Below are 50,158 nucleotides of genomic sequence, written 5' to 3'. Positions count from 1 at the left end.
AAAGAGTTCAGTTTTTCGATGGCGAAATGAATAAAGCATTAAACTCTAGTGAGGGGTGGCAAAAGTTTCCTATGCGAAGAAATAGTGAGACACATAGTTACTCACAGCAAATTTTTGAACTATTAAACCTGCCCAGGCACAAAACGGACGATGATAAAAACTTAACTATGCATCAAATCATGCGCCTGATATATGTAGACCAGCTTTCTTCGACAACCAAGTTATTAAAAGAAGAACAAAAATTCGATAATGTCACAACTAGAAGGGCAATAGGTGAATACCTTTTAGGTATAGATGCTCTCGAAGCCTTTAACTTGAGACAAGAACTTATTCAAGCTAATAAAGAATTTGAAAAAATAAATGGAGAACTCACTGCAATTTATCGAATGTTTGGACACGATGATAGCTTGATTAATGAAGTTTCACTAAATAACGAAATAGCGGAGATACAAAAAGCTATCGTTAAACTTGAAAAATCTCGCATTGAAACCAAATCAGCAACTTCAGAAGAAGTTTCTGAAGAGATTACTAAAAAAGTAAAAACTCTAATCCAAAATATAGATAAAGCTAGTGATCAAATATCAGCTTATGAGGCAGAAAAAAGAGAGCTACAAGTTGAAATAAACGAAACTTCTTTATTTTTAACCTCTCTGGAAGAGCGCAAAGATGCATTGTCTGAATCACAATTAGCTTATTCGACTCTAGGCCAAGTATCCTTCGAGTATTGCCCTTCATGCTTAGAGCCAATTGTGGTCCATGATGATATCTGTGGCCTATGCAAATCACCAAACCAAAATGGTGATAAGGATTTCGCATATTCACAACTATTGAATGAACTAAACTTCCAAATAAAAGAAAGTAAAAAGATCATTGAAACATTTCTATCGGATGTAAACAAAATTGATGCTGCTCTACCTAAAGCAAAACAGGTACTTTTATCAGCGAAAACAGAACTTAAGGAAATTAACACATCCTCTGATGATAGAGAGGCCAAATTATTAGATATCTCTTCAGAGATAGGTTTTTGTCGAAGTCAAATATTATCATTGGAAGAAAAACGGGAACAAGTTAACAGAGTTGAGACGTTAAAGGCTAAAAAAACTAAAGCAATAGCGAAAGTTTCAAAGCTTCAAACCCAATTAGATGAAATATCAGTTCTTCAAGAAAATCGTTATATTGATGTTTATAGCTCTATAGAATCCAACTCAATTGAGCTTCTTAAACTTGATGGTGGATATGAAGAAGCCTTTAAAGATCCTGATGAAGTAACCTTTGACTTCGCAAAAGATAAAATGTTCGTCAATGGTAGAAGTAAATATTCTGCGAGTTCAATGGTTGTTATGAAGAACAGTATCCGTTTCGCAATTTTTGCACATGCTGTTGACGATATATACTCTAGGCTTCCAAACTTGTTGCTAATGGACAATATAGAAGATAAAGGAATGCAAAAAGAACGGAGCCAAAACTTCCAAGAAAAAATAGTCGAGCTTTCACATACAATTAAGAATGATTTTCAGCTTATTTTTACCACATCGATGATTGCTGATGAACTAGAAGGTAGCACATTATGTGTTGGACCTTTTTATGAGAAAGGGACTCATACATTAGTTTTCTGATACGAATAACAAAACTAAAAACATAAACGATGAAGCTAAGTTAACTTGAAAAATTTTGACTTATTGCCAACTTAAATTACATCAAGTTAAAAATTATTAAATCCTTGATTTTAATACTAGAGACAAGTTTTTTTGAGAAAAGGACTTACATATTTTAGCTGTAAATAGTCAGACGAGTTATAGTGTTTTTATATCATCAACATCAGGTACTAATTCAGCTAAGTTACATCCAAGAGCCTTAGCGATACAGCATAATTTAATTACAGTAACGTTAACTGCTCCTTTCTCAACTCGGCTTAAATAGCTCTGATCTAAACCTGAATCAAATGATAACTCTGCTTGGCTTTTATCTTTGAAGACTCTCATCATCTTGATATTTTTACCTAATTTTTTCGCAAAATCGTCCATTAGATTGTCTCAGACACAAAAGACTAAATATCCCACATTGCGTTGATTTACACGATTGCATATAATCCTAAATAATGCATATATGCATACTTAAGGTGTTTTTATTATATTTTTTGAGGTTTATGCATGGAAAAATTCGAACTAGACAAAACTGTCATCCAAATTTTGTCTATGCCCAACATCAATCACTTCACTGCAACTGAAATTAGAACGGCATATATCGCAATAAAGCAGGATGTAGAACTTAACCCAACGATATCTCGCCGTTTTGTTTATGAGGAGCTTCTAAAATTAACCAGAAGGGGCTGGTTAATAAGAAGCACAACTAAGAAGAAAGGGGTTACTCGTTACGCTAAAAGCGACTTGTTTGACCATGCAATCTTAAAAGAAATGGTATCGGCAATGCCGTATGAAGAGGCTGGCTCTAGTACACCTGTCAGTTACTCCCAAATGCTTAATCAACGGTTAAATCAATACAACTCCGCGTTACTAGAAGGCTTAGGTGCGGTAAAAGAATATGTCGCACTGAAAGATTTATACCCTGAACAACATGACGATTTAAAAGAGCGCTACATGGCAGTTCAAGAAAAAAATCACATCCTAAAAGGAAAGGTTTCAGTTTTAAACGAACTTATTAAATCCACAAAAGAGAACTAATAAATGAAACTAAGAAGTTGGCAGTCAGAGTGTATTCACTCTGCAATTTCTAAATATAAATCTCATAAGCACTTTTTAGCCCTTGCTACTCCTGGTGCTGGCAAAACCGTGATGGCCTCTGTATTGGCTAAACTACTGTATGACAAGGGTGATATTGATCTTGTACTTAGTTTTTCTCCCTCCTCAATCGTTGCCCATGACTTTAGTGAAGCATTAAGCGAACAATTTGAAACCCATTTTGACGGTACTATTGGTGCATTGGGCAATTCATTCACTTATCAGGCACTTGGCACACTAGATAATAAGGTCTGGCGCTTATTTGAAAAGTATCGCGTGTTTGTGATCTTCGATGAGATCCATCATTGCGCAGGATCAAATATGAAAGATGCTAACGCTTGGGGTAAGCCAATCATATCAATGATTAAACAAAAAGCGGCTTACACAATCGCTCTAACTGGCACACCGTGGCGCTCAGATGCACTTCCTATAGCACTGGCTGATTACTGTAATGAGTCAGGGCAAATACAATGCGATTATGTATATGGCTTAAAACAAGCTATTGCTGACAATGTATGCCGCATACCTCAAGTAGTCGCACTAGATAATGATCAGATTACAGTAGTAGAGGGTGATGAAACGAGTCACTTCACAAGTTTTATAGACCTGCTGTCACTATCAATTATTCCATATTCTGAGATTGTGACGAATACAAGCGTGATAGAGCAACTATTAATCCACTCTAGTCGCAAGCTCAATGAGCTTCGCTGCATTAATAAAGAAGCAGGAGGGTTAATCGTTGCCTCATCCATTGCTCATGCTTGGCAAATACAGCTAATTTTGAAGCAGACGATTGGAGAAAATGCTGTTGTTGTTACGAGTGATGAAAGCAATGGAAATGGCCTCATTAGATCTTTCAGATATAACCAGCAGAAATGGATCATCAGTGTTGGAATGATATCAGAAGGCACTAACATTCCGCGCCTTCAGGTGTGTTGTTATCTTTCAAATGTGAAAACAGAGATGAATTACCGCCAAGTAATGGGGCGTATACTGCGTATTACTGATGCTCCAAACCAGCAGGCAATTCTATTTATCCCAGCAGAGCCAAAACTTGTTGAGTATGCTTATCGTGTGGCGCAAGACATCCCCGATGAATTAGCAAAAGTTAAGTTTGCTCAAATGGATGAAGAAATCATAGCTGAAGCACCTGTTTTAAATGAAGGAGACGACATTTATGATACTGGCAGTCATACTATAATTAGCGCTAATAAACCAACTATCAGTATTGGTGATGTAATCATTAATGCTGATGAAAGCCTAACGCCGTTTAATGATATGCCACCAAGTGAAATAGCAATTTCAACCGATAAAGTCATGGGGATCTTTGGTCAGTTAAATCATAAGGAGCTTGAAATTGATGGCTTCGAACAACTGATCATCTCAGAGCAATCAATGAAGAAGCTCGACCTGTATAGTGCAGAAGCATTTTAAAAATGGAGTTTTTATGATTCATATGCCACACGGTTGGGTGATTTTAAAATTCACTAATGAATATGATGTCTTTTTTAAAATATTTGCGAGTTGGCGTGGCGGCTATTTAGATGGGGATTCATGGCGACTAAGCTCCGGTTCTTATGAACGACCTAGACTATCGGATTGTTCTAAATACTGGATATGGCAGCAAACTTCAGGCTCATGCTACAAACTCGCAATACATGGTGAAAATCAATATTCTTCATTCACTGAAATAGCACTTTGTGAAATTCTCTACGCCAGCAATGAAAAAAGCATCATAAAAAGAATTAGCATGGCCGAGCTACTTGATTCATTCAGCAACTCAATTAAACCTGAGAGAGGCGTGAACTAGTTAGCTAAACTTTTATAGACACAACAAACTAATCTACTTACTCAGGTTCCTATTTTTCTCTTTCCAAGGTCGTATTTTGACCTTGGATTCTTCAAGAGCAAAATCAGAGATAACATTCTGCCGCTCTATTTCCGATTCTACATAAACAAAAGTTATATCAGATAACTCGAATCGCAAGGGGTACTTCTCTAGCCGTTTATTGTATTTATCACGGTTCTTATCGTACGTTGAAAAGTTTTCTGATATTCGGTTCCCACCTATTTGCTTTCGAGTTGGAACGAATCTCCACTCATTTTCTGCCTTGAAATCAAATTCATGCTTTTTGAAATAGCTGTTGTAACCATAAACATGCTTTGTGAAGCACTTCAATTGAATAATAGGTAAACGCAAGGAACTGGGTATTAAATGACTCTGACGAGCTTTTAATAAGGCAACGAGACCTTGTGCGGCAGGCGAGTTCTTCTCTACATAGCTGACTGGACTCAACCCATTTCTAGTGGCCCATTCTTTTTCGAGAGCGATGCCGTAGCCCCCATATGTGACATATTTTGAATGAAGTTCTTTATCAGGATATTCACTAAATGACACCATTGGGTGTGCGGCTCTAGAAATTACCTTGCCAGTTTTATCGCCGAAATACTCACCGCAATACATTACTTTGAATGAAGAGGAGGCCAATATAGATTGAAGGTACTCAAATTTCTTAGTGAAATGAATTATCACGCTAGCTCCATCATTAGCATTAGAGTTGATAAATGAAGTGTACCAAAGAGAAAGGGAGTAAATGTAAGAGCGTTGCTTATTGGGTAGCGAACACTAAATTAAACATAGAACCAATTACAGTTTTTCATGAAACTATTACTGGTTCATTAATGCTCAAGGTTATCAAAATGACCTTGAGCATTTCTTATTTATTTAATTCCAGAATGCCCAAAGCCGCCTTCACCACGTTCACTCTCGGTAAATTCGCTAACTACTTCAAATTGTGCTTGAACAACAGGTAAGAAGACTAGTTGAGCGATTCGGTCACCAGACTCTATCTGAAAAGTAGTTTCACCTCTATTCCAAACAGAAATAAACAATTGTCCCTGATAGTCAGAATCGATCAAACCAACTAAGTTGCCTAATACGATACCATGCTTATGTCCCAGACCAGAGCGAGGTAAAATCGTTGCTGCCAAATTTTTATCTTGCATATGGATAGCTATTCCTGTTGGAATAAGCTCTGTTTGACCTGGCTCAAGTGTAATTGCTTCATCAATACACGCTCTTAAATCTACTCCCGCAGAACCGTCCGTCGCATACGCTGGTAATGGTATTTCTTTTCCAATTTTAGGGTCTAAAATTTTTACTTCTACACTTTTCATTAGTATCTCGTTTATTCTGAATTTAATCACTAGAATCTAGTGAATATAATAGTTTGATTTAGGCAGTGAAGCATCAAAAAAATGAGTGGGTAAAAAATGAGTGGTATTAGCTAATAAGTAGCTCTACAAATCAACAAAATCAGGAAAACAAAAAAAACACTCACTTTTTAGTAAAAAGTCAATTGACTAAAGGTGGTCTAGCATTTCAGCACACTCAACCCAAATCGCACGATACCATTCAAATCCCTGATTAAACCATTCGGCATGGACTTTAGTATTCATCGCGTTTTGCATTTCTAGCATAGTGCAAATTTTGTTTACATTGGCAGACATAATCTTTCTCTAAAATTAAATTGGGCGTAGTGTATCAAAAAGCGATTACTGTCTCAGCTCAAAATCACACTGTGATTTCTTCACATAACGCGCATCAAAGGTTTCACCCGTATTAAATTCAAGGCGCATTGATGACAAATCAAAACGAGAGTGCGGGTAACGGTCAATCCACTGCATCGTGGCTTGACAAATTTCCTCTAGTTTATAGATACGGAAGGTATCAACCACAACAACCGCCTGCTCAGGCTCAAGATAACTGCGCACAATATTTTCACTCCACGCAGTTTGTGAGTAGTTTTGCGTTAAAAAATAAGTCAGATCAGAATTATCTAATCCCGAACCTAAAGTGCTCACGTTATTGCTGGCTTTTTGAGCAAACTGTGTGAGTGACTGACCACTATTAACAATTTCTTCGCGTTCACCTGGTCCACAACGACGTGTTGTGAACTTAACGGTGCCATCAGAACTGTAACACTTTCGCTGAACTTTCCCAGCTTGGGCAAAAAAAGGTAATAAAAGAATGCTTATCGCTAGTAAAATCTTCATTGTTATTCTCAACTAGTACGAACTATAGGATTTTGCCAAATTTTTTAGGAACAAATCAAGTGTTAGCATGCTGTTTACATCAGTTTCACAAAGATAAAACCAAGCGAACTAATTAACTATTTGTTCTCAAAACGATTGTAATCAAAGATTCCGTATTCGATTTGTAAATTCTGTTTGGCTGTTTTATGCAGAATGTCGCTGTAACGCCAAAACTCGGGATGCGTACGCCTAATCGCGAACTGGGTTTTTAACTGAATGTAGTCTTGTTCCGTTTTCACCTTACCAAATTGCGCGACAAACTCATCCACCTGATGCTGCTCAAGATAAAACAGCACCGCTGGGTAATCACCAATAAAACCATTCACTAAGCTTACAGTATCTTCGCCCGGTGCTCGCTGCGCATCTTCGTTAAGCAAACTGGAAATATTAAAGTGCGCATTATGATGTAACAGACTATAAGCTTTATGCTGGCCCTGCTGTTTAACTATAATAAACGAAATTTGTGCGAGTTGCTGCACTGCATCATTTGGCAGCCAGTTAAGTTCTCCTAGTGCTTGGCTAATTGCATCGCTTGCCAGCTCATGGCGCGTATTTAACACCGCAGACAAATGCTGTTTAATATTGCTATAAAGTTCTGTTTTTGGCGTATTAGTTTGATATTTAATGCCTGTTTCTTGATTAAACTGCGCATTAGACTCTAAATGTTCAACTAAATTTTTGGGTGCTTTTCGATACCAATGATTACGTAACCTTTTACGCTCTTCTAACGGCAAAAACGCTAAGAAATTTTGCTCTCCTTCCATTCGTAAAAAATCCATATATAGGCGTGTTACCAACTGGTGCCCAACGTTACCGTACACATCAAACCCAGCCACCAGCAAATAATGAATGCGTTCAAATAAGCTGTAATCAAGTACCCACATGGTTTTTGGCGTTTGCCCAACCAGCCCTTTAACTACAGTGGCACTATCAAAATGGCGGAAAATAGTCAGTGCGGCATTATCATTATGCCCTTCACCTTGCCAAAGCAGCGACATATCAAGCTCTTTGCCACCAGCAAACGACTCATTCATTTTAGCTGTTTTGCGCGCTAAAAACTTAGCTTGTAGTCTGGCATATTTAACCCAACTGCTAATTGGCAGCGCATTACTTTGTTCTTCTGCCGGCATTGCCAATAAATCATCTACTTGATGAAAAAACTCATCCATATTGGCATTGGCAACACGTTTTGGTTCAACAAATGCCACCCAAAAGTGATCATTAATTACATTTAGCGCCACTTGGCCACGACAAACCGGTCCTTTAATAAAGCCCATAATAATCGTTTGTGAATGGTCGAGTAAAAATTGGTACTTCACTTCGGTCGGGATCTGAGCAAAGCTTTTAAATGGGTTTGAGGCGACATCTATTGCGTAGCTAGGCAATTCCGACACGGTATAATCGGTTGCAATAAACAGCTGATGTAGTCGCGCTAGCTCTTTGTTATTTAGTGCTAATGGAATATGGTTTTTCGCCAATATGCTGGCTTGATTGCGCTGTAAGCGATAATACACGCGCGCAACATTTGGCTCATCAAATGGCCTGCGTGTTGCAATTACATCAATTGGTTCGCCCGGTGGTGTTTTCGAACGCACCAGCTTATAAAAATGCTGCTCTTTAGCGTTACTGAAATAAATATTTGTTAAAAACCAGTGCTCATAAATATAGCGCGCCATAAGTTGATGCTTAGCAGGTGCTTGGTTTAAAAATGCTTCCCACTTTTCAACCTGCTGCGCAGTGAATTGGTCCACCGGCGCTAAATTGGTCATTTTTGCGCCCTGCATTAACCAATGCTGCAGCACGTTAAATTCGCTATCATCAATGGCAGGAAAACCATAAGGCATTCCCAGTGATGGTTGATGCTCAGCGACTTGCTGGTAGCTTTCAATACTGGCACAGGTCGCCGTTCTATCTAGCGAAAAATCGTATTCATCACCAAGCTGCGCCACTTGTGGCAACGGGTTTGATTTTTTAACAAGTAATGTATTGTAGAGCAAACTTGCTGCAAGGTTGTTCGCAGGTGACTCGGGGTATTCGTTTAAAACCGGTGAAAAACCAAGTTCTCGCCATTCAGACGTTGAATCGGCATCAATAAATAATCGGTGCGGCTTTGCTGCGACTAATCGCGTACCATCGTAAACAAGTTCTTTGCTAATACCGCGATCAATACCAGCTGCCGATGTTAACTTTAATTGGCAAGGCGCATCATAACAGCCATGACACACCACACAACGGCTTTCTAATACGGGTTTTACCGCACTCTGATAAAATTGCCCATCACTGCTATGATGTGCAACTATTCGTTGTTTTACTTCAGGTTTACCATATTTGTTATGCCAGTTATTGACCGCCAAAGCTGTACAGCCAGAAACCACAATTATGAAAAATAAAACAACGAACTTTTTCATTTACTCAACGTCCTCGTCATCAAGTCCTAAATCAAACTCAGGTGCAAATTCCAACCATGGTGAAATAAACTGTTGCTCGCTTTCGCTGCAAACCATCACCGCTAATTGCGGGCCTTTTCTAAGGTGCAATTGCACTGATTCAATATTTGTCACTGCACGCTGCCAATCTGCTGTTACGTCGTTAAACGCGTAATCAGTTAGAAATACCGTATGTGTTTCTTCATCGGTAATTTTTTGGCACATTTCAGCCATTACCATTTCGGTAAGTGCCACTGAAACAAAAAACGCAGGCTCTGCGTCTTGTGTAATAGGCATCTCAGGCGCCAAAAAAAACACTGGGATATCTATATTTTCTGTCGCTAGCGTGTCATCTGCCATATTGTTCTCGTATTAAATTTGGGTAATTGCCGATATGATAGCAAAATAGTTGAATTTTTTAGCGCTTTTAGCCATTGTGTTGACAATTTAGAGACATTTCTCAAGGAAATTTAATGACCAGTGTAATTGATAACTTCTTCTCAACTATTGGTATTTTATTACTTATACTCGCGTTATTAGCAGTGTTTGTTATTGTGATATTTAATACACTCGTTAAGTATCGCAATTACGTGATTAACGCTTTTGCACAAATTGATGTGCAGCTACACCGACGTCATGACTTAATCCCAAATTTAGTCAACACCTGCCAAGCTTACTTAAAACATGAAAGCAGTACGCTAGAGCAAGTCACCAAAGCGCGAAATGCCGCGTTAAGTTGTTTAGAGCAGGCAAAACAAGCTCCAAACAATGGCGCACTGATTAAACAATTAGCTAACGCTGAAAACACCTTAACGCAGGCCCTGTCAGGTTTACAGATTACTATTGAGGATTACCCTGAATTAAAAGCCAACGAAACGGTAAAAGATTTACATGAAGAGCTGGTTTCAACAGAAAATAAAATAGCCTTTGCGCGCCAGGCCTATAACGATGAAGTTATGCAATATAACACCTACAAACAAAGCTTTCCAAACAACTTAGTTGCAGCTAAATTTGGCCACAAAAATGATGCCAGCGTGTTAGAGCTAGAAAAAACCAGTATACGACAAGCCCCCTCTGTACAACTTTAATTAATGAAAAACTTTTTTCAGCAACAAGCTGCAAACCGGCGTGCCAGCGCTATGCTGGTTTGCTTATTTTGTATTGCCGTTGGCCTAATTGTGTTGCTTGCGCAATGGTTTTTTGGTCTTATTTTCGATGCTCGAATAGCCAGTAATCTAAACCTTATTTTGTACCAAGGTTGGGATGTGTTTCGTGCACAAAATCCATATCAATGGCATATTCCATCAGCACTCATTACTGCAATACTTATTTTTACTACGGGCATTTATAAATACCGCCAACTGCGTACGGGTGGCAGCAAAATTGCTGAGCAATTAGGTGCAACACATATACAGCCCAACACCTTTCATCCGTTAGAAAAGCAATTGCTCAATGTGGTTGAAGAAATGGCAATAGCAGCACGTACCACGGTACCTCGCGTTTACCTACAATTGCATCATAGCCAAGTAAACGCATTTGCGGCGGGTCATAACAGCCATAATGCGGTGATTACGGTAACCCGAGGGGCACTTGAAAAACTAACCCGTGACGAACTACAAGCGGTTGTCGCCCATGAATTTAGTCATATTGTTAATGGCGATATAAAACTGAACAACCGATTAGTTGCAGCTACCTTTGCTATTAGTTTTATCGGTTTAGCAGGTGAATGGATACTCGAGCGTGCCGCCGCTGCGGGTCGTGGTAACGCTAAAGGCTCTGGTGGCTTGGAGTTGGTAATTGCACTTATGCTTATTTGTTACGGCTATATTGGCACATTAATGGCCGATTTTATTAAAGCTGCAATTTGCCGTCGCCGTGAATATTTAGCGGATGCCAGTGCCTGTCAGTTTAATCGTAACCCCGCAGCGCTCGCAGATGCGCTGAAAGTAGCCGCAGGACTTCGAAAGCCACATCGCAATGCTCACTTTCATCAATACAGTCATTTATTTTTTAATCAAATAAGAACCCCTTGGGTCAGTTCATTTTCGACTCATCCGCCAATAGTTAAACGAATTGCTAAGCTAGACCCAAGTTGGCAACCGCCAAGTACTGGTTTTCGTGAAAGGCCTAGTGTTGCCAACTACCAAGCAATGCAATTAAGCGCAACACGCGAGTTTTTAACTGAAAACAGCACGCCTATAATCAATCAAACCATCACTGCCGATACCAGTCATTTATCAGACAAACTATCGCATTTAGTACACGACCCTTACGCGTGTTTTACACTTATTCCTCTTTTATTAATTAGTGACGAGTTTGAGTTACGAAGTTTACAACTAAATTGCTTATTAGCATCACACTACGTTGATGCATATACCCTTGATTGCGCCGAAAGCGAACTTGCTAAACTATCTGAAAACGAACGCTTTCAACTTATCGAGTTAGCATCGCCAAGTATTACCAGCCTAGGGGAAAAACAAAAACACGACTTCACTGAGTTGTGCTGGCAAATTGTTAAGCAAAAAAATCCAGCGCCTAAAACGAATACCAGGCAACGCAATCAGCATTTAATTACTTGGTTGTATTTAGAAATTATCTTAATGCAAGTCACTAAAGCGAAACGTACCCTTGCCGTTACCACTCGTAATAGCAAAAAACTGATTCTCGCATGGCGGTACTTTGTGAGTTTAATTGCAGCGATTGGTCACGAATCAGAACATGAGCAACAGCAAGCGTTTAAAGCAACATGTAAGCAGTTTAATATGAAAGATTTGGAGGTAATTGAGTTTAATCTGTTTAATATTGAGCACGCACACCAATTTTTTGCTGTACTCACTCGTTTACCACTGAAAAATCGCAATGCGTTTTTACAAGCTATCGAGTTTACAGCTAAGTGGGATAATCAATTAACCGAGGCGGAGCAAACCATGCTTTACAGCTTTGCGCTGTTACTTGATTTACCCAGCCCTGTAGAGCGTTAAATTACCAAGGCAACACTTCGCCATTCGAGTGCCAAAAAGTGCCTGTGTTATTTAAATTTAACTCATCAATACGCGTAATTAAACGACTAGCGGCAAGCTCAGGTGTGATATCGCCAGCAAAGCCTACCATTGCGGTTTGTACAAACCTGGATGTAAAATTGCTAGGCTAATATCACGTGATGCGAGTTCAATCGCCATACTTTTACTCGCGGCATTAAGCGCGGCTTTTGACATGCGATAACCTATATATGCACCAGAGCCATTATCTTCAATTGACCCCATACGGCTTGTGATCATTGCCACTTTGCTGCCAGCACGCAAGTTTTTTTGCAGTGCATGCGTCACACGGACCGGCGCAACTGCATTTATATTAATTTGCTGCTCTAGGTTCGCAAAATCCATATTGCTTAGGCTTTCATTATGAAACACCCCCGCATTGTTTATTAAAATATCAATTGCCTGTTCACCAAGTTGCGTTGTTAGTTTGGCAATATCATCTGCATTTGCAACATCGACTCCCTCAATAACATTTGCACCACTTGCATTAAGTTTTTCACTTGCAGTGCGCACCACAGCAGTAACATTAAAACCTTGTGCAATATATTGCTCAACAAACGCAAGCCCGATACCACGGTTTGTGCCCGTAATAACCACATGTTGTGTCATAATTTTTCCCAATAAAAAAGATACCAATAGACATTGGTATCTTTTATTTAAAATACAAGCCCTTGATAAACAGGTTGCTACATTTCAATCACAGATAAAAATCCGCCTTGTGGATCGTTGATCACACTAAAACGACCCACATTAGGCACGTCGGTTGCAGGTACGCATACGGTACCACCCAGCTCCTCTACTTTTGCTAAGGTTTCATCACAATTGGTTACTTGGAAGTAAGTCATCCAGTGTGCCGGCATATCGCCCCACTCTTCATTCATTTCCAGCATGCCCGCAATTTCTTCATCACCTAACGTAAAAATGGTGTATGGCATACCATCCATATCTTCAACCTTGTATTGCCAGCCGAATACAGATGAATAAAACTGTCGGCTTGCCTCGGCGTCTTTTGATGCAAGCTCGTTCCAACATACACTGCGTGCTTCGTTTTTGATTTGTGAACCACAATGCTGATTACCTTGCCATATCGCAAACATTGCTCCGTTCGGTTCAAAAAACATCGCCATGCGCCCTGCATCCATAACATCATGGGGACCAGCAATGACACGAGCCCCTGCTTGCTTAGCTTTCTCAACGGTTTCATCAACATTATCTACCGCAATATAATTGAGCCAATGACTTGGTACTTTCTGCTCTAGGCGCTCTGCTTCCATTTGGTACATGGCACCAATATCTTTGCCGTTCAGTTGCAGCATGGTGTAATACAAATCATCACCTATCGGCTGGTCATCATGTTGCCAGTCAAATAATTGAGTATAAAATGCTTTCGCTGACACCCAATCGCGAGAGCATAATTCCGCCCAGCAAAATGTGCCTGCTTGGTGCTTTGTGTAACTTGCCATGTCTTTTTCCTTATTGTTTGTGAGCACTGTATTAAAGTTAACCAAGATATTCTAAAAAGCAATAAAAAAGCGAGGCTATAACTAACCTCGCTTTTACTCTAACCATTTAATTTTGTAGTTAAATTTTAAACCACTTTATTGCATTATCGAGCTCATCAGCTTGATGTGAAACCTGATTTGAAGCTTCAGAGTTAGCCAGTGAGCTATTTGCTAGTTCATCTGCATAGTCGCTAATTTGTACAATATTTTGGTTTATTTCTTGTGCCACGGTAGATTGCTGCTCAACCGCAACCGCAATGGTTGACGTCATCTCTGAGATTTCCTGAATATCAGCAATAATTTCCGCGAATGCTTTACCCGCTTTATCTGTTTGCTCAGCCGTTTCTAAACCCTGCGATTTACACAATCCAATACTGTCTACAATGTTCGCAGTGCTTGATTGCAAGTCGGTAATGATCTGCGTAATTTCTTGCGTTGACTCTTGGGTTTTCACCGCAAGTGAGCGAACTTCATCCGCAACAACCGCGAAACCTCGACCTTGCTCGCCCGCACGCGCAGCTTCAATCGCTGCATTTAACGCAAGTAGGTTAGTTTGCTCTGCAATACCGCGAATAACTTCCATCACAGCATTAATTGCATTGCTCTTTTCACGCAGTAAATTAACCTGCTCAGCAGATTCAACCAACTGATTACTCAATAAGGTCATTTGATCAACGGTTGTTTCTATTTGCTTCTGTCCAATCGTCGCATTTTGTGAAACTGTATCAACGCGGTTGGAGGTTGTTTCAGCATTAATCGCAATATCGTGCGCTACCGCGCCCATTTCAGTTACCGCACTTGCAACCGTTTCAACTTCCGACTTTTGTTGAACCAGTTGTTGACCACTCGATTCCACTACCTGCGCTACTCGAGTCGATTCAGTATTTACAATTTCAACCGAGTGATGAATGGTTTGTAGAACGGATAAAAACTTCGCCATTAATTCATTCACACTATCGGCCAACATCGCCAATTCATCATTACCGTGTTTGCGAACCTTAATCGACAAGTCACCCGAATGCGCAATGCGGTCAATATCGTTAATAACACTATCAATTGATGTTGTAACTGAGCGTGTGATGGTAAATAAAAAGCCAACTAATGCGAATGCCAGAATTAAACTCAATGCAATTTGCTGCACTTTAGCATCAGCGTAGATATCTTCTTGAATGGCCTCTAATTCAACCCCTAGCGCTTCAAGTGATATTTTTAGCTTATCTTCGGTTTCTGCAACTTGACTCTTTAGGCCTGTTGTTTGGTTAAAGCCAATTGCAAGATAACGCTCAGACGCTTTTAAAAAGGCATTTTGATACTGCTTTAATAAGCTGATTAAGTTTCTATCATTGCTGATAAGTAGCAACTTTTCTAACTCAGCAACCGTGCTGTTAATACGCGCAATGTATTTTTTGTCACCTCGCATAATGAAATCTTTTTCACTACGGCGTAGTTGTAGCACTAAAACACTGATATCTAGGCGATTAGTCGCTTTTGCTTGTTCTTCTAATTTATGAACGGCGCCGCGTAGTTCTTTACGCAAACCCACATTTTGGTTGTAACCATACTCAATATACAGTTCATCTAAACTGACAAAATCACGCTCTAATGTTGATAGCATTTCTTTTGTATCAGCAAGCGCACGTGGAGTTACATCAAATTCAGATAGTTTTTGTTGTAGTTTAGTTAAGGCTGAATCAGCCTCACCAACTCGATTAACTAATTCTTGACGGAAACCTGACGCGGGCTTCTCCAAAAATTTAACTTCAATACGCAATGTATCTGCGACAGCGCGCTCAGTAGCAATTAAATCTTCTGTAGCATCCACTAATACTTGCTTCTTCCCTGCAATATAAACATTTAATAACGTGAGAGCAGCCATTGAAACTACCGCGACCCCTGAAAGGATTTGCAACTTAGTTTTAATTTTTATGGCTTGAAACATTTTTACCTCTAAACTTCAGTGACGGTGGGGGAAATTGTATAAGGCTTGATTAAACAATTTATTGTTCTAACGCATATATGTTGTCGACTAAAAACAGCATAGCTTTAGAATATTTGTAACATTTATTTAATCGAGGCCATTTAATACCTAAATTAGACACAACACAACCCGTTTTTAAAAAACTTATTTCTGAATCAAACACCTATGTTGCAAATGCAACAAACACAAATAACTTTAACTAATGCTAAATTGTTATTTTGTGAACTTCATCACAACGAGCGTTATTAACCTCATCTCAACGCTCTTTTGTTATGCTAAATGAATGTTATGCTAGGACCTGTTGATTTTTGCTGTGCTATGCACACATGTGCTTTTTTAAGACGTTACGAAAGATCACCTCATAACTTAATTTACAGCTCCCCCTGGGCTACCAAATAGAAATATGGAATTACACGATGAAATATAAATTTGCTTTGGCTGCACTCATTAGCAGCTTATTACCTGCTTCAGCACTTGCAGCGAGCAGCGCAAAAAATCTCGGCCCAGCGGTAGTTAAACCTGCACCACAAGTTAGCATTGCTAGCCACGACGCTTTTTTCGATAAATTACGCGCTCATTGCGGTAAGGCATACCAAGGGAAAGTAACGGTTGATAACCAAGACAACGGTTCTTTCAGCGGTAAAAAATTAGTAATGCATGTGCGTAAATGCAATGACACTGAGTTACAAATTCCATTTCATGTTGGTGACGATGCATCACGCACATGGATTATTACCAAAACGGGTTCAGGTTTAAGTTTGAAGCACGACCACCGCATGAGTAACGGTGAATACGATGTATCAACCATGTATGGCGGCCATACAGTTGATGGTGGCTGGCAACACGCACAATCTTTTCCTGCCGATCAATACTCAAAAGAGTTATTTGTAAAACAAGGAATTCCACAATCAAATGGAAATACATGGCAAATTTTCATTTATCCAGAGACATATACCTATCGCTTAGTACGTGAAGGGCGCGAGTTTAGAGTAGACTTTGATTTAACTAACCCCATTACACCACCTGCTGCACCATGGGGCTATCAAGATTAACAGCGATACCCATTTTGCTAATTACGTAACCGGAAATAACGCGGGATGATGAAAAGCTAACAAAATAGAATTCCCGCATGTAGTTAATCTACATCGAAAATTTTAACGCTGTTAGCATATTCTTTATTTCACTTGCATGACATGATTAGTTACAGGTTAACTCAGCAACTAATGGGCCTGGATTTGCTCTAGGCTCTGTTGGGAATTTTTCAAACGCTTGAATTCCCGATACAAATTTAAGGTTAAATTTATCGCTTTTACACAGCACTGCGCTGTGACGTAACATAAATACAGATTGCTTAGCAAACTCTTGATAACTGCCTTCTCGAATAGACAGTTTGTATTTGTTATCAGCCAACTGTGTTTGGCGATAATGCACTTTATGGTCAAAATCATACAGCGCTTGTACTTTTCCTTGGTCTTTTGCATGTATTGCCAATGGTGCAAACAATACAGCTAATCCAACTAAAACCCTTGTCATACCGTTTCCTTTAATCGTATTCCTGAACTCAAAAACACATTACGTTTTAATTTACGTACTACCCATTGTGCTGGTTCGCAATGAATCCCAAATTAATTCACGCAAAAGGCAATATCAAAAAGCATTAGATAAGCGCGTTCACACACTTATTATTAAAATGTATCAGTAAGTTAGATTGTTTTTTAACTATGAGCTCAAGTTATCAACTTACGAATTCACTATACCAACTTCCAAATTATCAAACCACTCTAGAAATTCTTGTACCGCCTCACCTTTAAAGATCCGTCCGTGCTGTGGCGCCATCATGTCTATATCAAGCTCGCGTACGCGCGCAATCCAATTCTTTTTCGCACTATTAGATGGCATCCAGCGTTGGTGAAAGTAACGCATTTTATCGGCGTGTTTGGCAAAGTCTTCAACAAACATAGGAGCATCTGACTCTTCAAGCGCAGCGCCAATATCACCGCTCATCAGGATTTTGGCTTCAGCATCATAAACATGAAAGTTACCCGAGGAATGTAAAAAATGGGCTGGAATAAAACGAAACGTCACACCATCTAAGCGCAACTCTTGTCCTTCATCGGGGATCGACTTGTATTCAATATTATCCATACCAAAGTGGCGAATAAACCCTTCCCACAGCCAAGGCGCGTATAGCTTGGCATTTGGAATAGTTTTATCCCATAAACCCAGTGAAGAAATGATATCTGGGTCTTGGTGTGATGCAAATAAGGTGGTCACTTTTTCGAGTTCAGTATGACTTAATATGCCAGCCAACATCGCAGAAAATAGCTCTATGCCGCCTGGATCTAACAACATGGTTTGCTGGTTAGTCACAATCATATATTGGTTGGTATCAATTATTTTTTCTGATTTTCCCTGATCGCGGCCAAACACAATCCATTTGTGATGTTTACCTTGGTACAAATCGGTCGATTTCATTTAAATACCCTTTCTAACTCATCGAGTGTGCTGAGATTAGTTTCTATAGCGCCTTTAATACGCATTGCAGCGGAGCTGATATAGTCTGAAACAGATTCCAAACTGGCACAAAACTCACCTGCTTGTGATGCTTCCACACGCGACGTAACAGCGATGTATTCGGCTGCGCGCATTTGTTGTTCTATTTCTTCAAATTGCCACTGTAAGTTTTGCAGTTCATGTTTAAGCGCTGTCATGGCATCTTTCACTTGCCCTGCCGCCTTGTGATGTAATGCGCGACTTTGCGGATGCTCAAACAATGAAAGGCTATTAGCGAGGCGCTGCTCAAATTGACTAGCGCGCAAATGATGTAACGCGAGCCGAAATAACTGGCTGGCGTGTAAATTAATATGTTCTGTTGTTTGAATGGTGCGCCCGGAAAATTCGTTGATAAAATTGGTGATCGATTTGAAGCCTAAAGCAGCCTCTCCCGCCCTAATTGCGACAACTCTGGCGTTTTTGGAGGTAAGCGATAAGCTTTTTGCTTCAGTCAAAATCACTTCTAGCTGTGCCACAATTGTCGCCACGGTAACAAAGCACTTTATTTCCGGATGTTTTTTGATGCTATCCATAGAGATATTTAACGCTCAAGTAAGTACTTTCAAATATAGGAAATAAAAAAGAATTTTGCCGAGAAAAATGTAAATTTAGATTAATTACAGGCATAAAAAAGGCTCACAGGGATGTGAGCCGAAAGTGCATCATCAACAACTAATGCTTCAGGGAAATATCTAAACAAGAAATCTCTTTCTTGTATTTCAATAGACACAGCCGTTTTGGGGAAGTTCAAAAAAATTTAAATTATTTTTATAAAATGATCTGTGTTAATCAGTTACAAAGCTAAATATTAATACTGAAAAGATAATAATCACGCCGTATATATACTGATATGGTTTCAGTTTTTCTCGCAAAAAAACGCTTCCTACAACCATCGCAGCCACAATGCCAATCGCACGCTTTACAGCCTCAACAATACTGGCATCTAAATATCTGAGCGCACTAAATTGCAGTAGTACCGCAGCTGCAAAACCACATAAGCCAATCGCCCAATAGATTTTACGCCCCCTTGGCAACAGCGCACTTTTTAGCCTAGTAACAAGCGAACAAAAAAGCACTAGCACCATAATTAAGTTAACCCACAATGCATGAAAACTCACCGATGTATGTGGTAATACAAATTGATCGAGGCAAATACAACCCGCCCAAGAAAATGCCGCGAGTAACATAAACCCAGCGCCTGGCTCTGTAATAGCAAACCCTTCACCAAGCAGCCGATACGTGGCGTAGGCGCAAATACCAATAATCGTATACGCCTGCCAACTAAGAATATTTGAAAAAACGACTGCATTAAGTAGCGCTGCAATCAAAGGGGTCAGCGCGAGCATGGGCAGCAAAATAGAAAAACGACCACGCCCAAGCGCCGAAATAAAGGACACCGCACCAAGCGCTGCCAATAGAGCACTTAGACTGGCAAACACATAATAAACCATTACTTGAGGTAACTGGGAAGAACCAGTGGCGAGCCAAAAAGCCAAGTAAATCGGTAACGTGAACAAGCTAAAAACAAAACTAACTAGTAAAGGGCTGTTATTTTCAACCAGACGTTTTCGACAAAAATCAAATAGTACCCACGCCAAACTTGCTAACAACAATAACAACCAAGACAAAGTAATCTCCTTGTAGATGGATCTTTTTTAGCAACAATACGTATAAGCATATTATGTTGTTCAAAATAAGCTACTTATGAATCTACCAGTATTTCCATTGCCAATATTTTTGTTGCCCGAAGGTGTAACTCGACTACGTATTTTTGAGCCTCGCTATCTCAAAATGGTGTCAATTGCCTGCCAACAAAACGGTTTTGTGTTGTGTTTGTACGATCATCAAGCTGAGCTAAACGTGCCTAAACTCGGCGCCTGGGTCGATATTATTAACTTCTCCCAAGAAGGCGAATTGCTGCATATTGATATCAAGGCGAAAAGCCTTGTGACCATCAAAAATGTAACTATGGACCAAAACAACTTGCGTTTCGCTGATTGCAGCGAAGTGCCTCACTGGCCTCAGCAAAGCGAACAACAACACCATTCAGTGCTCGCCGCTAAGCTCCACCATGTGTTTGAAGAATTTCCTGACCAGGCGTCTTTATATCCTGAACCAAAGTTTGACGATATTAACTGGGTTTGTGCGCGGTTTTTAGAAATTTTGCCGCTATCTTTCGAGAAAAAACAACTATTTACTAACGCAGATAGTTTTACTCAGGCCGATGATTTTTTAAAAACTATTATTTTAGGTCAAGAAAACTGATCGCTTTTGTGCTTAAAGCGTATTGACTACTATGATTTTATTGTCAGAGCGCTATGATGATATCAACAACAACCAATAATCACCGATCTTCGATGAAGCAAAACGCAAATTTAGATGGGCAAGAAATTGACAGCAAAACGCTATCTAGCTGGTTAAATGACATAGCTGAGAGGCGAGACAAGCAATCTTTCGCGTCCCTGTTTAAATGGTTTTCACCAAAAATTTTAGGTTTTGGCAGAAAGCAATTTAACAACCCTGTTATGGCTTCCGAATTACTGCAAGAAACAATGACGAACGTTTGGCGCAAGGCTCATCTTTATAATCCAGAGAAAGGTGCTGCGACAACGTGGGTATACACAGTTATGCGTAATATTAGTTTTGATATGCTGCGCAAAGTTCAGGCTAACCACGAAGACACACTAAGCGATGATATTTGGCCATTAGCAGAAGCACAAAATTCAGATGAGCACGTGTTTGCCGACCACTTAATGGATAAACAAATCGCGCAATATTTAAACCGCCTTCCTGATAATCAAAGACAAATTATTCAAGGCGTATATTTTCAAGATTTATCGCAAGAGCAATTAGCAAAAAATTTAAGCATTCCGTTAGGAACCGTTAAATCGCGACTGCGTTTAGCCCTAACAAAATTGAGACAGCACATAGGAGCAGACAATGATTAAGCACCATCCACAACTTTCACTGCTCAAAACCTATTGTGCGGGTGAATTACCAGCCTCTATTTCTGTCGTTATAGCTGCACATATTGAATTGTGCCCGCATTGCCAACAGCAAGTAGAAGCACTGACTGCTGAGGCAGCAAAAGGCGCATTTACGTACACTAGTAACGACACTGACAACAGTGATTATCTGTCAGATATCGATTTAGATGCGTTAATCAACGATATTACGCTTGATGACAGCCTAGATCGTGTTGTTGCAGCGCAACCGATTGAGTTATCACTGAAAGAAAATAGCTATTACTTGCCTCAAGTGTTGAAAAATTTAGAGCTAAGTAGCTGGGCTAATTTAGGCAAGCTATCACGTTCGCGCATTGGGTTAGAAGACGCCAATTTACATACTAGCTTGTTGCACATCGACAGCGGCGGTTCAGTACCCGAACATACTCACAATGGTTTTGAAATTACACTATTATTAGATGGTAGTTTTAAAGACGATATGGGTGAGTATCATAGAGGCGACTTTATTTGGTTAGACGGAAAACATACACATAATCCAATTACAGAACATGGTTGCCTGTGCTTAACTGTTTCAAGTGATTCGCTGCACTTTACACAAGGCCTAAGCAAGTTACTTAATCCAATCGGTAAATTTATTTACTAGGAGGGAGCATGGTTACAGATAAGGATAAAATTATACTTGGTATTAGCGCCTGCTTAACAGGTGACCAAGTACGCTTTGACAAAAGTCATAAAAAATCTGATTTTTGCGTTAACCAGCTAGGAAAATTTGTCGAGTATCAAAAATTTTGCCCTGAGGTTGCGGTTGGTTTACCTGTGCCGCGCCCTACTATTAGGCAAATTAAGCGCGACGATATGATCCATGTTTCACGTCCCGATGGCAGCATGGACGTTACACTTAAAATGAACGAATACGCTGAAAAATCAGCGAGTAAAATGTCGCACTTAAGTGGTTTTGTGTTTATGAAAGGCAGCCCGAGTTGCGGTATGGAGCGTGTCAAAGTTTATTATGAGCACGGCAAAGGTTGTGAACACGATGGCGTTGGTTTATTTGCTAAACAGGTGATGGCTCTTAACCCAAATCTACCCTGTGAAGAAAATGGCCGCCTTAACGACCCGCACCTACGCGAAAATTTTGTACTGCGCGTGTTTACCTACAAAAAATGGCAAAACCTTGTGGCATCGGGGCTTACGATACACAAGTTGACGACGTTTCATGGTCAACAAAAGTATTTAGTTATGAGCCATAATGTAGCAGCGTATAAAGCCCTCGGCAGATTACTTGGTGAAGAAAACGATTTACCAGTGGAACAATTAGCCGACAAATACATTACGATGTTAATGCTGGCTCTTAAAAAGCCCGCATCCCGAAAAAATCACACGAATACCTTGCAACACCTTCAAGGTTATTTTAAAAAGCATCTAACTAAGCAGAATAAACAAGAACTTAGTGAAAACATTATCGCTTATCACGATGGTTTAGTGCCGCTAATGGTGCCACTCACTTTGATCAACCATCATTTGCAAACTTACCCAAATGGTTATTTGGCAAATCAAGCTTATTTAGACCCTTATCCAAAGGATTTAAAGCTCAGATACGGATTATAAATGAGTACTCTTTACTGGATTAGACGGGATTTTCGTTTAGACGATAATCCCGCTTTATTTTATGCGCTACAACAAAATTGCCAGCATTCAGTTTTTATTACTGCCTATGAAACTTGGCAAAACCATAATCATTCAGGCATTCAAATTGATTTTATTGAGCGTCATTTAAATTGGTTTAGCGACCAGCTGACCAAGCTCGGAATTAAAGTGAGCTTTATTGAATGCGATACATTTGAGCAACAAATTGCCCAACTATCAGAGTTTTGCCAAGAAAATGACATCACCTCGGTGGTAGCTAATAACGAACCGGAATTACGCGAGAAAATGCGTGACAACAAAGTTGCACAGCAACTGGACCTAACGCTATACGATGCTGACACCATTTTGCCTTATGGCTCTGTTCTTAATAAACAAAATGAAATGTTCAAAGTTTTTACGCCATACAAAAAAGCATGGGTAAAAACGCTGCAGCAGCATGGCTTTAACCAAAATTATCTTGCAGCAATTAAACACAGTGAAGAAAGTCCCAATCAAACCAGTAACATTACATTAAATTATGCCAAGCAAGATTCAAGTAAATGGCCTTTGGCACACGAGTTTATGCAACACGTGTTACCTCGCTTTTTAAATGATAAAGTTATCGACTACGCGCGCGATCGGGATTTCCCGGCAATTAAAGGTACAAGTGGTATTTCACCTTACTTAACCATTGGCGCAATTAGCCCTAAAAGGGTTTTATACGATCTATTATCCTATTATCCGCACGTCCTTGAAGATGTAAAAGCGCCTATTTTTACTTGGCTAAACGAACTAATTTGGCGTGAGTTTTATCGCAACTTGCTACTGTCATTTCCAAATCTAAACAAATTGCACGACTTTCAAGGCAAATTTAAACGCTTCGACTGGCCAAATGATCACGCTAAATTTACCGCTTGGTGTGAGGCAAAAACCGGATTTCCGATCGTTGATGCCGCTATGCGTCAGTTAAAGCAAACAGGCTGGATGCATAACCGCCTGCGTATGATTGTAGCAAGCTTTTTAACCAAACATTTATTGGTTGATTGGCGCTTAGGAGAAGCTTTTTTTATGCAGCACCTTATTGATGGCGACCTCGCCGCCAATAGTGGTGGTTGGCAATGGGCAGCAGGCACCGGCTGCGATGCACAACCCTATTTCAGAATTTTTAACCCATTAACGCAAAGTGAAAAGTTTGATCCTGACGGCAGCTTTATTCGTAAGTATTTACCAGAACTAGAGAATGTGCCGCTTAAATATATTCATCAACCACAAACCTATTTAAATTCGGTTGGCGATCGCAGCTACTGGCCACAACTGGTGGATTTAAAAGAAGCGCGCTTACAGGCACTTGATTATTACCAGAAAGAGTTAAACAACGATGAGTAACACACAGTATATTGATGACTTTTTAACTATGTACAACAAGTTGGACCGCGCCAACTTGTCGCTACTGGCTAATATTTATCATCAAGATGTTGTGTTTATTGACCCACTGCACCGCATTGATGGCCTATCTGCACTTACCAAGTATTTTTCTAACTTATACGAAAACTTAGACGCTGGGCGTTTTGAAATGAAAAAGGTACTGCAACAAGATAATACGGTTAGCCTCTACTGGACCATGTACTTCTCGCACAGCAAAATTAAAGCAGGCAAAGAAGTGTCATTTGACGGCAACAGTTACCTTGAATACCAAGATGGCAAAGTCATTTTTCACCGCGATTATTTCAACGCTGCCGATATGCTTTATCAACATATTCCTGTGCTTGGCGGGTTAATAAATCTCGTTAAAAAGCGTGCCACCGCATGAATACGATACTAATTACAGGTGCATCATCAGGCATTGGTGAATCACTTGCTAAATACTACGCGACTCAAGGTTTTACTGTATACGCGTGTGGACGCAACCAAGAAAAACTCGATAAGCTCACAAGTAAATTTAACAGCATCATACCGCTGGTTTTTGATCTAAATGACAAGCAAGCAATATTTACCGCGTTAGATAAAAACATCAAACTCGATCAAATCATATTAAACGCGGGTACCTGTGAATACATAGATAACGCGAAACAATTTGATGGTGATTTGTTTGCCCGCGTGATCAACACCAACCTTATTTCTGTTGGTTATTGTTTAGAAGCGTGGTTACCCCAGTTAAATACAGGCGGGCAACTTGGTTTAATGAGTTCAAGTGCTGTTTATGTGCCGCTTACCCGCTCACAAGCCTACGGTGCGTCAAAAGCTGGCGTAAGCTATTTAGCGAAAACTCTAAGCATTGATTTGGCACGCCATAAGATTGGGGTCAGTACAATTCACCCAGGATTTGTTGCGACACCTTTAACCGATAAAAATGATTTCCCGATGCCAAGCCGTATTACCAGTGAACAAGCAGCGCAGGCAATCTATCGAGGTATGAAAAACAAACACTACGATATTCATTTTCCCAAACGCTTTACCTTAGTACTTAAAACACTCGCACTGTTACCGTTTTTTATCTGGCGCAAACTTGCTATTAGGATGACAAAATAATGAAAAGAATAGCCATTATTGGCAGTGGTATCTCAGGCTTAACCTGCGCTTATTTACTATCAAAGAAGTACGATATTACTCTATTTGAAAAAAACGACTACATTGGCGGACACACAGCCACTGTTGATATTGAACATAACGGCGAAAAGCACGCGATTGATACCGGCTTTATTGTTTGTAATAACAAAACATACCCTAATTTTTTAAAGCTATTATCGCAGATTGGGGTTGCTTACAAAGATACTGAAATGAGCTTTAGCGTGCACAATGTGCAAAGCCAAATGGAATATAATGGCCACGGCCTTAATTCATTATTTGCACAGCGCTCAAATATTTTTAAACCTCGTTTTTGGTTGCTAATCAAAGATATTCTACGCTTAAATAAACTCTGTAAGCAGCTACATCAAACCGATATAGATCCAGCGCTCACGCTCGGCGACTTTTTAGACCAACACGCCTTTAGCGATTTCTTTTGCCAGCATTATATTTTGCCGATGGGTGCAGCTATTTGGTCCACCAGCTTACAAGAAATGCGAGACTTCGAGCTGAAATTCTTTGTTCGCTTTTTTTATAATCATGGCTTATTAAATATCAGCGATAGACCGCAATGGCATGTCATAAAAGGCGGCTCGCGAGAATACATTAAGCCATTAACGCGCCGCTTTGCCGATAAAATTCGCCTCAACAGCGATATTAAGCAAGTTACGCGCGGTAATAACGGTATTTCTTTAGAATTTGCAGATGGTACAACTCAAATATTCGATGACGTTGTATTTGCCTGTCATTCCGATCAGGCATTAAAACTGCTAGGCGATGCGAGCGAGCAAGAACAATCAGTACTCGGTAATATTACTTACAGCAAGAATGAAGTAGTACTGCATACCGACATAAACATGTTGCCCAAACGTCAACTTGCGTGGGCAAGCTGGAATTACCGTTTAGACAATAATAATCCAAGACCCGCTGCAGTAACCTATAATATGAACATATTACAGGGACTTAAAACGGATACGACTTACTGTGTTACGCTCAATCAAACTGAACAAATTGATAAAAGCAAAATTTTACGCAGCTTTGTTTACCATCACCCAGTGTTTAATAAACAAAGTATGGCGGCACAGCAGCAACGAGACACAATCTGCGGCACTAATCACACACACTTTTGCGGTGCGTACTGGTATAACGGATTTCATGAAGATGGCGTTCGCAGTGCGCTCGACGTATGTAAACGCTTTGATTGCGAACTATAACTATGAATAGCGGCATATACTGCGGACAAGTAAGGCATAGACGCTTTTCTCCTAAGCAACATGCCTTTAGCTATAGCATGTATATGCTGGCACTTGATTTAGACGAACTAGACTTAGTCGCCACAACTAGCCGTTTATTTAGCCTTAAAAAATTCGCACCAATTAGCTTTTTTCAAGACGATTATATTAAAGGTGAACCGGGCAACTTAAAGCAACGTATTGCCAGTAAAGTTACACAGTTAGGTGGTAACTGGGATGGCACAAAAGTAACGTTTATGGGGCAATGCCGAAATTTCGGTATCTATTTTAGCCCTGCAAATTTTTTCTTTTGTTACGACCAAGATAATGTGTGTACAACCATGTTAGTTGAAGTTTCGAATACGCCTTGGTTAGAGCGACACTACTATGTAGTTGATATTTCTAAACAACAACGCATGGATAAAACATTTCATGTGTCGCCGTTTATGGATTTGGATATGCAATATGTATGGCGCGTAAAAGCGCCACAAGAAAAAGTACTTATTCATATCGAAAACCATAAATCAGAGAAAGTGTTTGACGCCACAGTAGCATTATCACGCTGCGAATTTTCGCGCAGAAATATGCTTAAAACATGGCTTAGTACGCCAGCAATGACACTAAAAGTAGTCGCTGGCATTTACTGGCAAGCACTTAAGCTTTTTGCCAAACGCATCCCATTTATTGCGCACCCAAACGCGAGAGGATAATTATGGAGCAGCAAAGTACCAGCTCAACCAATCTAACGCAGGAAAACGAGTTATCGTGGTTTACATCACGCTGTCGTTCACTCGTTTTAAACGCACTGAATCAAATTGAAAATGCCGGCGTAGAAATTGAAGAAAACGGTCAGATTACTTTTCTAGGTAACCAAGACAGTGAACTACGAGGCAAGTTAATAGTGCTTGATCCAAGCCTATATATCGATTTTATTAAAGGCGGTAGCATTGCAGCAGCAGAAGGCTACCTCAACAAGAAATGGACATCGCCTAACTTAACCGAGTTAATTCGTGTTTTTGCCCGTAGTAGCAGTACGCTTGACCAGGTAGAATCTAAAAAATCGCTGTTAACTAAAATTAAAAACTTTTTGTTTCACTGGGGCAATGCCAATACACAATCTGGCTCAAAGAAAAACATTCTCGCCCATTATGATTTAGGTAACGAGCTCTACACCCGCTTTTTAGATAGCACTATGATGTACTCAAGCGCCATCTATTCAAATGAAGCGACTGACTTACATTCAGCACAACTTAATAAATTAAAAACCATTTGTGACAAGCTTAAACTTTCTGAAAGTGACCATTTGATTGAAATCGGTACCGGCTGGGGCGGATTAGCTATTTTTGCCGCTAAGAATTATGGCTGTAAGGTTACTACAACCACAATCTCTGATGCGCAATACGAATACGCCGTCGAAAAAGTAAAAGCCGAAGGGTTAGAAGATAAAATCACATTACTGAAAAAAGATTATCGCTTACTGGAAGGTAAATACGATAAGCTGGTTTCAATCGAAATGATTGAAGCAGTTGGTCATAAGTTTATGGCGGAGTTTTTTGCTAAATGTAACAGCCTGCTGAAAGACTCAGGCCTAATGCTCATCCAAGCAATTACCATTTTAGATGCCCGTTACGAACACTACCGCAATAATGTTGATTTTATTCAACGTTATATTTTTCCGGGCGGCTGTTTACCGTCTAATGCGGTGATGAATCAGCACATTGCCGAACAAACTAATATGATGATCGATAATGTAGAAGACATTGGCTTACATTATGCGCGAACACTTTACGACTGGCGCATGAAATTTGATAACGCTTGGTCAGAGTTAACTCAATTTGGTTTTGACGAGCAATTTAAGCGCCTGTGGCATTTCTACTTATGTTATTGCGAAGGCGCATTCATTGAGCGCGTGATCAGCACCCACCAGCTTGTTATGCGAAAGCCTCTGTATCGCGATAATCATGACCAACAAATTTTGGCTTACTAACCTTGTTTTATTTCAGCTAGCTTGGTTTTGCTGTGCGCTACTCACAGCAAATGCCAGCTGGCTGACTCCATTAATCGTTGCCCTTCACTTTGCGTTATCGCCAACAAAACGAAGCGACGTAAAGCTATTACCCTTTGCCCTCTTTGGTTGTGTGATTGATTACATACTGTTTCAACTAAATGTGATTAGTTTTGCCGCCGAGCAATTCCCACTTTGGCTGCTATGCCTATGGGTTATGTTTGTACTTTCAATTAATCATTCATTAAGTTGGCTAGGTAATTGTAAGCTATGGCTAGTTGCCATCATTGGCGCATTTGGCGGTGCACTGAGTTACCTTGGTGCACTTAACTTTTCTGCCATCACCACATCTTTAAGCCAACTATCACTCTTTACTATGTACGCAATTATTTGGGCACTACTACTGCCCGCATTGATCGTTTTTAAACAAAGGCTCGTAGAATCTAAACACAACTAACTGGATGTTAGCCATGTTTAAAACATTACTATTTGCGACCTTTTTATTCGCCCCAAGCCTGTTTGCGATCCAAACAAACCAGCTCACTAAATACGGTGAAGGTGAAATGAAAGTGCTATTTTGGCACTTATACAAAGCCGAGCTATTTGGCAGCAAAACGCGTTACTCATTTGACGATGCTAAACTCGCGCTGAAAATCACCTATTACCGAGATATAGACAAAGAGGACTTAATAGAAGCAACTGCAGACCAATGGCAACACATTGGCGTAACCCATCAAAATATACCTAAGTGGCTAGATCAACTGGCTACTATTTGGCCTAACATTAAAGAGAATGACATGCTGATTGTGACGCGCAATGAAGACAACAGCGCGAGCTTTTTCAATCATCAAGGGCTTTTAGGCACAGTTAACGATCCAGACTTTGGCGATGCCTTCTTAAATATTTGGTTATCGGAAAAAACCACTCGCCCAAAGTTGCGGGCAAAACTTGTTGGAGATAAAAAATGAAACACTTGCTAATTATGGCACTAACCATATTAATTTCAGCATGTTCAAGCCCAGATATTAATGATTACACAGGCACATCTCCCGAACTTAAATTAGAGCGATTCTTTAACGGTAAATTAACGGCTCACGGTGTAGTGCTTGACCGCTCAGGGGCGTTAACACGACGCTTTAGTGTTGATTTACTGGGTACGTGGCAAGAAGATAAAGGCAAACTCGAAGAATGGTTTGTCTATGACGACGGGGAAAAACAAACACGCACTTGGTATTTAGAAAATTTAGGCGACGGCAATTACAAAGGCACCGCCAATGATGTGGTAGGCACAGCGATGGGCATGGCAAAAGGCTCAGCACTTTATTGGCGTTATCAATTAGTCATAAACTATCAAGGCGAACCGCTCGAAGTCACACTAGACGATTGGATGTTTTTGATTAATGAAAAACGTCTGATCAACCGAACCGAAATTATTAAGTTTGGTATCAAAGTAGGTGAAGTCATTCTTACTATCGAAAAAGAGTAGTAAGTAGGTGTTAGATGCTTCAGCCCAAGCTAAAGCATCTACAAACTCAAGCATCAAAACAAGTTTAAGCTGCCTGCTCGCTGTGCTTCTGACTTAAATCGACCACTTTCAAGCTGGTTTGAATATCAGACCAATGCAACAACTCAATTCGGCCTGATTCGTCCTCAACCAACACAGTGCAATTTTCTATCCAATCTCCGTCATTACAATACAAAATGCCATCAATTTTCTTGATATCAGGTTGATGAATATGACCGCAAATAATGCCATCAACACCTTGCTTTTTTGCTTCGTGCACGGCTGCCTTTTCAAACGCAGCGATTGCTTGGCGTGCTTTATGAATCCGGTTTTTAATCCACGACGCAAGCGACCAATAATGACTGCCGAATAAGTGCCGCGCACGATTGTGCCAACGATTTAAAAACAGTAGAAAGTCGTATGCGCTATCGCCGATTATACTGATCAGTTTGCTATAACGTGTTGCAGAATCAAAGTCATCGCCATGCACAAGCAAAAAACGCTTACCGGTTTTGGCTGTGTGAATAAAACTGCGATGCACTTCAACATTCATAAATGCTTCGCCAACATAAGCGCGAAAGGTTTCATCATGGTTGCCGGGAATATAAATAACGCGCGTGCCAGAGTTAGCTTTGTTGCGAATACACTCTAGCACTTGATAGTGGCTTGGTTGCCAGTAAAATTGTCGCTTCATCGACCATAAATCAATGATATCGCCAACTAAGTAAAGCACATCGCATTCTGTATTGGTGAGAAAATCCAGTAAGAATTCAGCCTTACAGTCTTTGTAGCCCAAATGCACATCTGAGATCCAAATACAGGAATAATATTTCTTTGCCATATTCGCGCTTCCTTATGTGTAATAAGTCTTACGCTAAAAACATCCGATGACAAATTGGCGGCACTTATAAGAAAGCTTTATGACAACAAATCAATTTGCTCGAGCTTTTCGTTTTCTTCTTAAAGGCATATTTTGAAACAATAGCATCATTCCTGAAATACAAAACAATACAGCAACAGCTGCAAAACTAATTAATAATGGATTATTAAAATCTTCACGCTCGTCATAATCCATTATGTGCAGCATCCAAAAGAAATCAAAAATACGCCAAATAGTGCTACGTACAGTAATTACCTGACCCGAATCAGCTTGTATATACAATGTAGTGTTAACATTATCCGCAAAGTCTATACGCCAAATATTATTTTTATAACCGACCTCTCTCGGTCCCTCTTTTAACAGTGATGCGGTGGTGTCTATGGTTTGGCTATCAGCCAAGTAATGGGCTTTTGCCTGTCTGATAATTTGCTGTTTGTTAGGTGGCTCGAGTTTCTTTCCTGTTTCGCCATGCAAGTAAACTCGCTCTTTATGGCCGACTAATTCAATTACAGGCATCTCTAAGAAGTGTATGAAATTGACATTTTTCAATCCGATTTTGTATTGCTTAAAATTATCAAAATTACTTGTATATACATCTTGTGAGAAAGGATTTTCTAACTGTCGTTTGGCAAGGTGTTTACCGTGCACATATTCCAGTGGAATCGCACTCATAACTAAACCCCCCAATAACCATGCGAATACTTGTAACGCGAGTAAATAACCTAACCATTTGTGGCACTTACGCGCCCATTTAAACCACGATTTTTTCACTATTATTCTCTTTATTGGGTATTACAGTATGGAATATGATCTTTGCGAAACTAGAGATAAAAGCCAATCTAATGTAAAGTTAGCGATTAAGCAATTACAGAGAAAACATCAATGTCAGATATTCAGTTTCTTAATGTCGACCTAGAAATCGAGTCAAAACAAGATATTGCCCAACTAGTTTCAGACTTGGGTAAGTCGGCTATGGTACTTCACTACGACAAAGATGAAACTCGTCAGTTAGCACGCATAGAGGCTAACGCTGACGTAACTTCTCCTGACAGTGCTATTAATCACTTATGTGAGTTGATTGAGTCCTGCTCTCGCAACGCATTAAAGCAATGGCTTAGTTGTACAAAACGCACGTTCGATATTGGCTTTCAAAGCGGTAAAAATCCAAAGTGTTTTAACCAAGCACTACATGCCGATACCTTGCTTAGAATTTCAGCCATAGGCGCAGGCATTGAAATCACAATTTATCCGGTTGAGTAATTCGCTTACAAACACCATCCGAGAGATTAATCACAGTGAATTACGACCTACTCACTGTGATTAAAACCACTAAAAGTAGTCACTTTCACTTACCTTCAATAAATATTATCCAATCGAAATAACGCAACGTGCCACAACTAATTTCAGGCACAACAATCAATTAACGCGTCCACTCTCAATAAAAATTATAAATAACACCTCATACATTCCTTTTTGGAATAACAAAGCACTTTCTATTATTTTTTTCTTTGTCATGACATCGTTATATTTCACCATCAGAGAAGCTTAAAAAGGTGTGTTGTTATTAGATGTATAACAGGCACCGTTCAGAAATGTATAAACCATTTGGTGGTCGAGGAAAAAATTCCATGTTGTTAAGTCAACTTTCTGCGCAAGCGAGTCCGCTTACGCCAGAGCAAGTACAGAAGTTACAAGCGCTTACTGCTGAACTGAACCCAATTCAACAAGCTTGGGTGAGTGGTTACTTAGCAGCAAATGCCAATACAGCAGCATTATCAGGTCAGGTTGCGGGCGCAACAGCACAAGCTGGTGAAGCTGCGGCATTAACCATTATTTATGGTTCACAAACAGGCAATGCAAAAGGCGTTGCGAACCAGTTAAAAGCGGCTGCAGAGGCGAAAGGCTTAGCGGTTAAGCTTGTAAACATGGCTGACTACAAACCTGCTCAACTTAAGAAAGAAAAGTTTATTGCTGTTGCTGTTTCTACTTATGGTGAGGGTGAGCCACCAGAAGACGCTGAAAACCTACATGCGTTCTTAGCATCGAAAAAAGCACCTAAACTAGATGGTGTTAAGGTAGCGGTTATCGGTTTAGGTGATTCAAGCTATGAATTCTTCTGCCAAACAGCGATTGATTTTGAAGAGCGCTTTAAAGCACTAGGCGCAGAAACAGTGGTTGCGCGTGCTGATTTAGACGTTGATTATGAAGACCAAGCAGCAGCTTGGATCGGTGGTGCGGTTGATGCATTCGAGCCTGAGCTAAAAGCACAGCCGCAAGGTTCAGCACAGGTTATTCCTATGACTGGATTCGGTGCAGCACCAGCGCAAAGCCAATACACTAAGCAAAACCCATTTGCGGCTGAGCTAAGTGTGGTACAAAAGATCACAGGTCGCGACTCAACGAAAGACGTACGTCACATTGAGATCTCACTAGAAGGCTCTGACATCACGTATCTTCCAGGTGATTCATTAGGTGTTTACTTCTTAAATGACGAAGCGCTTGTTGATGAAACACTAGCACTATTAAATATTGATGGCGCGACTGAAATCACGTTAGGTGAAGAAACCTTATCAATTCGCACGGCGTTAATTGAAAAACTAGAGCTAACTCAGTCTTACCCTGGTTTTGTTGAAAAATATGCACATGCGACAAACAACGCTGAGCTATTAAAGCTAGTTGAAGACAAAGCGGCAATGCGTGAGTACATTGAAGCACGTCAAATCTTCGATATTATCAAGCAAAACCCGAGCGACATTAGCGCACAAGATTTAGTTAACTGCCTACGTAAGCTACAAGCACGTTTATATTCAATTGCTTCAAGCCAAGCAGAAGTGGAAGAAGAAGTGCACTTAACGGTTGGTTTAGTAGAGTTTGATGCCTTTGGTGAAAAACACTTTGGCGGTTGTTCTGGTTACCTTGCACACCGTGCAGAAGAAGGCGCACAAGTTAAAGTATTTAGCGAGCATAACGACAACTTCCGTTTACCAAGTGACGATAACACACCTGTTATCATGGTAGGCCCTGGTACAGGTATCGCGCCATTCCGTGCATTTTTACAAGAACGTGATACACGTGAAGCAGAAGGTGAAAACTGGTTATTCTTCGGTAACCCACACTTCACCCAAGATTTCTTATACCAAGTAGAGATCCAAGGTTATGTGAAGTCAGGCCTACTAAACAAAGTAGATCTTGCGTTTAGCCGCGACCAAGCAGAAAAAGTATACGTGCAAGACCGTCTTCGCGAGAAAGGCGAAGAAGTATTTGCATGGTTAGAAAAAGGTGCACACTTCTACATTTGTGGTGATGCTAATCGCATGGCGAAAGACGTTCACCAAGCACTTATCGATATTATTAAAGCCCATGGTGGCAAAGATGACGAGCAAGCTGAAAGCTACCTAAAAGAGCTGCGTAGCAACAACCGTTATCAAAAAGATGTGTACTAATTTATTAGTACACCACACTGACCGTCACAGTAGAATTTTAGGATAAGCCATGAGCACAGATTACAAACCTAACAGCAAGCTAGACCCAAATGCCAAGTTTGCTGATAACGAAAGACTTAAAACACAAAGTAACTTTTTACGCGGCACGATCACAACGGATTTAAAAGACCAACTTACCGGTGGTTTTACAGCGGATAACTTCCAGCTAATTCGTTTCCACGGTATGTACCAGCAAGACGACCGTGATATTCGTCCAGAGCGTACCAAGCAAAAGCTAGAGCCAATGCACAACGTAATGCTTCGCGCACGTATGCCGGGCGGTATTATTACCCCTAAGCAATGGCTTGCGATTGATGAGTTTGCTGGCGATAAAACTATTTATGGCAGTATTCGTTTAACAACGCGTCAAACATTCCAGTTCCACGGTGTGTTAAAGCCAGGCATTAAAGAAATGCACCAAATGCTAAACAGCGTTGGCATTGACTCAATTGCAACTGCCGGTGACGTTAACCGTAACGTACTATGTACCACTAACCCTGTTGAGTCTGAGTTACACCAAGAAGCTTACGAGTGGGCTGCAAAAATTTCTGAGCACTTACTACCACACACCAAAGCGTATGCTGAAATCTGGTTAAACGGTGAGAAGACTGAAACAACAGAAGAGCCAATTTTAGGGTCTACTTACTTACCTCGTAAGTTTAAAACGACAGTTACCATTCCACCAAACAATGAAGTAGACGTTCACGCGAATGACTTGAACTTTGTTGCCATTGCAGAAGACGGCAAGCTAGTTGGCTTTAACGTACTAGTTGGTGGTGGTCTTGCAATGACCCACGGTGATGTAAACACTTACCCGCGTAAAGCGGATGATTTTGGTTTTATCCCACTTGAGCACACGCTAAAAATTGCCGAGCATGTTGTTTCTGTTCAACGTGACTGGGGTAACCGTGTTAACCGTAAGAATGCAAAAACTAAGTACACGTTAGATACATTTGGTAGTGATGCATTTAAAGCAGAAGTAGAAAACCGTGCTGGCGTTAAATTTGAAGACAGCCGCCCGTATGAGTTCACTCACCGTGGCGACCGTATCGGTTGGGTAGAAGGTATTGATGGTAAGCACCACTTAACGCTATTTATCCAAAGTGGTCGTATTCTTGATTACCCAGATCAGCCGCTGAAAACAGGTTGTCGTAAGATTGCTGAAATTCACCAAGGTGATTTCCGCATGACGGCAAACCAAAACTTAATTGTTGCCGGTGTTCCTGCGGATCAAAAAGACATCATTGAGAAAATCGCTCGTGAGCACGGCTTAATTGACGACTCACACTCAGAGCAACGCTTTAACTCAATGGCATGTGTGGCATTACCGACATGCCCGCTTGCAATGGCTGAAGCAGAGCGTTACCTGCCAGAGCTTATCGAGAAAACAGAAGCGATTTTAGCGAAGCACGAAATTCCGAATGACGACATCATTATGCGTGTCGTAGGTTGTCCGAATGGTTGTGGTCGCGCCATGTTAGCTGAGATTGGTTTTGTTGGTAAAGGCCCAGGTAAATACAACGTTTACCTAGGTGGTAACCGTGAAGGTACCCGCGTACCTAAGCTTTACCTAGAAAATGTGGGTGAAGATGTATATCTACCAGCATTAGATGAATTAATTGGCCAATGGGCCAAGGAGCGTAACGAAGGCGAGTGTTTTGGTGACTTCGTTATCCGCAAGGAAATCGTTGCCGAAGTGAAAGTCTCTAAAACAGACTTCCACGCTTAATATTTTAAGGGCGGTTAGCCGCCCTCATTTGGAATTTATGCATGAGTGAATTTAAGCAAATATTAACGCTAGATAAAGACGTTCAGGATGCCATGCTTGCCGATGCAAATGGCATGCTAGCAGAGCTTTCGGCTGAAGAACGTGTTTTGTGGGCGTTAGAGAATTTACCAAGCACACACTTTTTATCGTCTAGCTTTGGCATTCAAGCGGCTGTGATGTTACACCTAGTAACATCGCATAAAGCAGATATTCCAGTGGTTTTAACAGATACGGGTTATCTTTTTCCAGAAACTTATCAGTTTATTGATGAGCTTACTGAGCGATTGAAACTCAATCTGAAAGTGTATAAATCAGAACTAAGCCCTGCGTGGCAAGAAGCTAAGTTTGGTAAATTATGGGAACAAGGCGAACAAGGTATTAAACAATACAATACCTTAAATAAAGTTGAACCAATGACACGTGCATTGAAAGAACTCGATGCAGGTACTTGGTTTAGCGGTTTGCGTCGCCAACAATCATCGACTCGAGCAGATAAGCAAGTGCTTGAGATCAGCCGCGGTACCGTGAAGGTTTATCCAATTATTGATTGGCATAGCCGCGATGTGTATCAATACTTAACCAAGCACGATTTACCTTACCACCCGCTATGGGAGCAAGGATATGTGTCAATGGGTGATGTGCATACCACACGTAAGCTTGAGCCAGGTATGACCGAAGAAGAAACGCGTTTCTTTGGTTTAAATCGTGAGTGTGGCCTTCACACAGACGGCGGCGGTATTTAAGGTCTTTTTGCTAAAAAACGATGCGAAACCTTAGGTAAATTATTTTTTGCCAACCATGTTAGGGTGAGCTTGTTAAGCTCACCACTAACATACATTTGCGTTATTGCAGTATCAAATGCATCGCGTACTTTCTCATCTCTAAAGATAATCTGCGAACCAGCATTTGTGATAATATCTAACGGCACAAACTTATCTACTAAGCCCAAAGGTTTAACAAAGCGATAAAACTTAAGCCAATCAGCAATTAACACATCAATTTTATTCGCCACCAGCATTTTATTTACGGCAAGCTGATCACCACTTTCAAAATAACGTGTATTTACTTCATTTATCAAAATTTGAAAGTCATGACCAAAGTTTAAACTTGCACCTGAGAAACTTGCTAGCCTTGCCCCTTTTAAATCAAGTACATGTTCAGCCTTAGCCCATCGATTGTCTTTACTTAAAATTGCACGATTGTAAAAGAACAAGCGATACTGAGACGGGTAACCTTTGCCAGTAAATGTACCAGTCCAATTCACGGCAATATCAACTCTTTGCTTTTCGTAGTAGCGCTTTATGGCATCGTTTGAAACATTGATGTAAGTCGGGCTAAACCCTGCTCTATTAAGCCCTGCAGACAAAAGCTGCTCGTATAAACCAACATGGCGTTGATAGGAACTTGCTTTGAAGTACGGAGTAAAGTTACCAGCAGCGACTTTAATATCGCGGGCATACACATGAGCGTTAAAGCACAACACTAATAAACAAAAAAGCCTAATCACAAGTGCCTCTAATAATGAGTGATAAATCATAGTATGGCTGATTATTTAATAATGTGCTGAGCTAATCTTTTAACTATTCTTTTTTCTTTGTTCCGCGGTAACCCAAATAAAAGTAAGGTACATTTTGGTTGGCAAAGATAAGATTAATCCAAGGGCATAACACCCTCCGCCAATCATCATGCCGGAGATACCCATACTTTGCTCAATATGCGCGACATTTATCAAATAATATCCAAGTCCTATTAAGCATAATCCAAGCACAATAACTACTTTAAGCAGCGTAATTAACGATTTTTCACTCATTTGCATATACCTCTGGCTAAGGTATATGCCAGCGATAGATAAAATACCAGCGCTAAAACGCGGTTACTAGATGTAGATCAACTATCGTCGCTCAACCACCGCTGCGGTCATTCTTGAAATACAGGTAAGCTCACCGGCTTGGTTGGTAATTTTAACTTCCCACACAGAGGTACGTTTACCTAAGTGAACAGCTTTTGCTGTGGCATACACCATACCTTTGCGCGCCGCTTTAATATGATTCGCATTGATTTCTTGGCCTACGCAGTAGTACTTATCGGTATCTACAACAAAGTTTGCCGCGTAGCTTGCTACAGTTTCAGCTAGCACAACATTCGCGCCTCCGTGCAGCATACCAATAGGGTTGTGGTGATCAGGTGTAACTGGCATGCTAGCAACAAGATAATCGTCGCCAACTTCACATATTTCAATCCCTAACGTTTTCATTAAACTGCCTTTGCCATGCAAACCTTCATCTAGCTTATCGCATAACGCTTTATCTATTTCTTTATACCAAATCATTTATTGTTCCCTCGTATACAAAGCTAGGTACTTTTACAATCTCTAACAATTTCAAACAGGTCTGAACTTATCAATAGGTAGTTATTTCATTATCCTACTGTCAAAAAGGAATTAACATGAAAAAACTACTGCCTTTAGCCCTTTTATTTTCCTGCAATAGTGGCTTAGCAAGCGACACGATTCAACATCAAATCGATTTTGGTGTATCTGACCTTTATGACTTTGATGATAATTTTGTTGGGATTGCTTATACCTACGCCTTTGAAGATCTGGCATCGGCAAGTGGTCCTCACAATATTAAAACCTATCTAAATAGAATCAATACCCTCTCGACGCGAGCACTCGTACTGGATGATTTTTATGATATTGACGTCGAATACACACATTATTTCGACAATGCGTTGGTTGTTCGCTCTAACGTAGAGTATGCAAAAGATAACGATTTTAATAACGAATATTTAATGCTTAACGGCGAACTCGGTAACAATATCACCACTAATTTGCAGCTAGGTGTTGGCGTAACTTACTTATATCGTAACGAATCCGATGTTTTTGGTGTGCAAGATTCAAGTAATAACTGGCGATTAACCCCATATGTGCGCTATACCAAAATTGAACAAGGGCAAGGCTGGGATTTTGTATTTAAACAAATATCGGGGAAAGAAGATTATTATCAAGGACGGGCAGATTATTATATCAATGAGAATTGGTTTATTGGTATTCAAGCGCTGGCGCAAACCAATGAACTCGATAATAACAATTTTGAAGTGCAAACTCAGTATTGGTTTAATGAACACTTTTCATTTAACTTTGGTTTAGGTGCGGGGTTTGGAGATGATAGTTCAGGCTTAGACTCGGTGACCTTGCTGATGACTTCACGCTTTTAATTTAGAGTGCGCTTAACTTTATCAACGCGCACTCTAAAAGAGTTAATTTAGTAAAACTAATTGTTAGAGAAGCGATCATATTGCTTAGGTAACTCGTGCGGCTTTTCCTCGGCGCTAATATAAACTGTACTTTCAACTACTTTCCAAGAGCCCGTTGCGGTGTCGATTTCCCAGTCGGTATGCGTTTCTAATTCAGTAATCGGAGTGTAAGTAACATCCATCGTCGCATTACAGCCTGCTAAGGCTAGTGCAGATAAACCAAGTGCTATTGAGATTAATTTTTTCATGTTTCCCCCTTGTTGTTGCGATAAAGCATAAAACAATTTGTCACTATCACTTTCACTAATTGATAAACGGCTAATCTAAATGTTGAGCGGTTATGAATATAAACAAGGCGATCTCAGGTCTATGTATTTACGTAGTATAAAGTTTAACAAGGCGCCGATATGAACTACCTAATTTGCTTTAGCTTATTCTTATTAAGCTTTACCAATTCTGCACAAGAGCGTAAACCACAAACCAATCACTTAGATTCAATCGTGCTTGGTTCAGGCTGCTTTTGGGGCGCAGAGAAACGCTATGAAGCACTTAATGGCGTAATTGATGCCGTGAGTGGCTATGCGGATGGCAGCGGCTTTAAAGCAACCTACCGTAATATCATTAAAAAAAGTAACAAATACAACCCTAATAACTATGCTGAAGTCGTAAAGGTCACTTTTAATCGTAATGAAATTAGTCTAGAGCAAATTTTACAGCATTTTTATGAGCACCATGATCCGACACAGGTGAACCGCCAAGGTAACGATGTAGGCACACAATATCGTTCAACTATTTTATATAATTCAGAGCAACAAAAAGCGACAGCAATTGGCGTTACAAAACAGTTTCAAACTCTGCTAACCAACGCAAGTTTTGGCAAAATAGCCACCAGCATTAAGCCGCTCGAAACCTTCTATGCTGCAGAAGAATATCATCAAGATTATCTTGCCAAGAACCCTAATGGCTACTGCCCCGATTTACGCACTGGGGTGACATTTAAGCAACAAAAAATTGCCAAACGCGACAATAGCGCTTTACTAGAGGGTAAACAGATTTTGGTTATTGATGCGCCTTTCTGTCCGTATTGTGAAAAATTTAAAATTGAGACAGCAACAGGTTATGCAGGCTCAATTCCGCTTACATTCAGAACAGCCGACCAACTTCATGACCTAGAAATTAAAACGCCTACATGGGCGACCCCCACCATTATTTTGTTAGAGCAAGGCAAAGAAGTATTTGCACGCCAAGGTTATGTGTCTCGCGATGAATTTTACAAAATAGTAGGGGCATTTAAACTGGGTAAAGGTGAAGCGTTTAATGTCGCATTTAATAAAGGCACCGATAACCGCTATTGCAAACAGTATGAGATTTTTAAAAACACGCCGGATGGAGTATTTATTGATAAGTTAAGTGGCGCCAAGTTGTTTGATACACGTGATCGCTTTAACTCTAACAGTGGCTGGCTTTCATTCACCAAACCGGTAAAAGGTGCAGTGTATGAAAAACCAGACCATAGCTTTGGCATGGTACGTACTGAAATTCGTGCGGTTGAGTCAGACATTCATTTAGGCCATGTGTTTGATGATGGCCCAAATGGTCAGCTACGTTACTGCATCAATGCAACCGTGTTAGAGTTTGTACCGCGTAGTTAACTTATGCTGTTAGCCAATACCAACTACATTATCACCGCAGCTATATGAAATTATTTGGCTAAGCTCTTGGTAACTTAAGCCACTTTGCTGTTGCAATTCATTAAAGAAAGCTTGAATTGCAACCAGCGACTTTTTAGTTTGCAAACCGCCATCAATAATTTTATGGCTGCGCAAATAGCTCTCACAATCTCGCGATAATAAAAAGGTATCTTTGCCTAAAACACGAAGCGCATAAGGCCCTGTGTTACCACCTAAGCGTGCGCCATGCTTTTTAAGATACTGCCAAAGCCCAATAATGTCGTCACTTGGCCAATCTGCGATAAACTGACTAAAACTACCATGCTGACTTGCAACATCATGGATCATATAGGCATTAGCCTGCACCGTTTGTACTTTTTTATAGTTACGTACAATACGTTCATCGCTAGCGGCTTTTTCCTGTTGTTCCGGCGACATCATCAGTAATGCTTCAACATCAAAACGCCAAAAAACTTCTTCAAAGCCAGGCCACTTTTTCTCAATAACCGACCAATAAAATCCACTTTGAAAAATCTTTTTGGTAAATTCAGATAACCAAGCTGAATCAGGCAATTCAGCAATACGCTTATTACTCAGTGGCTTTGACAGCAACCCCTTTAATGGGCGCTCACCGCCCTTTCGCTCAGCAGCTCTAAGATAAATATCGTTAAACTTTTCCATAAATCATTAGCTTTAGAAAATTTGAACTAGCTTAACCTCAGTACAAATTTAGATGCAAGACCAGCGCTAAAGAAAAGAGCACAGCTTGCACCAAAAAGTGGCATGTCCTATCGCTATTCGTTTTTCAGGTTCAATCGAAAAATAATTCACTAATAAATTCAATACTCTAAAAACAAAACAAGATTGGCATATTAGATGAATAGCGAGATTGGATTATTTTACAAAAGACCTTATATGCACATTAAAATTGATGATTTATCCAGCCCTGCTGTGATTGCTCTGCTGCAAGAGCATTTAGATGATATGTACGCAACATCACCCGCTGAGAGTGTTCATGCACTTGACCTTAACGAACTTAAAAAAAGCAATATCACTTTTTTCAGCGCATGGCGTGATGATACCTTGCTTGGCTGTATTGCAATAAAACAACTTTGCCCAAACCACGCTGAAATAAAGTCAATGCGCACAGCAAAGCACGCCCGTGGAAGCGGTGTGGCTTCGCGCTTACTGCAACACACAATTGAGCTAGCAATTGATAAAGCCTATTTGTCACTTAGTCTAGAAACCGGCACGCAAGAATACTTTTATGCTGCACGCAATTTGTATCATAAGTTTGGCTTTAATGTCTGTGGCCCTTTCGCTGATTATCAAAAAGATCCACACAGCACCTTTATGACACTGCCACTAAACACAGTTGCCTAGTTGTAACAGCTCAGTTTGAGAAATTTTGCTATTGGTATGCGCATTACTAATAAGCACAATACTAATATCAGGTAAGGCGGGTAAGTGCGTATTTTTAAGTTCTGTTAACTCGCCGATACTTAAGCGTGCCATAGCACCAATTGCCATGCCTTGTTTTATCAACCCTTGCATCGCAGCAACACTGCCACTCATGGCAATCAACTTAAATTGCGTTCCCTGCTTGTGCAGGCCTTCAACTGCTGCGTGATGAAAACGGCAATCTTGCTGAAATGTTACCAGTGGCAAAGGCGTTTGTTCTAATATTTTACAATCACCATTACTTACCCATACACCACTATCTTTAGCAATAATAATACCCTCTTCACTATCAAATGAGCGTGTTACTATGCCTAAATCGAGCTCACCATTGTCGAGCTGCTGTCGAATAATATTACTTGGTAAACAACGTATTTGCAGATCTAAACTTGGCCACAACTGATGCATATTTTTTACTACGCTTGGCAAAATAGCGTTAGCGTAATCATCAGGGCAACCTAACCGAACGCGCAACTTATTACAGTCCGTTTTAACGGCATTTAATGTGCTGTCGTAATGTGCAATAAGTTGTTTTGCATAACCAACAAGTTGATGTCCATCTTTTGACAAAATGAGATTGCGACCATTTTTTTCAAACAGTACCTTGCCTATATCCTGTTCGAGTTTTTTCATCTGCATACTCACTGCTGACTGAGTACGATTAACCTGTTTAGCAGCGCGCGTTATGCTTCCAGTGTCGACAAATGCAAGTAAACTTTTAAGCGCATCAATTTCCATAACACATCAATTTAACTGATAGATAGTATAAGAATTATGCGCTATTCGATGTGTAAATAACACGATAAATTATTAGCAAATAAACTAACCACTTTATTGAGAGAAATACGAGATGGATTTATATATCGCTAATAAAAACTATTCGAGCTGGTCACTAAGAGTCTGGCTAGTATTGAAAAAACTCAATATAAGCTTCACTGAACACAACTTAAAATTAGAGACACCAAGTTTTAGCGATACTCTTGCCACCATCGCTCCCATCGCAAAAGTGCCTGTGTTAGTTGATGGTAGTACGACGATATGGGATTCGCTCGCGATTTGCGAATACATCAATGAAACTTATTTATCTGATAAAGGTTGGCCAAATGATCCACAGCAACGTGCAAAAGCTCGCGCATTAGCGGCAGAAATGCATGCTGGTTTTAACTCATTACGCAATCAGCTACCTATGAATATACGCGCAAAGCGCAAGGTGGAACTGACAGCACAAAGCCAAAATGACATTGCGCGCATTGAGCAGATTTTTAGTGAACAACACACACTGTTTCAACATAAAGGCAGTTGGCTATTTGGTGATTGGGGAATTGTTGATGCCATATTTGCGCCTATCGCGCTGCGTTTTAAAACCTATGGCATTTCATTAAATGCTCCGGCAACGGCTTATATGCACAAGGTATTGAGCTGTTCTGTACTTGCCGAGTGGATAGCTCAGGCTTTACAGGAAACGGAGATTGTTCAAATGGATGAAGCTGGCGAAGAAATGTAACTTAGCTTAATAAATAAAGAAAGGGGCTTTCGCCCCTTTTATATGTGTATTACTGCTTTAGTAAATCAATGAAGAACGCATATTCTAATGCAGTATCGTTTATGCGTTTAAAGCGACCTGACGCACCGCCATGGCCAGCTTCCATATCTGTTTTGAATAACAGTAGATTGTTGTTCGTCTTATATTCACGCAGCTTAGCAACCCACTTCATAGGTTCAAAGTACTGTACTTGCGAGTCATGTAAGCCAGTTGTTACTAACAGGTTTGGATACGCTTGACGCTTAACCTGATCATAAGGTGAGTAACTTAACATGTAGTCGTAGTAAGCTTTTTCATTCGGGTTGCCCCACTCATCATACTCGTTTGTTGTCAGTGGAATTGATTCATCAAGCATAGTGGTAACCACATCGACAAATGGTACATGCGAAGCAACACCGCGATATAACTCTGGCGCTTGGTTAATCACCGCACCCATTAATAAACCACCGGCACTACCACCAACCGCAAATACTTTATCTTTTGCACCGTAACCTTGCTCTACAAGCGCTTTAGTTACGTCAACAAAGTCGTTAAAGGTATTTTTCTTGGTGAGTTTTTTACCATCTTCATACCAAGGGCGACCTAACATTTGAGAGCCTCGAATATGGGCAATGGCGTAAACAAAACCACGGTCAAGCAGGCTTAAACGTGACGTTGAGAAAGTCGGGTCGAAGGTTGCACCATACGAACCATAGCCATATTGGTAAAGTGGGTTAGTACCATCTTTTTTAAACTTACCTTTATGATAAACCAAGGATACAGGTACTTTTTTACCATCGCGTGCAGTGACCATAATGCGTTCAGATACATAGTTATCAGAGTTAAAGTCACCTAATACTTTCTGTTCTTTTAGTACAGTCTTTTTACCGTCTTCTAACGTATATTCAATTACACTAGAAGGCGTTGTCATACTGGTGTAGTACAAACGAACAGAAGCATTATCAAGCTCATTATTACCGTACATACCTGCTGCAAACGCAGTATCTTTAAAGTCCAGGTTAAACTCTTTGCCTGAATCCAGCTTACGTACAGTTACATTCGTTAAACCATTTTCACGTTCTTGATAAACTAAGTGATTATCAAATAACGTAATGTCTTCAAGTTTTACGTTATCACGCGCAGGGATAACTTCTTGCCAATTCGCCTTGTCACCTACTTTACTTGCATCCACCTTCATTAAACGGAAGTTAACCGCATCTAGGTTAGTAGTAATGTAAAAATCGTTATTTAACTTAGCAATACTGTATTCATGTTTGTCTTCACGCGGAATAAAACGTGTTGGTTTCGCCTTAGCGTCGTTCGCATCGATAATTGATACGCCACGCGCTTCAGTACTTGAATGGTGAATGTAAACTAAGCTACTGTCTTTACTCTTGCTGATATAAGTGTAGTAAGCTTTGTTTTTCTCTTCATAGACTAGCTCGTCACTACTTTGGTCCGTTCCCAGCACATGGCGGTAAACCTGATAACCAAGTAACGTTTGCGGGTCTTTTTTGATGTAGTACAAGAAGGTATTGTCGTTACCCCAAACAATATTGCCTGAAGTACCTTCAATTTTATCTTTTAAGTATTCGCCTGTAGTTAGGTCTTTAATGCGAATAGTGTAAATACGACGGCTTAATGTATCTTCGCCGTACGCGAGTAAATTATCGTTTTCACTTACCGTTAGCGTGCTAACACTAAAATAATCGTGTGCTTTTGCTAATTCGTTAACATCTAACAGTACTTGTTTATCGGTTCCTGCTAAGTCTTTTGCACGCGTATACACGCTGTATTCGTTATCACCACTTACTTCACTGCCGTAGAAGTAATCACCCTGTTTTACAGGTACAGACTGATCATCTTTAACAATGCGCCCTTTGATCTCGTCAAATAATTGTGCTTGTAGTGCTTCAGTATGTTTTAATTTTTGTTCTGTATAACTATTTTCAGCTTCTAAATGCGCTAGAATTTCAGGATCTTTGCGCTCATCGTCACGCATCCAATAATAATTATCAACGCGTGTGTTACCGTGGTGCGTCATTTCAAATGGCACCTTTTTGGCGATAGGTGCGGCAATATCAGTTTTGTTGTTGTTTTGAGTGTTATTGCAAGCGCTAAGCACTAATAGTGAGAGTGCACTTAGTGCGATTGGTTTTAATGCTTTCATAAATATTCCTTTTGTATTTAACCTTCCCATGCTAACCCAGTAAATTAATTACGACTATAGTTTTGCGTAATGAATTGTAACAACCGTATATAACGATAATTTACGTGTATTTAGCCTAAATTATTAATCCATTCACTCATTACGACATGCGTTTTTATTTTTATGATATCAGGCTCTGCATCTAAGTATTCTCTAATTTCATGAAGTCGTTGCATCGAATCTGTTTGCACGTAAACCAATAAATCCATATCGCCAGTAATGCCATGGCACGTCAAAACTTCCGGGATCACCTGAAACACCTTAACAATGTTTGAACAACGCGTGCACTGATGCTGAATTTCAAAATAAGCAGATACACCTACTTTTTGCGATTCACTTAGCAAGACTTGATAGCCGCGAATTTGCCCATGACGTTCTAGTTTTTTAATCCGCTCTGTAACAGCTGAACGCGAGAGGTTTACCGCATCAGCTATCGCCGATACGCTTTGCCTCGCGTTTATTTTTAACTGACCAATAATCGCCTGATCAAATTTATCCATTTGCATACTTAATCGCCTAAATCTTCAAAGTGTTTTAATTTCGCAGTAATACCATCATTTTACCTGCATATCACACACTCTGCCTAGCAACTCAAACAGTTTGAGATAGTAAATATTTCTATACTAGCGCTATTAAAAACTATAAACAAAGCAACATGAAATCAGTTAATACAGGCATTGGACGCTGGCAAGGCGCCGGCATGATGGCAACAACCTTACTCGGTACCGGAGTATTTATACTACCGCAGCTAACCATCGAAATGTCGGAAAGTAATGCATTCTACGCTTGGCTTCTACTGACAGTGGGATTAATCCCTATTACTTATGTGTTTGGAAAGCTATCGTCACTTTTTCCACATTCAGGCGGCCCTGCTCACTTTGTTGAAAAAGCTTTTGGCAAAACAGCAGGCAGAGTCATTGGCTTAATGTTTTTGTTAGTCGTGCCAATTGGTGCACCCGCAGCCATTATTATGACCTTTCAGTTTGTGCAAGGAATGATAAACATTAGCGGTGTACAATTATTACTCGCCGAACTCGCTGCGCTTTTATGCCTATTTTACATAAACCGAAAGGGTATTCATGTTTCAGCAAAACTACAGTTTCTGCTTACCCTGTTAATCACCTTTATTGTCATGCTGTTATTTACTTTCAGTAATGAACAAGTCGTAATGCAATCGAATACAACGTTGAGTTTGGATAGCGATAAAATACTAAGTGCCGCGGGTCTCGCTTTTTGGAGCTTTCTTGGTGTTGAAGCTATGTCACACCTTGCAAATGAGTTTAAAAAACCGAAGCAGGATGTTATTCCAGCGATGATTATAGGCAGTGTCATTGTTGGCGTGATTTATTTATTATCTACGGTATTAGTTTTGGCTCACCCTAATGATCAAAAGCTGGCGATTATCGGCGTATTTAACCACTATTTCAGTGGCGGTAACTATATCATTGGCATACTTGGTACAGCAGGTGGCCTTGCTACCATCAACGTTTATACAACAAGTCTGGCTAAACTCGTCGCAAGCTTCGCTGTACAAAAAGTATTGCCCAAACCATTAGCATACACAAACCAATATAATGTACCGCAAAGAGCGTTGATTTGTGTGCTGAGCATAATGGCAACAGTACTCGTTATAACCTATTTCAGCGGCCAAGATCTGGAAGATTTAATAAACTGGGTAAATGGTGTGTTTGTTATTATCTATATTGCAACCATGTGCTCTGCATGGGTATTACTCGCAGCAAAACACCGTATTACGATTTCGTTAGGGTTTATTACCTGCATGGCTCTTGCATTTGGCATTGGCGCGCACATGGCTTATGCACTGTTATTAGCTACGGTGTTAATACCTGCGGTAAAATGGCAAAAACGCCGCGGCAGTGTGCAACTCGCCAATAACTGCTAATGCTATAGCAGAGCGAGATTACTGTTTTTAGTGGTGCCATCCTTTTTCCAAAAGACTAACGCTGGCACCTGAACTTCCCACACTTCATTAGCATTCCACACATACGGTGGTTGGTAGCGTTGTGTAAACACTACCTCTTCTAGCCCCGAGTTATCACGAGTAGACTCGAAATAAATATTAGTGCTGCGTACCACCAAAACTTCGGTTTGGCTAAGTGATTGTATGTGGTTACGTGTAATTTGTTTTACGTAAGGCTCTTCTGGATTTTTAGGAAATAGAGAAGAAACGATACCTTTTTCAATTTGCTCTGTTTCATGCGAGATAAAATAAACGCCACTACCAAGCGGGAATCGTCCAACCATACGTAAGAATAGCGCACAAAAATTAGCGTTATACTCACCTTGCTTCATGCCACCTTTTAGAATGTCATATGCGCGATACATATTGCGATAATCATATTCCTCTTTGGTAGACAGCATAAATGAAGCGTACACCATAGGAATACGCATCAAGTCACGCAGCTCAGGTTCTTGATTGTCAAAATCAAGCAACTGGGTCATAAAATCTAACTTGGCATTTTCAATTTCAAAGAACTCATCACGTTCTTCTTTTTTATCAAAACGTCTTTGCGGTAAACCTACACCCTGACGTAAGTAGAGATAAGAGTTTCGTTTAATTCCAGCTAATAACTTATTACGCTGCTCTGCATCTAACAGCCTGAACCGATTACCTTGATAAATTGCTTCAGCATGAGGTGCATAGGAGCCAATATGGCGAAGCAAAGTAGCCTTAACGATGGGTTTAAGCACTTCTTCACGATAAGCCATTTTCTGCTCTTTGGTGAACGGCTTGTAATCATGACGCTGCATTAAGCTAACTTTATCGTATCCGATGATATCACTCAGCGCTTGCTTTAAATAAGGTGAAGTAAATTGGTTAAATAGGCGAGCTTCTTCAAAAAGCGCAACGGTTAATGCCGTGATATAAATTGGTTTGTTTTTTTCGTTTCGCGTACACCGAACCGTTTCATTGGGTAGCGGCGTTGAAAGTACCATGGTCCCCAAAAACTGACTGAATATTTTAGGCCCATCGAGCAAATCGAGAATATTGTCGATTAGCTTTTCCAGTGAAATGTAACGCTCGCCACGAGCCTTCAAACGCTCGGCTGCTATTTGTTTGATGCGCAGCTCTGCTTCATCGATCTTTTGATGCAGTTTTTCCAAATAACGCTGAGCCGACCGTTGCCCTTTAATAAGCGGATACTTACCTTTTTCTTTGCGGTAGTTTTCGACAATATCGATATGTTCTTGGTAAGCGACGATCTTTTTATTTAACTGCGTAAGTTCGGCTTCATATTCGTAGTGTTTTTCAAAAAACAGAGACGCTTCTTCCAACATCTTACGATAATCGTATTGGAATTCTGATATTTTCTTCGAGATAGCGCTAGCCATATTTGGAATAGCGGATAACCGATCTGTTTGATACTGAATAAAGCGCTTCATATTCTTATTATTTATGTTTACACATGATGTTAAGCTAATTTATTTTTGCTTTTTGTTTAAAAAGACACACTTCTTATCGACACAAAAAGGCATTAGTGTAACTAAGTTAATAAAATTAATCAGTTTAACGTGTGGCTAAACAACTTCACATATATGTTAATACTACTATATTACGTGAAAATGCAGTAATTAAAACGTCATTTTTACCATAAGCTAGAACAGCAAAATACGTACAGAAATATGTTTACCCTGCTGACTGAACTTAGATTATGGATTCAGGG

Annotated in this window: 52 protein-coding genes and 2 pseudogenes; 29 read left to right on the top strand and 25 right to left on the bottom strand. The window is 40.2% G+C overall.

The window, feature by feature from the left end; translation table 11 throughout:
- On the top strand, nucleotides 1-1,616 hold a 1,616-nt coding region (locus tag L1068_RS19580), incomplete at its 5' end, for a hypothetical protein (RefSeq protein WP_237131575.1).
- 177 nt (nucleotides 1,617-1,793) lie between these two features.
- On the opposite strand, the gene L1068_RS19575 is transcribed toward L1068_RS19580, so the two are convergent.
- Nucleotides 1,794-2,024: a helix-turn-helix transcriptional regulator gene (locus tag L1068_RS19575; RefSeq protein WP_237131574.1), complete on the bottom strand. Its 231-nt coding sequence runs from the start codon at nucleotides 2,022-2,024 to the stop codon at nucleotides 1,794-1,796.
- A gap of 126 nt (nucleotides 2,025-2,150) precedes the next feature.
- Between L1068_RS19575 and L1068_RS19570 the strand changes: the two genes are divergently transcribed.
- Genes L1068_RS19570 through L1068_RS19560 form a run of 3 tightly spaced genes read left to right on the top strand, consistent with a single transcriptional unit; the run spans nucleotide 2,151 to nucleotide 4,548 of the window.
- The gene (locus tag L1068_RS19570; RefSeq protein WP_237131573.1) at nucleotides 2,151-2,681 is read left to right on the top strand and encodes a hypothetical protein; all 531 of its coding nucleotides are present in this window, start codon (nucleotides 2,151-2,153) and stop codon (nucleotides 2,679-2,681) included.
- Nucleotides 2,682-2,684: 3 nt separating this feature from the next.
- Entirely contained in the window at nucleotides 2,685-4,172 is a 1,488-nt protein-coding gene (locus L1068_RS19565; RefSeq protein WP_237131572.1) for a DEAD/DEAH box helicase family protein, read from the top strand.
- A gap of 13 nt (nucleotides 4,173-4,185) precedes the next feature.
- Complete coding sequence (locus L1068_RS19560; RefSeq protein WP_237131571.1) at nucleotides 4,186-4,548, top strand: hypothetical protein; 363 nt, start codon at nucleotides 4,186-4,188, stop codon at nucleotides 4,546-4,548.
- Between the two features lie 33 nt (nucleotides 4,549-4,581).
- On the opposite strand, the gene L1068_RS19555 is transcribed toward L1068_RS19560, so the two are convergent.
- From L1068_RS19555 to L1068_RS19530, 6 genes and pseudogenes are all read right to left on the bottom strand, one after another.
- Nucleotides 4,582-5,271: an abortive infection system antitoxin AbiGi family protein gene (locus L1068_RS19555; protein WP_237131570.1), complete on the bottom strand. Its 690-nt coding sequence runs from the start codon at nucleotides 5,269-5,271 to the stop codon at nucleotides 4,582-4,584.
- 188 nt (nucleotides 5,272-5,459) lie between these two features.
- Complete coding sequence (gene dut / locus L1068_RS19550; protein ID WP_237131569.1) at nucleotides 5,460-5,915, bottom strand: dUTP diphosphatase; 456 nt, start codon at nucleotides 5,913-5,915, stop codon at nucleotides 5,460-5,462.
- Between the two features lie 192 nt (nucleotides 5,916-6,107).
- Nucleotides 6,108-6,248: pseudogene (locus L1068_RS19545) on the bottom strand (dUTP diphosphatase); the annotation flags it as partial.
- Nucleotides 6,249-6,293: 45 nt separating this feature from the next.
- The gene (locus L1068_RS19540) at nucleotides 6,294-6,794 is read right to left on the bottom strand and encodes a hypothetical protein (protein ID WP_010562194.1); all 501 of its coding nucleotides are present in this window, start codon (nucleotides 6,792-6,794) and stop codon (nucleotides 6,294-6,296) included.
- A 116-nt stretch (nucleotides 6,795-6,910) separates the two neighbouring features.
- Nucleotides 6,911-9,241, bottom strand: a complete 2,331-nt coding sequence (locus tag L1068_RS19535; RefSeq protein WP_237131568.1) for a fatty acid cis/trans isomerase — start codon at nucleotides 9,239-9,241, stop codon at nucleotides 6,911-6,913.
- Complete coding sequence (locus tag L1068_RS19530; protein ID WP_237131567.1) at nucleotides 9,242-9,619, bottom strand: hypothetical protein; 378 nt, start codon at nucleotides 9,617-9,619, stop codon at nucleotides 9,242-9,244. It abuts the gene before it with no gap.
- Between the two features lie 113 nt (nucleotides 9,620-9,732).
- Between L1068_RS19530 and L1068_RS19525 the strand changes: the two genes are divergently transcribed.
- Both L1068_RS19525 and L1068_RS19520 read left to right on the top strand, forming a co-directional pair.
- Complete coding sequence (locus L1068_RS19525; protein ID WP_010562197.1) at nucleotides 9,733-10,347, top strand: LemA family protein; 615 nt, start codon at nucleotides 9,733-9,735, stop codon at nucleotides 10,345-10,347.
- A 3-nt stretch (nucleotides 10,348-10,350) separates the two neighbouring features.
- Nucleotides 10,351-12,240 (top strand): M48 family metallopeptidase, encoded by a 1,890-nt coding sequence (locus L1068_RS19520; protein ID WP_237131566.1) that lies wholly within the window; start codon nucleotides 10,351-10,353, stop codon nucleotides 12,238-12,240.
- A gap of 1 nt (nucleotide 12,241) precedes the next feature.
- Here the strand turns inward: L1068_RS19520 and L1068_RS19515 are convergent.
- The 3 genes and pseudogenes from L1068_RS19515 to L1068_RS19505 form a co-directional block, all read right to left on the bottom strand.
- A pseudogene (locus L1068_RS19515) lies at nucleotides 12,242-12,906 on the bottom strand (SDR family oxidoreductase).
- A gap of 77 nt (nucleotides 12,907-12,983) precedes the next feature.
- Complete coding sequence (locus L1068_RS19510) at nucleotides 12,984-13,760, bottom strand: VOC family protein (protein WP_237131565.1); 777 nt, start codon at nucleotides 13,758-13,760, stop codon at nucleotides 12,984-12,986.
- 118 nt (nucleotides 13,761-13,878) lie between these two features.
- Entirely contained in the window at nucleotides 13,879-15,738 is a 1,860-nt protein-coding gene (locus L1068_RS19505; RefSeq protein WP_054980480.1) for a methyl-accepting chemotaxis protein, read from the bottom strand.
- 455 nt (nucleotides 15,739-16,193) lie between these two features.
- Between L1068_RS19505 and L1068_RS19500 the strand changes: the two genes are divergently transcribed.
- Complete coding sequence (locus L1068_RS19500; RefSeq protein ID WP_237131564.1) at nucleotides 16,194-16,829, top strand: hypothetical protein; 636 nt, start codon at nucleotides 16,194-16,196, stop codon at nucleotides 16,827-16,829.
- 145 nt (nucleotides 16,830-16,974) lie between these two features.
- Here the strand turns inward: L1068_RS19500 and L1068_RS19495 are convergent, their stop codons facing one another.
- From L1068_RS19495 to L1068_RS19480, 4 genes are all read right to left on the bottom strand, one after another.
- The gene (locus L1068_RS19495; RefSeq protein WP_237131563.1) at nucleotides 16,975-17,310 is read right to left on the bottom strand and encodes a hypothetical protein; all 336 of its coding nucleotides are present in this window, start codon (nucleotides 17,308-17,310) and stop codon (nucleotides 16,975-16,977) included.
- Between the two features lie 207 nt (nucleotides 17,311-17,517).
- Nucleotides 17,518-18,252: an MBL fold metallo-hydrolase gene (locus L1068_RS19490; protein ID WP_237131562.1), complete on the bottom strand. Its 735-nt coding sequence runs from the start codon at nucleotides 18,250-18,252 to the stop codon at nucleotides 17,518-17,520.
- Nucleotides 18,249-18,806 carry a chemotaxis protein gene (locus L1068_RS19485; RefSeq protein WP_237131561.1) on the bottom strand — a complete coding sequence of 186 codons (558 nt, stop codon included), beginning with the start codon at nucleotides 18,804-18,806 and terminating at the stop codon, nucleotides 18,249-18,251. Before L1068_RS19485 ends, L1068_RS19490 begins: the two co-directional genes overlap by 4 nt.
- 309 nt (nucleotides 18,807-19,115) lie before the next feature.
- Nucleotides 19,116-19,958 (bottom strand): DMT family transporter, encoded by an 843-nt coding sequence (locus L1068_RS19480; protein ID WP_237131560.1) that lies wholly within the window; start codon nucleotides 19,956-19,958, stop codon nucleotides 19,116-19,118.
- A gap of 76 nt (nucleotides 19,959-20,034) precedes the next feature.
- Between L1068_RS19480 and L1068_RS19475 the strand changes: the two genes are divergently transcribed.
- The 13 genes from L1068_RS19475 (at nucleotide 20,035) to L1068_RS19415 (ending at nucleotide 30,210) form a co-directional block, all read left to right on the top strand.
- Nucleotides 20,035-20,595 (top strand): LON peptidase substrate-binding domain-containing protein, encoded by a 561-nt coding sequence (locus L1068_RS19475; RefSeq protein WP_237131559.1) that lies wholly within the window; start codon nucleotides 20,035-20,037, stop codon nucleotides 20,593-20,595.
- A gap of 92 nt (nucleotides 20,596-20,687) precedes the next feature.
- Nucleotides 20,688-21,278, top strand: a complete 591-nt coding sequence (locus L1068_RS19470; RefSeq protein ID WP_021033051.1) for a sigma-70 family RNA polymerase sigma factor — start codon at nucleotides 20,688-20,690, stop codon at nucleotides 21,276-21,278.
- Nucleotides 21,271-21,939 (top strand): ChrR family anti-sigma-E factor, encoded by a 669-nt coding sequence (locus L1068_RS19465; protein WP_237131558.1) that lies wholly within the window; start codon nucleotides 21,271-21,273, stop codon nucleotides 21,937-21,939. Before L1068_RS19470 ends, L1068_RS19465 begins: the two co-directional genes overlap by 8 nt.
- An 8-nt stretch (nucleotides 21,940-21,947) precedes the next feature.
- Complete coding sequence (locus L1068_RS19460) at nucleotides 21,948-22,904, top strand: DUF1722 domain-containing protein (RefSeq protein WP_237131557.1); 957 nt, start codon at nucleotides 21,948-21,950, stop codon at nucleotides 22,902-22,904.
- Nucleotides 22,905-24,308: a deoxyribodipyrimidine photo-lyase gene (phrB, locus tag L1068_RS19455; RefSeq protein ID WP_237131556.1), complete on the top strand. Its 1,404-nt coding sequence runs from the start codon at nucleotides 22,905-22,907 to the stop codon at nucleotides 24,306-24,308.
- Entirely contained in the window at nucleotides 24,301-24,732 is a 432-nt protein-coding gene (locus L1068_RS19450; protein WP_237131555.1) for a nuclear transport factor 2 family protein, read from the top strand. The genes phrB and L1068_RS19450 overlap by 8 nt, the downstream gene beginning before the upstream one ends.
- Entirely contained in the window at nucleotides 24,729-25,451 is a 723-nt protein-coding gene (locus L1068_RS19445; RefSeq protein ID WP_237131554.1) for an SDR family NAD(P)-dependent oxidoreductase, read from the top strand. The genes L1068_RS19450 and L1068_RS19445 overlap by 4 nt, the downstream gene beginning before the upstream one ends.
- Nucleotides 25,451-26,701 carry an FAD-dependent oxidoreductase gene (locus L1068_RS19440; RefSeq protein WP_237131553.1) on the top strand — a complete coding sequence of 417 codons (1,251 nt, stop codon included), beginning with the start codon at nucleotides 25,451-25,453 and terminating at the stop codon, nucleotides 26,699-26,701. Before L1068_RS19445 ends, L1068_RS19440 begins: the two co-directional genes overlap by 1 nt.
- Before the next feature lie 2 nt (nucleotides 26,702-26,703).
- Nucleotides 26,704-27,429 carry a DUF1365 domain-containing protein gene (locus L1068_RS19435; RefSeq protein ID WP_171043772.1) on the top strand — a complete coding sequence of 242 codons (726 nt, stop codon included), beginning with the start codon at nucleotides 26,704-26,706 and terminating at the stop codon, nucleotides 27,427-27,429.
- A gap of 2 nt (nucleotides 27,430-27,431) precedes the next feature.
- Nucleotides 27,432-28,706: a cyclopropane-fatty-acyl-phospholipid synthase family protein gene (locus tag L1068_RS19430; RefSeq protein WP_237131552.1), complete on the top strand. Its 1,275-nt coding sequence runs from the start codon at nucleotides 27,432-27,434 to the stop codon at nucleotides 28,704-28,706.
- The gene (locus L1068_RS19425) at nucleotides 28,681-29,181 is read left to right on the top strand and encodes a DUF2878 domain-containing protein (protein WP_237131551.1); all 501 of its coding nucleotides are present in this window, start codon (nucleotides 28,681-28,683) and stop codon (nucleotides 29,179-29,181) included. Before L1068_RS19430 ends, L1068_RS19425 begins: the two co-directional genes overlap by 26 nt.
- A gap of 13 nt (nucleotides 29,182-29,194) precedes the next feature.
- A complete protein-coding gene (locus L1068_RS19420; protein WP_237131550.1) occupies nucleotides 29,195-29,692 on the top strand; it encodes a chalcone isomerase family protein in 498 nt (165 codons plus the stop codon).
- Nucleotides 29,689-30,210 carry a DUF3833 domain-containing protein gene (locus L1068_RS19415; RefSeq protein ID WP_237131549.1) on the top strand — a complete coding sequence of 174 codons (522 nt, stop codon included), beginning with the start codon at nucleotides 29,689-29,691 and terminating at the stop codon, nucleotides 30,208-30,210. The genes L1068_RS19420 and L1068_RS19415 overlap by 4 nt, the downstream gene beginning before the upstream one ends.
- A 64-nt stretch (nucleotides 30,211-30,274) precedes the next feature.
- Here the strand turns inward: L1068_RS19415 and L1068_RS19410 are convergent, their stop codons facing one another.
- Nucleotides 30,275-31,069 (bottom strand): UDP-2,3-diacylglucosamine diphosphatase, encoded by a 795-nt coding sequence (locus L1068_RS19410; RefSeq protein WP_054980496.1) that lies wholly within the window; start codon nucleotides 31,067-31,069, stop codon nucleotides 30,275-30,277.
- A 90-nt stretch (nucleotides 31,070-31,159) separates the two neighbouring features.
- Nucleotides 31,160-31,879 carry a hypothetical protein gene (locus L1068_RS19405; RefSeq protein ID WP_237131548.1) on the bottom strand — a complete coding sequence of 240 codons (720 nt, stop codon included), beginning with the start codon at nucleotides 31,877-31,879 and terminating at the stop codon, nucleotides 31,160-31,162.
- Nucleotides 31,880-31,990: 111 nt separating this feature from the next.
- Between L1068_RS19405 and L1068_RS19400 the strand changes: the two genes are divergently transcribed.
- From L1068_RS19400 to L1068_RS19385, 4 genes are all read left to right on the top strand, one after another.
- Nucleotides 31,991-32,368 (top strand): hypothetical protein, encoded by a 378-nt coding sequence (locus L1068_RS19400; RefSeq protein ID WP_237131547.1) that lies wholly within the window; start codon nucleotides 31,991-31,993, stop codon nucleotides 32,366-32,368.
- A 368-nt stretch (nucleotides 32,369-32,736) separates the two neighbouring features.
- On the top strand, nucleotides 32,737-34,551 hold the full coding sequence (locus tag L1068_RS19395; RefSeq protein ID WP_237131546.1) for an assimilatory sulfite reductase (NADPH) flavoprotein subunit: 1,815 nt from the start codon (nucleotides 32,737-32,739) through the stop codon (nucleotides 34,549-34,551).
- Between the two features lie 49 nt (nucleotides 34,552-34,600).
- Complete coding sequence (gene cysI / locus L1068_RS19390; RefSeq protein ID WP_237131545.1) at nucleotides 34,601-36,319, top strand: assimilatory sulfite reductase (NADPH) hemoprotein subunit; 1,719 nt, start codon at nucleotides 34,601-34,603, stop codon at nucleotides 36,317-36,319.
- A 41-nt stretch (nucleotides 36,320-36,360) separates the two neighbouring features.
- Nucleotides 36,361-37,101 carry a phosphoadenylyl-sulfate reductase gene (locus tag L1068_RS19385; RefSeq protein WP_237131544.1) on the top strand — a complete coding sequence of 247 codons (741 nt, stop codon included), beginning with the start codon at nucleotides 36,361-36,363 and terminating at the stop codon, nucleotides 37,099-37,101.
- Here L1068_RS19385 and L1068_RS19380 read toward each other — a convergent pair.
- From L1068_RS19380 to L1068_RS19370, 3 genes are all read right to left on the bottom strand, one after another.
- Nucleotides 37,098-37,865, bottom strand: coding sequence for an ABC transporter substrate-binding protein (locus L1068_RS19380; protein WP_237131543.1), 768 nt, complete (start codon nucleotides 37,863-37,865; stop codon nucleotides 37,098-37,100). The two genes, L1068_RS19385 and L1068_RS19380, sit on opposite strands and share 4 nt — an antisense overlap.
- Before the next feature lie 69 nt (nucleotides 37,866-37,934).
- Nucleotides 37,935-38,168, bottom strand: a complete 234-nt coding sequence (locus tag L1068_RS19375; RefSeq protein WP_100914472.1) for a hypothetical protein — start codon at nucleotides 38,166-38,168, stop codon at nucleotides 37,935-37,937.
- Nucleotides 38,169-38,249: 81 nt separating this feature from the next.
- Nucleotides 38,250-38,687 carry a PaaI family thioesterase gene (locus L1068_RS19370; RefSeq protein ID WP_010562231.1) on the bottom strand — a complete coding sequence of 146 codons (438 nt, stop codon included), beginning with the start codon at nucleotides 38,685-38,687 and terminating at the stop codon, nucleotides 38,250-38,252.
- 116 nt (nucleotides 38,688-38,803) lie between these two features.
- Here L1068_RS19370 and L1068_RS19365 point away from each other — a divergent pair, with 116 nt between their 5' ends.
- Nucleotides 38,804-39,574 (top strand): hypothetical protein, encoded by a 771-nt coding sequence (locus tag L1068_RS19365; RefSeq protein WP_237131542.1) that lies wholly within the window; start codon nucleotides 38,804-38,806, stop codon nucleotides 39,572-39,574.
- A gap of 56 nt (nucleotides 39,575-39,630) precedes the next feature.
- Here the strand turns inward: L1068_RS19365 and L1068_RS19360 are convergent, their stop codons facing one another.
- The gene (locus L1068_RS19360) at nucleotides 39,631-39,861 is read right to left on the bottom strand and encodes a hypothetical protein (protein WP_237131541.1); all 231 of its coding nucleotides are present in this window, start codon (nucleotides 39,859-39,861) and stop codon (nucleotides 39,631-39,633) included.
- A gap of 159 nt (nucleotides 39,862-40,020) precedes the next feature.
- Here L1068_RS19360 and msrA point away from each other — a divergent pair, with 159 nt between their 5' ends.
- The gene (gene msrA / locus L1068_RS19355; RefSeq protein ID WP_237131540.1) at nucleotides 40,021-41,265 is read left to right on the top strand and encodes a peptide-methionine (S)-S-oxide reductase MsrA; all 1,245 of its coding nucleotides are present in this window, start codon (nucleotides 40,021-40,023) and stop codon (nucleotides 41,263-41,265) included.
- Nucleotides 41,266-41,274: 9 nt separating this feature from the next.
- On the opposite strand, the gene L1068_RS19350 is transcribed toward msrA, so the two are convergent.
- Nucleotides 41,275-41,964, bottom strand: a complete 690-nt coding sequence (locus L1068_RS19350) for a DNA-3-methyladenine glycosylase I (protein ID WP_237131539.1) — start codon at nucleotides 41,962-41,964, stop codon at nucleotides 41,275-41,277.
- A 234-nt stretch (nucleotides 41,965-42,198) separates the two neighbouring features.
- Between L1068_RS19350 and L1068_RS19345 the strand changes: the two genes are divergently transcribed.
- Nucleotides 42,199-42,666, top strand: a complete 468-nt coding sequence (locus L1068_RS19345) for a GNAT family N-acetyltransferase (protein WP_237131538.1) — start codon at nucleotides 42,199-42,201, stop codon at nucleotides 42,664-42,666.
- Here L1068_RS19345 and L1068_RS19340 read toward each other — a convergent pair.
- The gene (locus tag L1068_RS19340; RefSeq protein ID WP_237131537.1) at nucleotides 42,649-43,479 is read right to left on the bottom strand and encodes a LysR family transcriptional regulator; all 831 of its coding nucleotides are present in this window, start codon (nucleotides 43,477-43,479) and stop codon (nucleotides 42,649-42,651) included. The two genes, L1068_RS19345 and L1068_RS19340, sit on opposite strands and share 18 nt — an antisense overlap.
- 112 nt (nucleotides 43,480-43,591) lie before the next feature.
- Between L1068_RS19340 and L1068_RS19335 the strand changes: the two genes are divergently transcribed.
- Nucleotides 43,592-44,245: a glutathione S-transferase family protein gene (locus L1068_RS19335; RefSeq protein ID WP_237131536.1), complete on the top strand. Its 654-nt coding sequence runs from the start codon at nucleotides 43,592-43,594 to the stop codon at nucleotides 44,243-44,245.
- 49 nt (nucleotides 44,246-44,294) lie between these two features.
- On the opposite strand, the gene L1068_RS19330 is transcribed toward L1068_RS19335, so the two are convergent.
- Together L1068_RS19330 and L1068_RS19325 are read right to left on the bottom strand one after the other, a co-directional pair.
- The gene (locus L1068_RS19330; RefSeq protein ID WP_237131535.1) at nucleotides 44,295-46,433 is read right to left on the bottom strand and encodes a S9 family peptidase; all 2,139 of its coding nucleotides are present in this window, start codon (nucleotides 46,431-46,433) and stop codon (nucleotides 44,295-44,297) included.
- A gap of 110 nt (nucleotides 46,434-46,543) precedes the next feature.
- A complete protein-coding gene (locus tag L1068_RS19325) occupies nucleotides 46,544-46,972 on the bottom strand; it encodes an Lrp/AsnC family transcriptional regulator (protein ID WP_237131534.1) in 429 nt (142 codons plus the stop codon).
- Between the two features lie 155 nt (nucleotides 46,973-47,127).
- Between L1068_RS19325 and yjeH the strand changes: the two genes are divergently transcribed.
- On the top strand, nucleotides 47,128-48,375 hold the full coding sequence (yjeH, locus tag L1068_RS19320; RefSeq protein WP_237131533.1) for an L-methionine/branched-chain amino acid transporter: 1,248 nt from the start codon (nucleotides 47,128-47,130) through the stop codon (nucleotides 48,373-48,375).
- 2 nt (nucleotides 48,376-48,377) lie between these two features.
- On the opposite strand, the gene L1068_RS19315 is transcribed toward yjeH, so the two are convergent.
- Complete coding sequence (locus L1068_RS19315) at nucleotides 48,378-49,877, bottom strand: hypothetical protein (RefSeq protein WP_237131532.1); 1,500 nt, start codon at nucleotides 49,875-49,877, stop codon at nucleotides 48,378-48,380.
- Nucleotides 49,878-50,158: the final 281 nt, after the last annotated feature.

This window comes from Pseudoalteromonas sp. MMG024 (genome assembly GCF_021654175.1).
Classification (GTDB): Bacteria; Pseudomonadota; Gammaproteobacteria; order Enterobacterales; family Alteromonadaceae; genus Pseudoalteromonas.
This window is presented reverse-complemented; position numbering and strand designations above follow the sequence as displayed.

What these genes read in the sequence shown, in the direction of transcription:
- L1068_RS19370 (WP_010562231.1), bottom strand. Translation starts at nt 38,687, where the DNA reads ATGATTTGGTATAAAGAAATAGATAAAGCGTTATGCGATAAGCTAGAT.
- phrB (WP_237131556.1), top strand. Translation starts at nt 22,905, where the DNA reads ATGAGTACTCTTTACTGGATTAGACGGGATTTTCGTTTAGACGATAAT.
- L1068_RS19520 (WP_237131566.1), top strand. Translation starts at nt 10,351, where the DNA reads ATGAAAAACTTTTTTCAGCAACAAGCTGCAAACCGGCGTGCCAGCGCT.
- L1068_RS19415 (WP_237131549.1), top strand. Translation starts at nt 29,689, where the DNA reads ATGAAACACTTGCTAATTATGGCACTAACCATATTAATTTCAGCATGT.
- L1068_RS19400 (WP_237131547.1), top strand. Translation starts at nt 31,991, where the DNA reads ATGTCAGATATTCAGTTTCTTAATGTCGACCTAGAAATCGAGTCAAAA.
- L1068_RS19325 (WP_237131534.1), bottom strand. Translation starts at nt 46,972, where the DNA reads ATGGATAAATTTGATCAGGCGATTATTGGTCAGTTAAAAATAAACGCG.
- L1068_RS19365 (WP_237131542.1), top strand. Translation starts at nt 38,804, where the DNA reads ATGAAAAAACTACTGCCTTTAGCCCTTTTATTTTCCTGCAATAGTGGC.
- L1068_RS19535 (WP_237131568.1), bottom strand. Translation starts at nt 9,241, where the DNA reads ATGAAAAAGTTCGTTGTTTTATTTTTCATAATTGTGGTTTCTGGCTGT.
- L1068_RS19465 (WP_237131558.1), top strand. Translation starts at nt 21,271, where the DNA reads ATGATTAAGCACCATCCACAACTTTCACTGCTCAAAACCTATTGTGCG.
- L1068_RS19315 (WP_237131532.1), bottom strand. Translation starts at nt 49,877, where the DNA reads ATGAAGCGCTTTATTCAGTATCAAACAGATCGGTTATCCGCTATTCCA.
- L1068_RS19340 (WP_237131537.1), bottom strand. Translation starts at nt 43,479, where the DNA reads ATGGAAATTGATGCGCTTAAAAGTTTACTTGCATTTGTCGACACTGGA.
- dut (WP_237131569.1), bottom strand. Translation starts at nt 5,915, where the DNA reads ATGAAAAGTGTAGAAGTAAAAATTTTAGACCCTAAAATTGGAAAAGAA.
- L1068_RS19470 (WP_021033051.1), top strand. Translation starts at nt 20,688, where the DNA reads ATGAAGCAAAACGCAAATTTAGATGGGCAAGAAATTGACAGCAAAACG.
- L1068_RS19510 (WP_237131565.1), bottom strand. Translation starts at nt 13,760, where the DNA reads ATGGCAAGTTACACAAAGCACCAAGCAGGCACATTTTGCTGGGCGGAA.
- L1068_RS19440 (WP_237131553.1), top strand. Translation starts at nt 25,451, where the DNA reads ATGAAAAGAATAGCCATTATTGGCAGTGGTATCTCAGGCTTAACCTGC.
- L1068_RS19410 (WP_054980496.1), bottom strand. Translation starts at nt 31,069, where the DNA reads ATGGCAAAGAAATATTATTCCTGTATTTGGATCTCAGATGTGCATTTG.
- L1068_RS19435 (WP_171043772.1), top strand. Translation starts at nt 26,704, where the DNA reads ATGAATAGCGGCATATACTGCGGACAAGTAAGGCATAGACGCTTTTCT.
- L1068_RS19530 (WP_237131567.1), bottom strand. Translation starts at nt 9,619, where the DNA reads ATGGCAGATGACACGCTAGCGACAGAAAATATAGATATCCCAGTGTTT.
- L1068_RS19475 (WP_237131559.1), top strand. Translation starts at nt 20,035, where the DNA reads ATGAATCTACCAGTATTTCCATTGCCAATATTTTTGTTGCCCGAAGGT.
- L1068_RS19525 (WP_010562197.1), top strand. Translation starts at nt 9,733, where the DNA reads ATGACCAGTGTAATTGATAACTTCTTCTCAACTATTGGTATTTTATTA.
- L1068_RS19500 (WP_237131564.1), top strand. Translation starts at nt 16,194, where the DNA reads ATGAAATATAAATTTGCTTTGGCTGCACTCATTAGCAGCTTATTACCT.
- L1068_RS19345 (WP_237131538.1), top strand. Translation starts at nt 42,199, where the DNA reads ATGCACATTAAAATTGATGATTTATCCAGCCCTGCTGTGATTGCTCTG.
- L1068_RS19460 (WP_237131557.1), top strand. Translation starts at nt 21,948, where the DNA reads ATGGTTACAGATAAGGATAAAATTATACTTGGTATTAGCGCCTGCTTA.
- L1068_RS19575 (WP_237131574.1), bottom strand. Translation starts at nt 2,024, where the DNA reads ATGGACGATTTTGCGAAAAAATTAGGTAAAAATATCAAGATGATGAGA.
- L1068_RS19490 (WP_237131562.1), bottom strand. Translation starts at nt 18,252, where the DNA reads ATGAAATCGACCGATTTGTACCAAGGTAAACATCACAAATGGATTGTG.
- L1068_RS19505 (WP_054980480.1), bottom strand. Translation starts at nt 15,738, where the DNA reads ATGTTTCAAGCCATAAAAATTAAAACTAAGTTGCAAATCCTTTCAGGG.
- L1068_RS19375 (WP_100914472.1), bottom strand. Translation starts at nt 38,168, where the DNA reads ATGAGTGAAAAATCGTTAATTACGCTGCTTAAAGTAGTTATTGTGCTT.
- L1068_RS19570 (WP_237131573.1), top strand. Translation starts at nt 2,151, where the DNA reads ATGGAAAAATTCGAACTAGACAAAACTGTCATCCAAATTTTGTCTATG.
- L1068_RS19385 (WP_237131544.1), top strand. Translation starts at nt 36,361, where the DNA reads ATGAGTGAATTTAAGCAAATATTAACGCTAGATAAAGACGTTCAGGAT.
- L1068_RS19425 (WP_237131551.1), top strand. Translation starts at nt 28,681, where the DNA reads ATGACCAACAAATTTTGGCTTACTAACCTTGTTTTATTTCAGCTAGCT.
- L1068_RS19335 (WP_237131536.1), top strand. Translation starts at nt 43,592, where the DNA reads ATGGATTTATATATCGCTAATAAAAACTATTCGAGCTGGTCACTAAGA.
- L1068_RS19560 (WP_237131571.1), top strand. Translation starts at nt 4,186, where the DNA reads ATGATTCATATGCCACACGGTTGGGTGATTTTAAAATTCACTAATGAA.
- msrA (WP_237131540.1), top strand. Translation starts at nt 40,021, where the DNA reads ATGAACTACCTAATTTGCTTTAGCTTATTCTTATTAAGCTTTACCAAT.
- L1068_RS19565 (WP_237131572.1), top strand. Translation starts at nt 2,685, where the DNA reads ATGAAACTAAGAAGTTGGCAGTCAGAGTGTATTCACTCTGCAATTTCT.
- L1068_RS19450 (WP_237131555.1), top strand. Translation starts at nt 24,301, where the DNA reads ATGAGTAACACACAGTATATTGATGACTTTTTAACTATGTACAACAAG.
- L1068_RS19540 (WP_010562194.1), bottom strand. Translation starts at nt 6,794, where the DNA reads ATGAAGATTTTACTAGCGATAAGCATTCTTTTATTACCTTTTTTTGCC.
- L1068_RS19420 (WP_237131550.1), top strand. Translation starts at nt 29,195, where the DNA reads ATGTTTAAAACATTACTATTTGCGACCTTTTTATTCGCCCCAAGCCTG.
- L1068_RS19360 (WP_237131541.1), bottom strand. Translation starts at nt 39,861, where the DNA reads ATGAAAAAATTAATCTCAATAGCACTTGGTTTATCTGCACTAGCCTTA.
- L1068_RS19330 (WP_237131535.1), bottom strand. Translation starts at nt 46,433, where the DNA reads ATGAAAGCATTAAAACCAATCGCACTAAGTGCACTCTCACTATTAGTG.
- L1068_RS19445 (WP_237131554.1), top strand. Translation starts at nt 24,729, where the DNA reads ATGAATACGATACTAATTACAGGTGCATCATCAGGCATTGGTGAATCA.
- L1068_RS19430 (WP_237131552.1), top strand. Translation starts at nt 27,432, where the DNA reads ATGGAGCAGCAAAGTACCAGCTCAACCAATCTAACGCAGGAAAACGAG.
- L1068_RS19350 (WP_237131539.1), bottom strand. Translation starts at nt 41,964, where the DNA reads ATGGAAAAGTTTAACGATATTTATCTTAGAGCTGCTGAGCGAAAGGGC.
- yjeH (WP_237131533.1), top strand. Translation starts at nt 47,128, where the DNA reads ATGAAATCAGTTAATACAGGCATTGGACGCTGGCAAGGCGCCGGCATG.
- L1068_RS19495 (WP_237131563.1), bottom strand. Translation starts at nt 17,310, where the DNA reads ATGACAAGGGTTTTAGTTGGATTAGCTGTATTGTTTGCACCATTGGCA.
- cysI (WP_237131545.1), top strand. Translation starts at nt 34,601, where the DNA reads ATGAGCACAGATTACAAACCTAACAGCAAGCTAGACCCAAATGCCAAG.
- L1068_RS19395 (WP_237131546.1), top strand. Translation starts at nt 32,737, where the DNA reads ATGTTGTTAAGTCAACTTTCTGCGCAAGCGAGTCCGCTTACGCCAGAG.